The organism is Methylobacterium variabile (assembly GCF_001043975.1).
GTDB classification, from domain to species: domain Bacteria; phylum Pseudomonadota; class Alphaproteobacteria; order Rhizobiales; family Beijerinckiaceae; genus Methylobacterium; species Methylobacterium variabile.
The window spans coordinates 1-55,035 of sequence record NZ_LABY01000132.1; the positions used below are offsets into that span (position 1 = coordinate 1).

General features: G+C 71.8%; 54 protein-coding genes. 20 read left to right on the forward strand and 34 right to left on the reverse strand.

The genetic code is table 11. The features are described 5' to 3' along the window. Positions 1–88: 88 nt before the first annotated feature. The 4 genes from VQ02_RS35810 to ubiG all read right to left on the reverse strand — a co-directional run bounded on the left by VQ02_RS35810 (position 89) and on the right by ubiG (position 2,810). Positions 89–256: a YqaE/Pmp3 family membrane protein gene (locus VQ02_RS35810; protein WP_245239779.1), complete on the reverse strand. Its 168-nt coding sequence runs from the start codon at positions 254–256 to the stop codon at positions 89–91. Between the two features lie 119 nt (positions 257–375). After that, complete coding sequence (locus VQ02_RS18685; RefSeq protein WP_048445717.1) at positions 376–1,350, reverse strand: NADPH:quinone oxidoreductase family protein; 975 nt, start codon at positions 1,348–1,350, stop codon at positions 376–378. A gap of 78 nt (positions 1,351–1,428) precedes the next feature. Next, complete coding sequence (locus VQ02_RS18690) at positions 1,429–2,001, reverse strand: YbhB/YbcL family Raf kinase inhibitor-like protein (protein WP_048445718.1); 573 nt, start codon at positions 1,999–2,001, stop codon at positions 1,429–1,431. A 59-nt stretch (positions 2,002–2,060) separates the two neighbouring features. Next, positions 2,061–2,810: a bifunctional 2-polyprenyl-6-hydroxyphenol methylase/3-demethylubiquinol 3-O-methyltransferase UbiG gene (gene ubiG / locus VQ02_RS18695; protein ID WP_048445719.1), complete on the reverse strand. Its 750-nt coding sequence runs from the start codon at positions 2,808–2,810 to the stop codon at positions 2,061–2,063. 196 nt (positions 2,811–3,006) lie between these two features. On the opposite strand from ubiG, the gene VQ02_RS18700 reads away from it, so the two are divergent. From VQ02_RS18700 to VQ02_RS18750, 11 genes are all read left to right on the forward strand, one after another. Next, the gene (locus VQ02_RS18700) at positions 3,007–4,242 is read left to right on the forward strand and encodes an aspartate kinase (RefSeq protein ID WP_048445720.1); all 1,236 of its coding nucleotides are present in this window, start codon (positions 3,007–3,009) and stop codon (positions 4,240–4,242) included. Positions 4,243–4,403: 161 nt separating this feature from the next. Further along, entirely contained in the window at positions 4,404–6,665 is a 2,262-nt protein-coding gene (ptsP, locus tag VQ02_RS18705; protein ID WP_048445721.1) for a phosphoenolpyruvate--protein phosphotransferase, read from the forward strand. Between the two features lie 532 nt (positions 6,666–7,197). Then, entirely contained in the window at positions 7,198–8,277 is a 1,080-nt protein-coding gene (gene prfA, locus VQ02_RS18710; protein ID WP_048445722.1) for a peptide chain release factor 1, read from the forward strand. Continuing rightward, the gene (gene prmC, locus VQ02_RS18715; RefSeq protein ID WP_053080435.1) at positions 8,274–9,143 is read left to right on the forward strand and encodes a peptide chain release factor N(5)-glutamine methyltransferase; all 870 of its coding nucleotides are present in this window, start codon (positions 8,274–8,276) and stop codon (positions 9,141–9,143) included. Before prfA ends, prmC begins: the two co-directional genes overlap by 4 nt. 416 nt (positions 9,144–9,559) lie before the next feature. Beyond that, the gene (locus tag VQ02_RS18720; RefSeq protein ID WP_048445723.1) at positions 9,560–10,561 is read left to right on the forward strand and encodes a DUF4167 domain-containing protein; all 1,002 of its coding nucleotides are present in this window, start codon (positions 9,560–9,562) and stop codon (positions 10,559–10,561) included. A 190-nt stretch (positions 10,562–10,751) separates the two neighbouring features. Then, on the forward strand, positions 10,752–11,897 hold the full coding sequence (gene solA, locus VQ02_RS18725; protein ID WP_048445724.1) for an N-methyl-L-tryptophan oxidase: 1,146 nt from the start codon (positions 10,752–10,754) through the stop codon (positions 11,895–11,897). Between the two features lie 214 nt (positions 11,898–12,111). Continuing rightward, positions 12,112–13,029, forward strand: a complete 918-nt coding sequence (locus tag VQ02_RS18730) for an SDR family NAD(P)-dependent oxidoreductase (protein WP_083469309.1) — start codon at positions 12,112–12,114, stop codon at positions 13,027–13,029. A 298-nt stretch (positions 13,030–13,327) separates the two neighbouring features. Beyond that, on the forward strand, positions 13,328–14,803 hold the full coding sequence (zwf, locus tag VQ02_RS18735) for a glucose-6-phosphate dehydrogenase (protein WP_048445725.1): 1,476 nt from the start codon (positions 13,328–13,330) through the stop codon (positions 14,801–14,803). A gap of 177 nt (positions 14,804–14,980) precedes the next feature. Next, positions 14,981–15,637 carry an invasion associated locus B family protein gene (locus tag VQ02_RS18740; protein WP_048445726.1) on the forward strand — a complete coding sequence of 219 codons (657 nt, stop codon included), beginning with the start codon at positions 14,981–14,983 and terminating at the stop codon, positions 15,635–15,637. Between the two features lie 43 nt (positions 15,638–15,680). After that, entirely contained in the window at positions 15,681–15,875 is a 195-nt protein-coding gene (locus VQ02_RS18745) for a hypothetical protein (protein WP_048445727.1), read from the forward strand. Between the two features lie 550 nt (positions 15,876–16,425). Further along, positions 16,426–17,685 (forward strand): MFS transporter, encoded by a 1,260-nt coding sequence (locus VQ02_RS18750; protein WP_048445728.1) that lies wholly within the window; start codon positions 16,426–16,428, stop codon positions 17,683–17,685. A gap of 9 nt (positions 17,686–17,694) precedes the next feature. On the opposite strand, the gene VQ02_RS18755 is transcribed toward VQ02_RS18750, so the two are convergent. Continuing rightward, complete coding sequence (locus VQ02_RS18755) at positions 17,695–18,456, reverse strand: ComF family protein (protein ID WP_048445779.1); 762 nt, start codon at positions 18,454–18,456, stop codon at positions 17,695–17,697. A 218-nt stretch (positions 18,457–18,674) separates the two neighbouring features. Here VQ02_RS18755 and VQ02_RS37285 point away from each other — a divergent pair, with 218 nt between their 5' ends. Further along, complete coding sequence (locus VQ02_RS37285; RefSeq protein ID WP_157080698.1) at positions 18,675–18,866, forward strand: hypothetical protein; 192 nt, start codon at positions 18,675–18,677, stop codon at positions 18,864–18,866. A 66-nt stretch (positions 18,867–18,932) separates the two neighbouring features. Here VQ02_RS37285 and VQ02_RS18760 read toward each other — a convergent pair whose 3' ends face one another. Further along, positions 18,933–19,700, reverse strand: a complete 768-nt coding sequence (locus VQ02_RS18760; RefSeq protein WP_048445729.1) for a restriction endonuclease — start codon at positions 19,698–19,700, stop codon at positions 18,933–18,935. Positions 19,701–19,962: 262 nt separating this feature from the next. On the opposite strand from VQ02_RS18760, the gene VQ02_RS18765 reads away from it, so the two are divergent. After that, entirely contained in the window at positions 19,963–20,757 is a 795-nt protein-coding gene (locus tag VQ02_RS18765) for a DUF1194 domain-containing protein (RefSeq protein ID WP_048445730.1), read from the forward strand. A gap of 102 nt (positions 20,758–20,859) precedes the next feature. On the opposite strand, the gene VQ02_RS18770 is transcribed toward VQ02_RS18765, so the two are convergent. After that, a complete protein-coding gene (locus VQ02_RS18770) occupies positions 20,860–21,309 on the reverse strand; it encodes a Ros/MucR family transcriptional regulator (protein ID WP_048445731.1) in 450 nt (149 codons plus the stop codon). Between the two features lie 835 nt (positions 21,310–22,144). After that, a complete protein-coding gene (locus VQ02_RS18775; protein ID WP_209437035.1) occupies positions 22,145–23,221 on the reverse strand; it encodes an adenylate/guanylate cyclase domain-containing protein in 1,077 nt (358 codons plus the stop codon). Between the two features lie 323 nt (positions 23,222–23,544). Here VQ02_RS18775 and VQ02_RS18780 point away from each other — a divergent pair, with 323 nt between their 5' ends. Continuing rightward, positions 23,545–23,778, forward strand: coding sequence for a hypothetical protein (locus VQ02_RS18780; RefSeq protein WP_048445732.1), 234 nt, complete (start codon positions 23,545–23,547; stop codon positions 23,776–23,778). Between the two features lie 48 nt (positions 23,779–23,826). Here VQ02_RS18780 and lanM read toward each other — a convergent pair whose 3' ends face one another. After that, on the reverse strand, positions 23,827–24,237 hold the full coding sequence (gene lanM, locus VQ02_RS18785) for a lanmodulin LanM (protein WP_048445733.1): 411 nt from the start codon (positions 24,235–24,237) through the stop codon (positions 23,827–23,829). Between the two features lie 164 nt (positions 24,238–24,401). Beyond that, on the reverse strand, positions 24,402–25,724 hold the full coding sequence (locus VQ02_RS18790) for a hemolysin family protein (protein ID WP_048445734.1): 1,323 nt from the start codon (positions 25,722–25,724) through the stop codon (positions 24,402–24,404). Between the two features lie 269 nt (positions 25,725–25,993). Between VQ02_RS18790 and purH the strand changes: the two genes are divergently transcribed. After that, on the forward strand, positions 25,994–27,607 hold the full coding sequence (gene purH, locus VQ02_RS18795; RefSeq protein WP_048445735.1) for a bifunctional phosphoribosylaminoimidazolecarboxamide formyltransferase/IMP cyclohydrolase: 1,614 nt from the start codon (positions 25,994–25,996) through the stop codon (positions 27,605–27,607). Here purH and VQ02_RS18800 read toward each other — a convergent pair. Continuing rightward, positions 27,579–28,784, reverse strand: a complete 1,206-nt coding sequence (locus VQ02_RS18800; RefSeq protein WP_048445736.1) for a GGDEF domain-containing protein — start codon at positions 28,782–28,784, stop codon at positions 27,579–27,581. The two genes, purH and VQ02_RS18800, sit on opposite strands and share 29 nt — an antisense overlap. 332 nt (positions 28,785–29,116) lie before the next feature. Between VQ02_RS18800 and VQ02_RS18805 the strand changes: the two genes are divergently transcribed. Further along, entirely contained in the window at positions 29,117–30,400 is a 1,284-nt protein-coding gene (locus VQ02_RS18805; protein WP_048445737.1) for a DUF3422 family protein, read from the forward strand. 21 nt (positions 30,401–30,421) lie between these two features. Here the strand turns inward: VQ02_RS18805 and VQ02_RS39290 are convergent, their stop codons facing one another. The 10 genes from VQ02_RS39290 to VQ02_RS18850 all read right to left on the reverse strand — a co-directional run bounded on the left by VQ02_RS39290 (position 30,422) and on the right by VQ02_RS18850 (position 39,556). Next, complete coding sequence (locus VQ02_RS39290; RefSeq protein WP_048445738.1) at positions 30,422–30,673, reverse strand: hypothetical protein; 252 nt, start codon at positions 30,671–30,673, stop codon at positions 30,422–30,424. Further along, on the reverse strand, positions 30,604–31,014 hold the full coding sequence (locus VQ02_RS35815; protein WP_245239780.1) for a DUF2332 family protein: 411 nt from the start codon (positions 31,012–31,014) through the stop codon (positions 30,604–30,606). The genes VQ02_RS39290 and VQ02_RS35815 overlap by 70 nt, the downstream gene beginning before the upstream one ends. A 174-nt stretch (positions 31,015–31,188) precedes the next feature. Beyond that, a complete protein-coding gene (locus VQ02_RS18815) occupies positions 31,189–32,877 on the reverse strand; it encodes a cation acetate symporter (RefSeq protein WP_048445739.1) in 1,689 nt (562 codons plus the stop codon). Beyond that, positions 32,874–33,182 (reverse strand): DUF485 domain-containing protein, encoded by a 309-nt coding sequence (locus VQ02_RS18820; RefSeq protein WP_048445740.1) that lies wholly within the window; start codon positions 33,180–33,182, stop codon positions 32,874–32,876. The genes VQ02_RS18815 and VQ02_RS18820 overlap by 4 nt, the downstream gene beginning before the upstream one ends. Before the next feature lie 293 nt (positions 33,183–33,475). Next, a complete protein-coding gene (acs, locus tag VQ02_RS18825) occupies positions 33,476–35,425 on the reverse strand; it encodes an acetate--CoA ligase (protein WP_048445741.1) in 1,950 nt (649 codons plus the stop codon). Positions 35,426–35,580: 155 nt separating this feature from the next. Further along, complete coding sequence (locus VQ02_RS18830; protein ID WP_048445742.1) at positions 35,581–35,841, reverse strand: hypothetical protein; 261 nt, start codon at positions 35,839–35,841, stop codon at positions 35,581–35,583. A gap of 121 nt (positions 35,842–35,962) precedes the next feature. Beyond that, positions 35,963–36,442 (reverse strand): nucleoside deaminase, encoded by a 480-nt coding sequence (locus tag VQ02_RS18835; protein ID WP_048445743.1) that lies wholly within the window; start codon positions 36,440–36,442, stop codon positions 35,963–35,965. 82 nt (positions 36,443–36,524) lie between these two features. Further along, complete coding sequence (locus tag VQ02_RS18840; RefSeq protein ID WP_048445744.1) at positions 36,525–37,415, reverse strand: LysR family transcriptional regulator; 891 nt, start codon at positions 37,413–37,415, stop codon at positions 36,525–36,527. Between the two features lie 115 nt (positions 37,416–37,530). Next, complete coding sequence (gene trxB, locus VQ02_RS18845) at positions 37,531–38,523, reverse strand: thioredoxin-disulfide reductase (protein ID WP_048445745.1); 993 nt, start codon at positions 38,521–38,523, stop codon at positions 37,531–37,533. 31 nt (positions 38,524–38,554) lie between these two features. Further along, positions 38,555–39,556 carry a mitochondrial fission ELM1 family protein gene (locus VQ02_RS18850; protein WP_048445746.1) on the reverse strand — a complete coding sequence of 334 codons (1,002 nt, stop codon included), beginning with the start codon at positions 39,554–39,556 and terminating at the stop codon, positions 38,555–38,557. Between the two features lie 105 nt (positions 39,557–39,661). Here VQ02_RS18850 and gltX point away from each other — a divergent pair, with 105 nt between their 5' ends. Further along, positions 39,662–41,008, forward strand: coding sequence for a glutamate--tRNA ligase (gene gltX / locus VQ02_RS18855; RefSeq protein ID WP_048445747.1), 1,347 nt, complete (start codon positions 39,662–39,664; stop codon positions 41,006–41,008). Positions 41,009–41,279: 271 nt separating this feature from the next. Here gltX and VQ02_RS18860 read toward each other — a convergent pair whose 3' ends face one another. From VQ02_RS18860 to VQ02_RS18875, 4 genes are all read right to left on the reverse strand, one after another. After that, the gene (locus VQ02_RS18860) at positions 41,280–42,689 is read right to left on the reverse strand and encodes an amidase (protein ID WP_048445748.1); all 1,410 of its coding nucleotides are present in this window, start codon (positions 42,687–42,689) and stop codon (positions 41,280–41,282) included. Positions 42,690–42,693: 4 nt separating this feature from the next. Beyond that, on the reverse strand, positions 42,694–43,041 hold the full coding sequence (locus VQ02_RS18865) for a hypothetical protein (RefSeq protein ID WP_048445749.1): 348 nt from the start codon (positions 43,039–43,041) through the stop codon (positions 42,694–42,696). A gap of 14 nt (positions 43,042–43,055) precedes the next feature. Then, a complete protein-coding gene (locus VQ02_RS18870; RefSeq protein ID WP_048445750.1) occupies positions 43,056–43,622 on the reverse strand; it encodes a Uma2 family endonuclease in 567 nt (188 codons plus the stop codon). 131 nt (positions 43,623–43,753) lie between these two features. Further along, positions 43,754–45,187: a homospermidine synthase gene (locus tag VQ02_RS18875; RefSeq protein ID WP_048445751.1), complete on the reverse strand. Its 1,434-nt coding sequence runs from the start codon at positions 45,185–45,187 to the stop codon at positions 43,754–43,756. A 326-nt stretch (positions 45,188–45,513) separates the two neighbouring features. Here VQ02_RS18875 and VQ02_RS18880 point away from each other — a divergent pair, with 326 nt between their 5' ends. After that, the gene (locus VQ02_RS18880; protein WP_048445752.1) at positions 45,514–45,726 is read left to right on the forward strand and encodes a hypothetical protein; all 213 of its coding nucleotides are present in this window, start codon (positions 45,514–45,516) and stop codon (positions 45,724–45,726) included. 194 nt (positions 45,727–45,920) lie between these two features. Here the strand turns inward: VQ02_RS18880 and proB are convergent, their stop codons facing one another. The 7 genes from proB to rplU all read right to left on the reverse strand — a co-directional run bounded on the left by proB (position 45,921) and on the right by rplU (position 50,397). Further along, entirely contained in the window at positions 45,921–47,084 is a 1,164-nt protein-coding gene (gene proB, locus VQ02_RS18885; protein WP_048445753.1) for a glutamate 5-kinase, read from the reverse strand. An 11-nt stretch (positions 47,085–47,095) separates the two neighbouring features. After that, complete coding sequence (locus tag VQ02_RS18890) at positions 47,096–47,494, reverse strand: type II toxin-antitoxin system VapC family toxin (protein ID WP_048445754.1); 399 nt, start codon at positions 47,492–47,494, stop codon at positions 47,096–47,098. Continuing rightward, positions 47,491–47,760: a type II toxin-antitoxin system VapB family antitoxin gene (locus VQ02_RS18895; RefSeq protein WP_048445755.1), complete on the reverse strand. Its 270-nt coding sequence runs from the start codon at positions 47,758–47,760 to the stop codon at positions 47,491–47,493. Before VQ02_RS18895 ends, VQ02_RS18890 begins: the two co-directional genes overlap by 4 nt. A gap of 69 nt (positions 47,761–47,829) precedes the next feature. Next, positions 47,830–48,858: a GTPase ObgE gene (gene obgE / locus VQ02_RS18900; RefSeq protein ID WP_048445756.1), complete on the reverse strand. Its 1,029-nt coding sequence runs from the start codon at positions 48,856–48,858 to the stop codon at positions 47,830–47,832. A 66-nt stretch (positions 48,859–48,924) separates the two neighbouring features. Further along, the gene (locus VQ02_RS18905) at positions 48,925–49,560 is read right to left on the reverse strand and encodes a GNAT family N-acetyltransferase (protein ID WP_048445757.1); all 636 of its coding nucleotides are present in this window, start codon (positions 49,558–49,560) and stop codon (positions 48,925–48,927) included. A gap of 194 nt (positions 49,561–49,754) precedes the next feature. After that, positions 49,755–50,036 (reverse strand): 50S ribosomal protein L27, encoded by a 282-nt coding sequence (rpmA, locus tag VQ02_RS18910; protein ID WP_048445758.1) that lies wholly within the window; start codon positions 50,034–50,036, stop codon positions 49,755–49,757. A gap of 43 nt (positions 50,037–50,079) precedes the next feature. Beyond that, a complete protein-coding gene (gene rplU, locus VQ02_RS18915; RefSeq protein ID WP_048445759.1) occupies positions 50,080–50,397 on the reverse strand; it encodes a 50S ribosomal protein L21 in 318 nt (105 codons plus the stop codon). Positions 50,398–50,667: 270 nt separating this feature from the next. Between rplU and VQ02_RS18920 the strand changes: the two genes are divergently transcribed. Further along, entirely contained in the window at positions 50,668–51,063 is a 396-nt protein-coding gene (locus VQ02_RS18920) for a DUF2267 domain-containing protein (protein WP_048445760.1), read from the forward strand. A gap of 49 nt (positions 51,064–51,112) precedes the next feature. Here VQ02_RS18920 and VQ02_RS18925 read toward each other — a convergent pair whose 3' ends face one another. Next, the gene (locus VQ02_RS18925; RefSeq protein ID WP_053080436.1) at positions 51,113–52,936 is read right to left on the reverse strand and encodes a DUF4153 domain-containing protein; all 1,824 of its coding nucleotides are present in this window, start codon (positions 52,934–52,936) and stop codon (positions 51,113–51,115) included. A gap of 379 nt (positions 52,937–53,315) precedes the next feature. Here VQ02_RS18925 and olsB point away from each other — a divergent pair, with 379 nt between their 5' ends. Next, a complete protein-coding gene (gene olsB / locus VQ02_RS18930) occupies positions 53,316–54,302 on the forward strand; it encodes a l-ornithine N(alpha)-acyltransferase (RefSeq protein WP_048445761.1) in 987 nt (328 codons plus the stop codon). A gap of 16 nt (positions 54,303–54,318) precedes the next feature. Here the strand turns inward: olsB and VQ02_RS35820 are convergent, their stop codons facing one another. Then, on the reverse strand, positions 54,319–55,005 hold the full coding sequence (locus VQ02_RS35820; protein ID WP_083469306.1) for a NeuD/PglB/VioB family sugar acetyltransferase: 687 nt from the start codon (positions 55,003–55,005) through the stop codon (positions 54,319–54,321). Positions 55,006–55,035 lie beyond the last annotated feature (30 nt).

Genomic DNA, 55,035 nt, shown 5'->3' on the forward strand with positions numbered 1-55,035 from the left:
AAATCCTGTCCCCGCAACCAACCACACGAAGAAGCCCGCCAGGCCCAGAGCCCGGCGGGCCTCTTTGCATTTGAGGCCGTTCCGCCGCTCAGTAGTTGCGGCGCGTCACCACCCAGACGGCGTGGATCAGGCCCGGCAGGTAGCCGAACAGGGTCAGCACCACGTTGAGGATGAATTGTAGCCCGAACCCGGCCGTGACCAGCACGCCGAGCGGCGGGATCACGACGAGCAGGATGATGCGGATGAGGTCGCCCACGGTGTCTCCGTCCTGACGCTCGGGAATCGAAAAGCTACGCTGTGAACGGCGTGGCATCCGAACAGTTCCCGGACTGGCATTGGCACCGCTCCCGCCACGGCGGCGGGAGGGGAGGGGGGTCAGGGCCGCAGCAGCACCTTCCCCATCGCCTCCCGGCGCGCCAGGATGCCGAGGGCGGCCGCTGCCTCCTCGAGCGGGTAGACCCCGTGCACCTTCGCCGAGAGACGGCCCTCGCGCACCAGCGACAGCAGCCGGGCCTGGTTCGCGGCGTGCCCCTCGGGCTCGCGCTTGAGGAAGGCACCCCAGAACACGCCCTGGATGTCGATGCCCTTCAGCAGCGCCAGGTTCAGCGGGATCTTCGGGATCTCGCCGGCCGCGAAGCCGACCACCAGGAAGCGCCCCTTCCAGTTGAGCGAGCGCAGGGCGGGCTCTGAATAGGCGCCGCCGACGGGATCGTACACGACGTCGATGCCGGCTTCGCCGCCAAGCCGCTTCAGCCCGTCGCGAAGGGATTCCTGGCTGTAATCGAGGGTGAGGTCGGCGCCGTGCGCCTTGGCGAGGTCGAGCTTCTCGGCCGAGGAGGCGCAGGCGATCACCCGCGCGCCCATCGCGTGGCCGAGCTCCACCGCCGCGAGGCCGACGCCGCCGGTGGCGCCAAGCACCGCCAGGGTCTCGCCGGGCTTCAGGTTCGCCCGGTCCTGCAGCGCGTGCAGCGAGGTGCCGTAGGTGACCGAGAGGCCCGCCGCCTGCTCGTCGCTGACGCCCTCTGGCACCCGGGTCAGGCCGGAGACCGGAGCGACCACCCGCTCGCGGCAGGCGCCGTAGCCGAGATGCACGATGACCCGCTCGCCGACCCGGAAGGACTCCACGCCCGGCCCCAGTGCCTCGATCACCCCGCAGGCCTCGGCGCCGGGCGAGAACGGCAGCTCGGGCTTCACCTGGTAGCGGCCGGCGATGATCAGAGTGTCGAAGAAGTTGAGAGCCGCGACCGTCACCCGCACCAGGGCTTCGCCCGGGCCGGGCGCCGGGTCCGGCACCTCCTCGATCACCAGGTCTTCCGGCCCGCCGAGCGCCTTGCACAGGAGTGCCTTCATCGCCAACAATCCTCCCCGCCGCACCCCGGCGGCCTGGCTCGCAGTGGTGGGGCAGGCCGCGCCGGCTGGCAAGCGCGGTCAGGGCCGCTCGTAGGTGCCGATCAGCACGCCCTTGGCCAGGACGTGGCCGTGCATGGCCTGCAGGAGGGCGCCGCGGCCCGGAACGCCCTCGAGCCCGAGGTGCCGGTTGAGGGCGAAAACTTGGAACAGGTACCGGTGCGGGCCGTGGCCGGTCGGCGGATCCGGTGGCAGGTAGCCGGCCTTCAGGAAGGTGTTCTTGCCGACCTCCTCGACCGTGCCGTCGGATCCGGGGCTCGCCAGCGCACCCTCAGGCAGGCCGTCGCTGTCCTCCGGCAGGTCCCACGCGATGGCGTGCACGATCGGCTTCGGCGTCGGGCTGTCGGCATCCTCGACCAGCAGCACCAGGGCGGCGGTGCCGGCCGGGATGCCGCTCCAGGTCAGCGGCGGCGACAGCTTGAGCCCGTCCTGGGTGAAGCGGGCCGGCATGGCGGCCCCGTCGGCGAAGGCCGGGCTGGTCACCCGGATGCCGCCCGGCACGGCCTCGAACTCCGCGTGGGTGGCGGTCTTCTCGATGCCGGCCTTGAGGCCCGACAGGGCTTCGCCCACGGCGTGCGGAATCTTCTCGAGCATGAGACGTCTCCTCGCGTCGTCGCGCCGACAACGGAGGAGACAGCCTCGGGGTTGCTCGATCAGGCCCGCGGCCGCTCGGCCGCGATCATGTAGTTCACCGCCGTGTCGCGGGCGGCGCTCCAGCGGCCGGTGAGCGGGTTGAAGACGACCCCCGTCGCGTCGCTGACCGAGAGGCCGCCCGCTTCGACCGCCTGCCGCAGCTCGTCCGGCGTGACGAACTTCTCCCAGTCATGCGTGCCCCTCGGCAGCCAGCCGAGGACGTACTCCGCCCCCACGATGGCGAGGGCGAAGGAGCGCATCGTCCGGTTGATGGTCGCGGCGAAGAACAGGCCGCCGGGCTTCACCGCCGCGCAGGCGGTGCGCACGAAGGCCGGCATGTCGGTGACGTGCTCCACCACCTCCATGGCGCAGACCACGTCGAAGCGCTCTCCGGCCGCCACCACCGCCTCGATCGTCTCGGCCCGGTAGCGCACCGGCACGCCGGCCTCGTCGGCGTGAGCCTGCGCGACCCTGACGTTGGTGACCGCCGGGTCGAGGCCGGTCACCTCCGCGCCCAGGCGCGCCAGGGGCTCCGACAGCACGCCGCCGCCGCAGCCGACATCGACGAGGCTGAGACCCGCGAGCGGCGCCGGCGCCAGCGGATCGCGGCCGAGATGGCGGCAGACCGTGTCGCGGATGTAGGTCAGGCGCACCGGGTTGAAGCGGTGCAGCACCCGCATCGGACCGGCCTCGTCCCACCAGGTCGCGGCCAGGCGATCGAAGCGGGCGACCTCGTCGCGGTCGATCGAGGGTCCGGTCGGTTCGCTCATCGGCGCCAGGCCTTCCTGCAGGAAAAACGAGGATCGGTCGTCGGGTCGACGTAGCGTAGTCCCTGCCTCCGGCCAACCGCCGCGACGCGGCCGCGCGCCGGGCCTGCGACGTTGACACCGGCACGGGCCGCTTGTACCCGCCGAGCGCCCGCGGCTTCGCGCTGCGGCATGAAGAAGTTTGTTCGATCGGATCCCCATGCCCCGCCTGGTGATGAAATTCGGCGGCACCTCCGTCGCCACGGTCGACCGCATCCGCAACGTCGCCCGCCACGTCGCCCGCGAGGTGCGGGCCGGCTACGAGGTCGCGGTCGTCGTCTCGGCGATGTCCGGCAAGACCAACGAGCTCGTGGCCTGGTGCAAGGACGCCTCGCCGCTCTACGCCCAGTCCGAGTACGACGCGGTCGTCGCCTCCGGCGAGCAGGTCACCTCGGGGCTGCTGGCCATCGTGCTCGCCGAGATGGGCATCAAGGCCCGCTCCTGGCAGGGCTGGCAGATCCCGATCGAGACCTCGGACCAGCACGGCTCGGCCCGGATCCAGCGCATCGACGGCGCCCGCCTCGATGCCGGGTTCAAGCGCGGCGAGGTCGCAGTGATCGCCGGCTTCCAGGGCATCCACGCCGAGACCGGCCGCCTCACCACCCTCGGGCGCGGCGGCTCCGACACCAGCGCGGTGGCGGTCGCGGCGGCGATCGGCGCCGAGCGCTGCGACATCTACACCGACGTCGACGGCGTCTACACCACCGACCCGCGGGTGGTGCCCAAGGCCCGGCGCCTCGAGCGCGTGGCCTTCGAGGAGATGCTCGAGATGGCCTCGCTGGGGGCCAAGGTGCTCCAGGTGCGCTCGGTCGAGCTCGCCATGGTGCACCGGGTGCCGACCACCGTGCGCTCCTCCTTCGACGACCCCGACGACGCCCGCCCCGGCACCCTCATCTGCGACGAGGACGATATCGTGGAACAGCAGATCATCACGGGCATCGCCTTCTCGAAGGACGAGGCCCAGATCACGCTTCGCCGGGTGAAGGACAAGCCCGGCATCGCCGCCGCCATCTTCGGCCCGCTGGCGGACGCCAACATCAACGTCGACATGATCATCCAGGTCGTGTCCGGCGACGGCGCGGCCACCGACATGACCTTCACGGTGCCGGCGGCCGATTACGAGCGCGCCCGCGCGATCCTCGACGCGCAACGCGGCGCGGTCGAGTTCGAGCGCATCGAGGGCGCCACCGACGTGGTCAAGGTCTCGGCGATCGGCGTCGGCATGCGCAGCCACGCCGGTGTCGCCGCCAAGGCCTTCCGGGCCCTGGCCGAGAAGGGCATCAACATCCGGGCGATCACCACCTCGGAGATCAAGTTCTCGGTCCTGATCGACGCCGCCTACACCGAGCTGGCGGTGCGCACGCTTCACGCGCTCTACGGCCTCGACAAGGCCTAACCAGATCGGGGCTCCGCCCCGATCCCCCCGGAAGGATGCTTGCCGGCCGGGCGCTGAACTCGCTATACGGCCATACGGGGCCGATGCGGCAGGCCCGTGCGCGCAAGCGTTACGGTTGCGCTTCGCGGAGCCCGTCTCGCCATAGGGTGGAACACGACACGATGCCCGCAGCGCCTGGAGGCCCGCGCCTGCTACTGCGCCGCCTTCGCGAGGCCATGGCGGAGCCGGTCGGCCCGCAGGCACGCCTCGACCGCATCGTCGTCCTGATCGCGTCCAACATGGTCGCGGAGGTCTGCTCCGTCTACGTCCTGCGCGACGACGGGATGCTGGAGCTGTTCGCCACCGAGGGCCTCAACCGCGAGGCGGTGCACCTCACCACCATGCGGGCCGGCGAGGGCTTGGTCGGCCTGATCGCCGCCACCGCCGAGCCGCTCTCCCTCTCCGACGCCCAGTCGCACCCCGCCTTCTCGTACCGGCCGGAGACCGGCGAGGAGATCTACCACGCCTTCCTGGGCGTGCCGCTCCTGCGGGCCGGCAACACGCTCGGCGTGCTGGTGGTGCAGAACCGCACCTACCGGGTCTATTCCGAGGAGGAGATCGAGGCGCTCCAGACCACCGCGATGGTGCTCGCCGAGATGATCGCCTCGGGCGAGCTGCAGGCGCTGTCGCCGGGCACCGTCAGTGCCTCGCGCCGGGCGCTCAGCCAGTTCGGCGTGGCGCTCGCCGACGGCGTCGGCCTCGGCCACGTCGTGCTGCACGAGCCGCGCATCGTGGTGCGCAACCTGATCGCCGAGAACGTCGAGCGCGAGGCGTCGCGCCTCGACACCGCCATCGCGGAGGTCCGCGCGGCCATCGACGACCTCGTCGAGCGCGGCGACGTCGCGGGGGCCGGCGAGCACCGCGAGGTGCTCGAGACGGTGCGGATGTTCGCCCACGACCAGGGCTGGCTGCGCCGGATGCGCGAGGCGGTGCTGTCCGGGCTGACCGCGGAAGCCGCGGTGGAGCGGGTGCAGTCCGACAACCGCGCCCGCATGCTGCGCCAGAGCGACCCTTACCTGCGCGAGCGCCTTCACGACCTCGACGACCTCGCCAACCGGCTGCTGCGCCAGCTCGTCGGTCGCGAGGGGATCGGGCCGTCCGCGATGCCCGAGAACGCCATCCTGGTGGCGCGCTCGATGGGCCCGGCGGCGCTCCTCGACTACGACCGCGCCCGCCTGCGCGGCGTGGTGCTGGAGGAGGGCGGGCCGACGAGCCACATCGCCATCGTGGCCCGGGCCCTCGGCATCCCGGCGGTGGGCGAGGTGGCCAACGCCACCGCCCTCGTCGAGACCGGCGACGCCATCATCGTCGACGGCGGGGCGGGCGAGATCCAGATCCGGCCGGGCCCAGAGATCGAGGCGGCCTACGCCGAGAAGGCGCGACTGCGGGCGCGGCGCCAGGAGCAGTACCGCTCGCTGCGCGACGTGCCGGCGGTCACCCGCGACGGCGTCGCGGTCGGGCTCCAGCTCAATGCCGGCCTGATCGTCGACCTCTCGCACCTGCAGGAGACCGGGGCCGAGGGCGTCGGCCTCTTCCGCACCGAGCTGCAGTTCATGGTCGCCGAGCGGATGCCGACGGCGGCCGAGCAGCAGCTCCTGTACGAGGCGGTGTTCGACGCCGTCGGCGACCTGCCGGTGACGATCCGGACCCTCGACATCGGCGGCGACAAGGTGCTGCCCTACATGAAGGCGCTCGAGGAGGAGAACCCGGCGCTGGGCTGGCGGGCGATCCGCATCGGGCTCGACCGGCCCGGCCTCCTGCGCATGCAGCTGCGCGCCCTGCTCAAGGCGGCCCGGGGGCGCCCGCTCAAGATCATGTTCCCGATGGTCGCGACCGTGGAGGAGTTCGTCCGCGCCCGGGCGATCGTCGAGCGCGAGAAGGCGCACCTGTCCCGCCACGGCCACCCGCTGCCGGCGGATTGCCGCCTCGGCGTGATGGTCGAGGTGCCCTCGCTGCTGTTCCAGATGGACGAGATCGCCGCGGAGGCGGATTTCCTCTCGGTCGGCTCGAACGACCTGATGCAGTTCCTGTTCGCCGTCGACCGCGAGAACCGCCAGGTCGCCAACCGCTTCGACCCCCTGAGCGCCGCGGCGCTCCGGGCGTTCCGGCTGATCGCCGAGCGGGCCGAGGCCGCCGGCACCCCGGCCACGGTCTGCGGCGAGATCGGCGGCCGGCCGCTCGAGGCGATGGCGCTGATCGGCTTGGGCTTCCGCGCCCTTTCGATGTCCCCGGCCTCGATCGGCCCGGTGAAGGCGATGGTGCTGGGGATCGATGCCGGCGCCGTGGCGGCCTTCCTCGATCGGGAACTGGCGCGGACCCGCGACGGGGCGTCCCTGCGCCCGGCGCTCGCGGCCTTCGCGGAGGAGCACGGCGTTCCGGTCTGACCGGGCGGTCTGATCTGACGGACACGGGCCCGGCACGATCCGAGCGGATGTCCGCCGGCTACGCGAATTGGTAATGTCGGCGTACGATCATAGATGACGTTAGGAAAGACCCTCTCCGGCCGCGAAGGCTCTGGGGCACCAGAGCTTGCGGCAGAGTCGCCGGCCGCCGCCCTTCGAGCTGGCGCAGACCGGAGAGGGGGTGAGAGATGTGAACGGCTGGCCGTTCGTGACGATCACCGTCATGAAAGGCCCGACCGGATGGGTCGTCACCATCACGATCGGGCTGATCTGATAACATCTACCTGACAAGAGGGGTCGCGGGGTGCCTCCCGCGGCTCCTCGCCCTCAAGATAAGGCAGACGGCCCCCATCCGCAAAGGGCCGCGCGTGCTCGCGACGCGACGGGCCGCCTTTTGTCCACGGCCGCCGCGACTCCTCAACCCCCGCAGACCTGCTATACGCGGCACCATCTCCGGCACCGGGCGCGGGCCGCCCCGGATGAGCCGGCCGACGCCAATGGCCATATCTCTTTCATGATCGCGATCCCGTCCGACCGTCTCGACGCCATCCTGGCCCGCCACGACATCGTCACCGCCACCCTGAGCGCCGGCGAGGCCGACGCCGAGAGCTTCGTGCAGCTCTCCCGCGAGCTCTCCGATCTCGACGCGGTGGTGGAGGCGATCCGCGCCTACCGGGCCGCCGACGAGGCGCTGCGCGGCGTCGAGGAGATGATCGCGGAGGGCGACCCGGAGATGCGGGCGCTCGCCGCCGAGGAGAAGCCGGAGGCCGAGGCCGCCCGCGACGCCGCCGCCCGGGCGCTTCAGCTCCTGCTGCTGCCCAAGGATGCCGCCGACGAGAAGAGCGCCATCCTGGAGGTGCGCGCCGGTACCGGCGGCGACGAGGCGGCGCTCTTCGCCGGCGACCTCTTCCGGATGTATTCCCGCTACGCCGACCTGAAGGGCTGGCGGGTCGAGGTCATCTCCGAGAGCCCCGGCACGATGGGCGGCTACCGCGAGGTCGTGGCCGAGGTGAAGGGGCGCGGCGTCTTCGCCCGGCTGAAGTTCGAGAGCGGCGCCCACCGGGTGCAGCGCGTGCCCGACACCGAGACGCAGGGGCGCATCCACACCTCCGCCGCCACCGTGGCGGTCCTGCCGGAGGCCGAGGAGGTCGACGTCCAGATCAACGACGCCGACCTCAAGATCGACACCATGCGGGCTCAAGGTGCGGGCGGCCAGCACGTCAACAAGACCGAGTCGGCGATCCGCATCACCCACGTGCCGAGCGGCATCGTGGTCTTCGTCCAGGAGGAGCGCTCGCAGCACAAGAACCGGGCCCGGGCCCTCGCCCTGCTGCGCGCCCGGCTCTACGAGCAGGAGCGGACCCAGAAGGACGCCGCCCGCGCCGCGGACCGCCGGGCCCAGGTCGGCAGCGGCGACCGCTCGGAGCGCATCCGCACCTACAACTTCCCGCAGGCGCGGGTGACCGACCACCGCATCAACCTGACCCTCTACAAGCTCGAGGAGGTGATGGCCGGCACCGCCCTCGACGAGGTGGTGGACGCCCTCGTCACCGAGCACCAGGCGGCTCTGCTCGCCGCCGAGGGGATGGCGTGACGCCGGTCGCCGCGGATACGAGCCGGATCGCCGCCAGGGCCCGGGCCGCCGACGCGCTCGCCGCCCGCGGCATCGAGACCGCCGCCCTCGATGCCCGGATCCTGGTCGAGGAGGCGCTCGGCCTCACCGCCACCGACCTCGCCCTGCACGGGGGCGAGCCGGTCGGGCAGGCCGGGGCGGAGCGCCTGGCCTCCTACCTCGCCCGGCGCTCGTCCGGCGAGCCGGTGGCCCGGATCATCGGCGCCTGGGAGTTCTGGGGGCTGCCCTTCGGGCTCTCGCCCGAGACGCTGGTGCCGCGCCCCGACACCGAGACTCTGGTCGAGGCGGCCCTCGGCCTCGGCCTGCCGCCGGGCGGTCCGCGCCGCCTCCTCGATCTCGGCACCGGCTCGGGCTGCATCCTGGTGGCGCTGCTGAGCGAGTGGCCCCGGGCCCGGGGCCTCGGCCTCGACCGGTCGCACGGCGCGCTCGTCACCGCCCGGGCCAACGCCGCCCGCAACGGCGTCTCCGACCGTGCCGCCTTCGTGGCCGGCGACTGGGCCGCCGCGCTGGCCGGGCCGTTCGACGTCGTCGTCGCCAACCCGCCCTATATCGCCGGCCCGGTCATCGCCGGCCTCGCCGAGGAGGTGCGCGCCCACGACCCGCGCCTCGCCCTCGACGGCGGTCCCGACGGCCTCGACGCCTACCGCGCCATCCTGGCCCAGGTGCCGCCCCTGCTGGCGCCGGGCGGACACCTCCTGGTCGAGATCGGCTACGACCAGGAGGAGGCGCTCCGCCGCCTCGCCGCCGCGCACGGGCTCTCGGCGCAGGTGCGGCGCGACCTCGCGGGCCATCCGCGGGTGGTCGTGATGGCGGCGGCCGGGGCCTGACGTGGATTATCCAGGTTCATGTGGCCTTTGAGCACGAAATCGGCTCAAAATCACTTGGCTCGGCCGGCCGAACCCGCTAACGTCCCAGGGCAGATCGTGAACGGTCCGGACAACACAGCCAGGCTCAGTTCTCGGGCGCGACATCGAGCGCGGACCTTTGGACGATCTTCCACCACCGGGCAGACCAATCAGCGCGTAGGCGGTCCGGTGACCCGCATCTGTGGATCGACGGTGGCCGGACCGTGAGACGGCCCGCGGTCGCACAGGGCATGGCGGACATCGCTGCGGAGACGGCCATGGCCCGCCAGAGGCCGCCCGACTCCGCGGTCGAAGAACCGCCGCGCGCGTGAAGTCCCGCCCTTCAAGTCGTCGAAGAGGGTCAGCCGAGACCGATGAGACCGAACCAGAACAGGCGTATGCGTGGCCGTAACCGCAGCAACAAGGGGCCGAACCCGCTCACCCGGGCCTACGAGTCGAACGGCCCTGACGTGAAGATCCGCGGCACGGCCCAGCACATCGCCGAGAAGTACGCCCAGCTCGCCCGCGACGCCCAGGCGAGCGGCGATCCGGTGATGGCCGAGAACTATTTCCAGCACGGCGAGCACTACCAGCGCATCATCGCCGCGGCGAACGAGCAGTACCGCCAGCAGTACGGCGGCAATTACGGCCGTCAGAGCTTCGACGACGAGGACGAGGGCGACGACGAGGGCACCCAGCCGAACGGCTACGCGCCACAGGAGCGGGGCGGCGTCAACGGCTACGCTGCATCCGGCTACGGCGCCCCCGACGATTACGGCGATCCCGGCCAGCAGCCCCAGCCCTACGAGAGCCGCGGCGAAGACCGCCCGTCCCGCTTCGACCGTCAGGATCGCCAAGACCGACCGGAGCGCCAGGATCGCCGCGAGCGCTTCCAGAACCGCCAGGATCGCCAGCAGCGGGACCGCCAGGATCGGGTCGAGCGCCAGGGGGCCGACCGTCAGGATCTGTCCCGCGTCGAGCCGCCGCGCGAGGCCGTGCGCCAGGACTCGCCACGCCAAGAAGGCCCGCGCCAAGAGGGCCAGCGTCAAGAGGGCCAGCGCCAGGAGAACCCGCGGCAGGAGGGCTACCGCGAGGGCGGCCGGTCCGAGTTCCGCCGCGAGCGCCGCCGCGAGGAGCCCCGCTCCGAGCCGGTCCTGGCCGCCGACGAGCCGACCGGCCTGCCGGCCTTCCTGACCACCCCGGTCCGTCCCGTGGCTCCCGCGCCCGCTCCGGTGGAGGAGCCGCCGCCGGCGCCGCCCGCGGCCCCCGTCGAGGCGGAGGGCGATGCGCCGGCGCCGCGCCCGCGCCGCCGCCGTCGCACCCGGTTCGAGGGCACCGAGGCCGGGTCCGAGCCGTCGGGCGAGCTCTTCCCCAAGCCGGCCGAGTCGTCGGGCGAGTGAGACCGCCGCGCCGTCGAGCAGATCCGCTCGGCGGTGCGGGTTCAAAGTCCGAGCGGGCGCGGGCGCAAAAGCCCCGCCCGTGACCTTGCGCCGGACGCTCTCGCCGCGACGTGTCGAAGCGAGAGCGCTGATATGAGTCTGTCGCGCCAGGCCGCCGCGGGGGCCGGCGCGATCCGGGAGAGGAGCGCGCGTGTCACACCCCTACGACGTCATCGTGCTCGGCATCGGTGGCATGGGGTCCGCCGCGTGCTGGCACCTCGCCCGCCGCGGCCAGCGGGTGCTGGGGCTCGAGCGCTTCGACATCCCCCACGCCATGGGCTCGTCCCACGGCGTCAACCGCATCATCCGCCTCGCGTATTTCGAGGATCCGTCCTACGTGCCGCTGCTGCGGCGGGCCTACGAGAACTGGCGCGAGGCCGAGACCCGCTTCGGCGAGCAGCTCCTGTACGTCACCGGCTCGATCGATGCCGGGCCGGAAGGCAGCCGGGTGGTGCAGGGGGCGCTCACCGCCTGTCGCCTCCACGACCTGCCGCACGAGATCCTTGATGCGGCGGCGCTGAACGCCCGCTTTCCCGGCTACGCGCTGCCCGCCGGGCACGCCGCATTGCTGCAATCCGAGGGCGGCTTCGTCGCCTCCGAGCGCGGCATCGTGGCCCACGTCGCCCTGGCGCAGGGCGCGGGCGCCGACATCCGCGCCCGCGAGCGCGCCCTGTCCTGGGAGCCGGCCGGCGACGGCGTGCGGGTGCGGACCGAGCGCGGCACCTACGAGGCCGGGCGCCTCGTCCTCGCGGCCGGGGCCTGGATGCAGGACATCGTGCCGGCGCTCGCCGGCCGCGCCCTGCCGGAGCGCCAGGTGCTCGGCTGGTTCCAGCCCCGCGACCCCGCCGCCTTCACGCTCTCGACCTTCCCGGTCTTCAACGCCCTGTTCGAGGAAGGCCATTTCTACGGCTTCCCGGCCTGGGGCCAGCCCGGCTTCAAGCTCGGGCTCTACCACCACCTCAACGAGACCGGCCCGGCCGAGACCATCGACCGCGAGGTGCACGCCTACGACGAGGCGGCCCTGCGCACGGCGCTGGCCCGCTACTTCCCGAAGGCGGACGGGCCCACCATGGCCCTGCGCGCCTGCCTGTTCACCAACACGCCGGACGAGCACTTCGTCCTCGATACCCTGCCCGACCTGCCCCAGGTGGTGGTCGCCTCGCCCTGCTCGGGCCACGGCTACAAGTTCTGCAGCGTGATCGGCGAGATCCTGGCCGACCTGGCGATCGACGGGGAGACGCGGTTCGACATCGGGCTGCACCGGATCGGGCGCCTGCTGGGAACGGCGACCGGGTGACGGTCGTCCGCGTCGCTCATCCCCTGAGCTGACCATGTTCTGCGCGTCGCGGGCGGCGAGGCGCGCGAGCCTCCGCGACGCGACCTGCCGGGCTCCCCGCCGCAGCGACGGAAACGGGCCCGAGGGCGATTTTTTGCGCCGCCGCGTGTGGCGTTTCCCGCACGGCCGCCTACCTGCCGGCCTGGACGAGCCCAACATCCAGGCGGAGCGCACCATGACCCATCACCCCGCACTCGCGAAGGGCCGCGTCGCGGTCGTCACCGGCGCGGCCAGCGGCATCGGCCTCGCGGCCGCCAAGGCCTTCGCCGCGGCCGGGATGCGGGTGGTGCTGGCCGACCTGCCGGGCGAGGCGCTGACGCAGGCCGGCCGCGCGGTCGCGGGTGCGGCGGCCGGCGGCGAGGCGGATGTCCGCGCGGTCCCGACGGACGTCTCGCAGCCGGAAGCGCTCGCAGCCCTGCGCCGGGAGGCCGACGCCCTCGGGCCCGTCTCGCTGCTGATGGCCAATGCCGGCATCGAGGCCGGCGGGCGCTTCTTCTCCGACGCGGCGACCTGGCACCGGATCATCGACACCAACCTGTGGGGCGTCGTCAACGCCATCCAGGCCTTCGTCCCGGCGATGATCGAGAGGTCTGAGCCCGGGGCGGTGATCGTCACCGGCTCCAAGCAGGGCATCACCACGCCGCCCGGCAACACGCCCTACAACGTCAGCAAGGCCGCCGTGAGGGTGACGACCGAGGCGCTGGCGCACGAGCTGCGCGAGAAGAAATCAACCCTGACCGCCCATCTGCTGATCCCGGGCTTCGTCTATACCGGCCTGACCCGCGCCCGCGGGGTCACCGAGAAGCCGCACGGCGCCTGGACGCCGGAGGAGACCGTGGACTTCCTGCTCGAGAAGATGGCGGCGGGCGACTTCTACATCCTCTGTCCGGACAACGAGACCACCCGGGAGATGGACGAGAGGCGGATGCGCTGGGCGGCCGACGACGTCATCCGCAACCGTCCGGCCCTGTCGCGCTGGCATCCCGACCACAAGGCCGCGTTCGCGGCCCACATGGAGGCGCCGCCGGAGGGCGGCGGCCCCGGTGCGGACCAGGGCGTGAAGGCGGCAGCGGCGACGCCGGCCTCGTTCTGAAGCAGACGGGCGTTGGCAGGCCACCGCTTCGCCCGCTCAGGTCTTTGTTTTGTCGCAGGTTTTGTCGCGAAACCGGCCGCCGCTTTTGCGACAAAACCTGCTCAGGGGCCTGCCCGGTCGGCTTGACCGCTGCCGCGGCACCGGAACGGCGCCGAGGGCGGGAGGAGTGCCGCCAGAGGCGACGCGCACCGCGTTCGCGGGTGCGTGACACAGCCGGACGCGCGCCGCGTCCGTCGGACCTGGAGGCTGGCCGCGCCCTTGCAGGGGCGGCCGGCGAGAGCGGGAGACCCGTCACCCGATGCACAAGATCATTCCCGTCGCCGCCTTCGACGCCGTCGTGTTCGGCGCCACCGGCGACCTGACGATGCGCAAGCTGCTGCCGGCGCTCTACTACCGCTTTCGCGACCGGCAGATCCCGGAGGACAGCCGCATCATCGCGGCGGCGCGCAGCCAGCTCGGCACCGGCGAGTACCGGGATCTCGCCGCCGCGGCACTCGAGCGCCACGTGCCGGCCGCCGACCGCGAGCCCGACACGTTGACCCGCTTCCTCGATCATCTGCGCTATGTCGCGGTGGACGGGGCGGGCGAGGCGGGCTGGCAGGATCTGGCGAACCTGCTGGCCGAGCATCCCGACCACGTGCGGCCCTACTACCTCGCCACCTCGCCGAGCCTGTACGGCGCGATCTGCCGCAACCTCAGCGCCCACGGGCTGATCGGCGAGCGCTCCCGGGTCGTGCTGGAGAAGCCGATCGGCCACGACCTCGCCTCGGCCCGCGCGATCAACGACCAGGTCGGCACGGTCTTTCCCGAGAGCCAGATCTTCCGCATCGACCACTACCTCGGCAAGGAGACGGTGCAGAACCTCCTGGCCCTGCGCTTCGCCAACACGATTTTCGAGCGGCTGTGGAACGCCGACGTGATCGACCACGTGCAGATCACCGTGGCGGAGACGGTGGGGGTCGAGGGGCGCGGCGGCTACTACGACACCTCCGGCGCTCTGCGGGACATGCTGCAGAACCACATGCTGCAGCTCCTCTGCCTGCTCGGCATGGAGAGCCCGCTTTCCCTCGACGCCGACGCGGTGCGCGACGAGAAGCTGAAGGTGCTGCGCGCCCTGAAGCCGATTCCCGCCCACGAGGTGCCGATGCGCACCGTGCGCGGCCAGTACGTCGCCGGTGCCGTGAACGGCCAGCCGGTCCCGGGCTACGCCGCCGACCTCGGCGAGCACCGGCAGAGCCTGACCGAGACCTTCGTGGCGTTGAAGCTCGAGCTGATGACGCCGCGCTGGGCCGGGGTGCCGTTCTACCTGCGCACCGGAAAGCGGCTGCCGCAGAAGGTCTCGGAGATCGTGGTGCAGTTCCGCTCCTCGCCGTTCAGCATCTTCCCGGACGAGTTCGCCCGCGAGCCGAACCGCCTGGTGATCCGGCTCCAGCCGCAGGAGGGCATCAAGCTCGAGGTCATGACGAAGGAGCCGGGCCCCGGCGGCATGCGCCTGCGGGCGACGGGCCTCGACATCTCCTTCGAGGAGACCTTCAACCAGCGCTACCCGGACGCCTACGAGCGCCTGCTGATGGACGTGGTGCGCGGCAACGCCACCCTGTTCATGCGCCGCGACGAGGTCGAGGCTGCCTGGGCCTGGGCCGACGGCCTGCTCAACGCCTGGGCCGACCGGCCGGAGCCGCCGCGCCCCTACCCGGCCGGCACCTGGGGGCCCACCGCCGCCATCGCGCTGATCGAGCGTGACGGGCGGACCTGGCACGAGGATCTCGGCTGACGATCCGGGTTCATTGGCCCGGCTCATTGGAATAATCCCAATATATCTCAACGGCATGGCGCCGGGAGAGAGGACCGCCGCGGCTTCCCTTCCGGCGCCCGGCGCTCTAGAGGAGCCCCGAGACAAAGGCCCGCTCCCGCGCCCCGGCGCGGGCGGGCGCCGAGGAATCCTGCCGTCATGCCGCCCTGCCGCCCGTCCCTCGCCAGCCTCCTGGTCCTCGCCGCGCTCGTCGCCGTGCCGTTCGCCCCGCCCGCCCGCGCCCAGGAGGAGCCGGCCGCCGAGGCGCCGGCCCCCAAGCCTGCCCCGAAGCCGGCGCCCCGCAAGCCGGCCCCGAAACCCGCGGCCGCCCCGGCGGCTGCTGCTGCGGTGGCGGCCCCGACCGGCGCCTGGCCCAACGGGGCGAGCGCGGTGAGCGAGGTCTACGGCGACTGGACGATCAGCTGCACCCGCGAGAGCGAGAAGCGCCAGTGCCAGCTCTCGCAGGCGCAAGGCGTGGCCCAGACCGGGCAGCGCCGCTTCAGCATCGAGCTGAGCCCGCCGCAGGACGGGCGCAGCAACGGTCTCATGCTGATGCCGCTCGGCCTGTCGATCGAGCCCGGCGTGACCTTCAAGCTCGACGACGCGACGCTCGGCAAGGGGGCGCCCTACACCGCCTGCGTCCAGGCCGGCTGCCTGGTGCCGATCAGCTTCCCCACCGTCGCCACCGACGCGATGAAGACCGCGGTGAACCTGCGGGTGACCGGCACCAAGCCCAACGGCGAGGCCGAGACCATCACGGTGCCGCTCGCCGGCTTCGCCGCCGCCCTCGCCCGGATGACGCAGCTCTTGAGCTGATTTCTTCACGGCCCGCTCACGGGTTCGGGCGCAGCATGGCGTCATGACCGCCCCCAGCACCGCCTCCCTCGCCGCCGGCGCCCTGACCCTCCAGGGCGCCGCCTTCAGCCAGCAGGTCGCGACCCTCGCCGCCCGCCGCCAGATCGACGCCGAGCGCGACGTGGCCGGCCTGGTGGCGCAGACCGCGAACGCACCCGCCCCGCCGGGGCAGGGGCGCGTGCTCGACGTGAAGGTGTGAGACCGCCGCGCCATCGAGCGGACTCGCTCGGCGGCGCGGGCTCAATCCCGAACGGGGGCCGGCTGCGGAAAGCCCGGCCTGTGACCTCGCGCCGGACGCTCCCGCGCCGATGCGGGAGCACGCTGGCATGGGACCGACTCCGGAAGCCATCGTCCGGGTTCCGTGGCGGAGCCCGCCCGGCCGTCTCCCGCACCGGCGCCGACAGGCGCCCGAGTTCTCGTCTCGCCGCGAGTTCCGGGACGGCGCGAGAGGCCGCAGACCCACGAGGGCGTCTTGCTGCCGATCAACCCGCTGCCCGCGCGTGCGCCAGCACTTGCCTGCCCGTGAGGCAGGCAGGCCGCGGCGAGGGTCCGCGCGTCCTCGATGCCGGTTGGCACGAAAGTTGCTGTTGAGTTCCGCAGGCTGGCCTCACGGCCCGCGGGGCAAAGACGCCCGAGCCTTGGACAGGGATGTCCGACAGATTGAGGGCGTGACCGGGCGCACCGGCTGCCGCCCTCGCCCTGAAGCGCGATCAAGACCCCCCGCGGGGGCTGTGCGTGAGGCTCCAACCATGGCCAGTTTCAAGACCGTCATGAAGTCGGGTCATCCCCCGACCCTGTTCGCCGCGTTCCTGTACTTCGATTTCTGCTTCGCGATCTGGGTGCTGAACGGCGCCATGGGGCCGTTCATCACCGAGACCTACAAGCTCACGCCGGCCCAGACCGGCTTCATGATCTCGCTGCCGATCCTCGCCGGCGCCATCATGCGCTTCCCCCTCGGCGTGCTCGCCCAGTATATCGGGCGCAAGAACGCCGCGATCACCGAGATGGCGCTGATCATCCTGGCGATGGCCTACGGCTTCTTCCTGGTGCACTCGTTCAACGACGTGCTCGCCATGGGCGTGCTGCTCGGCATCGCCGGCGCGTCCTTCGGGGTGGCCCTGTCCCTCGGCTCGGGTTGGTTCCCGGCCCAGCACAAGGGCCTGGCGATGGGTATCGCCGGGGCCGGCAACTCGGGCACCGTGCTCGCCGTGCTGTTCGCGCCGCCGCTCGCCCAGGCCTATGGCTGGCAGGCGGTCTACGGCTTCGCCGGCGTGTTCATGCTGATCCCCCTCGTCGTGATGATCGTCTTCGCCAAGGAGCCGCCGGACCGCGAGCACCAGAGCTTCAAGCAGCACGTCTCCTGCCTGTTCGAGAAGGACGGCTGGGCCTTCAACCTGATCTACGTCATCACCTTCGGTGGCTTCATCGGCCTGTCGAATTTCCTGCCGACCTTCTTCTACGAGCAGTTCGCCGTCACCAAGGTCGAGGCCGGGCGCCTGACCATGCTGGCCGCCCTGATGGGCTCCGGCATCCGCATCCTCGGCGGCTACTTCGCCGACCGGATCGGCGGCATCCTGGTGCTGACCGTGGTGCTGCTCGCCGCCGTCGGCTCGTTCCTGATGCTCACCGCGGCGCCGACGCTCCTCGTCACCACGCTGCTGTTCATGCTCTGCTTCGCGGCGCTCGGCGCCGGCAACGGCGCCCTGTTCCAGCTCGTGCCCCTGCGCTGGCCGACCAACACGGCGGTGGCCGGCTCGATGATCGGCGAGGTCGGGGCGCTCGGCGGCGCCATCCTGCCGAACGCCATGGGCCTGTCGAAGCAGTATACCGGCGGCTTCGCGACGGGCTTCCTGTTCTACGCCGCCTTCACGGCGATCGTGCTCGGCTGCCTCGCCCTGTGGTCGCGCAAGTGGGTCGGCGTCTGGGTCGGCCCGCGCGGCAAGGTGCTGACCGCGGCGGCGGAGCCGGCCCGGCAGGAGGGCATCATCGGCGACGCGCAGCGTGCCTGACGCCGCTCGTCACGTCCCGTCGCTCACCACTCGGGCGAAGACCAGCACGTCGACCGCCGCCGCCCCGCCGCGCAGGAGCGCCCGGGCGGCGGCGTTGGCCGTCGCGCCGGTGGTCAGCACGTCGTCGACGAGGAGCACCCGCTTGGCCTGGAGGCGCGCCCGCGCCGCCTCCGGCACCCGGAACGCGCCCTGCAGGTTCTCGGCCCGGGCCGCCCGGCTCAGGCCGACCTGCGCCCGGGTGCGCCGCACCCGGGCGAGCAGGTCGGGCGCGACCGGCACGCCGCTGCCGCGGGTGGCGGCCCGCGCCAGCAGGGCGGCCTGGTTGAAGCGCCGGTGCCACAGTCGCCAGCGCCAGAGCGGCACCGGCACCACCACGTCGGCCTCGGCCAGCAACTCCCCGCCCGCGCGCGCCATCATCGCCCCCAGGGCGCCCGCCAGGTCGAGCCGGTCCTCGTATTTCAGCCGCTGCACCAGCCGCCGGGCCGTCGCATCGTAGCGCGCCACCGCCCGGGCACGGCCGTAGACCGGCGGATCGGAGAGCGCCGCGGGCGAGAGGAGCCCCGGTGCCCCGAGATCGACGGAGAAGGGGGTGCCGAGCCGCTCGCAATAGGGCCGCTCGATGAACCGCACCCCGCTCCAGCAGCCGGCACAGAGGGCGTGCGGCACGCCGGTGGCGGCCCCGCAGGCGATGCAGCTCGGCGGATAGACCAGACCGACGAACCCGCGCGCGACGAGGCCGGGCAGCCGCGCGAGGCGCCGCAGAGCGGTCATCGCCGCTGCGCCGGCGCTTCGGCGCCCGAGCGATCCGCGGGCCGGGAAACGATCCAGGACGAGGGCCGGGGCCATCCCGTCACCGGGGGCGGCACGGGGACGCGTCTGATTGCGGACACACTCGCCCGTTTCGTGCCCGTGCCATAGGCACGAGGCGTTGCTTTCAGGCACTCGACAGCGCAGGATCGACACAAAAGGTACATGTAGGGAGAGTGAGTATGTCAGAAGCGCCGATGCTGTCCTGGAACATGCCACCGCCGCCCGCGCCGGTCGACGCGAAGGAGCAGGGATTCCTGGAGAGCATCGACGAGGCCGCGGGCGACCTGCTCGCGGAAGAGGTGAGGGCGCAGCGCGAGCGGGCCAACGAGGAGTTCAAGCGCATCTGGAAGGTCTGCGAACTCACGAACTGAGCCTCGGCTCCGGCGGAATCCACGTTGAGCCGGCGGATACCGGACCCCGCTCCGGCATCCGCCGGCTCAGCGCTGCCGCCCGCCGCGCCGCGCCCCGAGTTCGAGAAGCGCGTCGTGGTGCAGCAGCAGCACGTCGGTCGCCGCCGCCAGCTTGCGGGCCGCCGGCGTGAAGCCGGCATTCGAGACCACCGCCGCGCGATCGGCGCTCCAGTAGCTGCGGGCCGCCACCACCTCCTGCACCGCCCCGTTGCCGACGGGCTTCGCGTAGCGCTTGCATTGCAGCACCAGCCGGACCCCGTCCCGCTCCGCCACCACGTCGGCGCCCTGGTCGCCCGCGGCCCGGGTGGTGCGGGCCTCCCAGCCGGCCCGCTCGAGCAGGGCGGCGCAGTAGCGCTCGTAGGCCAGACCGTCCTCCGGCAGCGCCTCGGTCTCGTCCGGCGCCGCGACGCTCAGGGAGGCCGCCTCCACGAGGCTCAGGATCTCGTCCCAGCGCGACTCGATCAGGTCGCCGTAGCCCTCCGCCTCGAGCCGCGGCAGCACCGTGCGTTCGGCGAAGTAGGTCCGCTCGCGCAGCCAGCCGTCGAGGATCTCGTTGCCGTAGGGGTCGACGTAGCTCTCCTGCCGGCGGCGCAGGGCCAGGGTCTCGCGGTGCCGGTGGGCGATCGCCCGCACCCGCCGCCGGAAGCGACCGCCGCGTCCGAGGCGATGCGCGACGAGGCCGAGCACCACCAGGCCGGCGGCGGCGAGCGCCCCGGGGCCGAGCCACAGGCTCGCCACGCCGCCGGCCACGATGGGCCAGAACAGGCGGTCGGCGAGGCTGGAGGCGCGGGGCATCGGGGGATCTCTGTGGGGGTCTCTGTGCCGCGCTGACCGCGGACGGGCGGTCCGGACTCTCGCGGGACCGCATTGCTCGCGGCCTAAGGCGCTCCCGGGCCGGCACGCCATCCACAGCAGAACGCGCGGGGGCCGGCGGGCCCGCGGCCTCACGGGAGCGTGTCGACGCAAGGCCTTCGCGGCGCTTGCGTTCGGATGCCGCCTCGTTCGATCCTGACCGTTCGCCGGAACCTCACGCGGGCCGGCGCAGGGGAGACCCCGGATGAGATCACGCTTCGTCGCGCTGCTCGCCTGCCTTCTGGCCGCGGCGGCGGTCGGGCCGCCCGTCCGGGCCGGGGGCGTCCCGGTCGAGGTCGACGTCGCCCTGGTGCTGGCCGTCGACGTCTCGCTGTCGATGACCGGCGACGAGCAGGCCGTGCAGCGGGAAGGCTACGTCGCGGCCTTCCGCAGCCCGGCGGTGCACCAGGCCATCCGCCAGGGCATGGTCGGCCGCATCGCCGTCACCTACGTCGAGTGGGCCGGGGTGGGCAACCAGCGGGTCGTCGTGCCCTGGACGCTGATCTCCGGGCCCGAGGAGGCGACCGGCTTCGCCGAGCAGCTGGTCCAGAGCCCGCCCCGACGCTCGACCTGGACGTCGATCGCCAGCGCCATCGACTTCTCGGCCGGCCTGCTCGCGGGCAGCGGCTTCGAGGCGACGCGGCGGGTCATCGACGTCTCGGGCGACGGCCCGAACAACCAGGGCCGCGCCGTGACCAAGGCCCGGGACGACGCCGTCGGTCAGGGCATCGTCATCAACGGCCTGCCGCTGATGATCCGCGAGCCCAGCGGTCCGTGGGATATCAAGGACCTCGACCTCTACTACCGCGACTGCGTCATCGGCGGCAGCGGCAGCTTCATGGTGCCGGTCCGGGAGCGCGATCAGTTCGCCGCCGCGATCCGCACCAAGATCATCCGCGAGGTGGCCGGCCGCGAGACCGGGCCTCTCCTGCAGCGGACGCAAGGCGAGCCCCGGGGCAACTGCTTCGTCGGCGAGCGGCCCAACCCCGACTGGGACTGAGCATCGGCCCGCACCGCGGAGGGCGGGCGCCCGGGTTCCCGGAGCGTCCCGTTATGCAACCATAAGATGCATTTATCCGGAGCCGTAGCGGCTCGCCGCCGGTCAGCCCTCGGCCGCGCGGCTGCCGCCGTCGCCGCGCTGCGATTTGCGCCGCTGCTGCCCCAGGCCCATGGTCTTGGCCAGCTCGGAGCGGGCCGCCGCGTAGTTGGGCGCCACCATCGGGTAGTCGGGCGAGAGATTCCAGCGCGCCCGGTAATCCTCGGGCGACAGACCGTAACGGGTGCGCAGGTGCCGCTTCAGAGACTTGAACTTCTTCCCGTCCTCGAGGCAGACGAGATAGTCCGGCATGATCGACTTCTTGATCGGAACGGCCGGGGTGAGAGGCTCGGCCTGCTCGGTCGCCTCACCGTGGCCGAGGCCGCCCAGCGCGGCGTGAACCGAGGCGATCAGGCCCGGCAGGTCGGTGACCGGAACCGAGTTGTTGCTCACGAACGCTGCCACGATGTCTGCGGCGAGCTCGATACGGTGCGTCGATGCCTCACTCTCACTCATCACTCCGGCCTTCTGCTCAGGGTAGATCCATAAGACGCTTAGACATACCCGCCTCAGGACTCCCATGCCGTAGGGCCGGCCTGTCTTTGCTTCTGCGTGCAACTATGATGTCGGCGTCCGCGCCGCAAGGGGAAAAAGAACCAACCCTCAGCCTCGGTCAATCTCCCCGCGAAAATCTTGTCGAAAACGGTTGCCGGCTCGGTTGTGTTGCGTTCACCCTTGGTAGGAAGAACTCCCAACTCCGGCGCTTGCGGGGCGGTCGCTCCATCCTCTTTGGTTCATGGCTTGTAAGGCGGGATAGTACCTGTCGAGAAAGATCAAGAACATATATTGTTCGTGCACGATGGTTGCCAGAAGGATGCGCCGGAGCCGCAGCAACCGTTGGATGGTAGCATGTCCTCCGGTGATTACTGCTGTATAGAATGAGTCGCAATTTCATCACGCACGACTTGATCGCCCCCGGATCACAGCCGGTAGCCGGCGAGATTCACGGTTCGCGATCCCGAAGCGTGTTTCCCGTGCGTGAATGCAGTCGCCGGAACGGCGGAAGCCGGCGGATTTCATTGCAGACGGCGCCGATGACTCCGGCAAAAGGCCGTTCTCGGCCCGACCTGAGCAGGTTTCGCGGTCCGTGGCGGCCGGTTCTCCGGCGAGAACCTGCGACGGAACAGCAAGCCTGCGTGCACGAGGCGCAGGTTTCTTGTCATCGCCGCACCTTCGAACGGACGCGAAGGTGCTGGCTTTAAGTCCGCATGGGCGTCGGCGCGGAGAACCCAGGCCTGTGACCTTGCGCCGAACGCCTTGCCCTCGACGTCGAGGGCAAGGCGCGGTCGAATCAGCTCGGGTGTGCTTCGCTGTAGCTGCTTCGCCCCTCGTGCGCCGCGCGGCCGGCGCGCGGGGCAGGCTCGAGGGCCGCGACCGACAGGGCCTGATCGCGCCCGCGGACGGGGTGCTCGCCGAGGGGACGGGCCCGCACCCCGTCCGGCAGGCGCGGCAGCTTGGCCAGGAGGTCGCCCGAGATCAGCACCGGCGCGTCGAGGGTGCGGCACAGCGCTTCCAGCCGGGCCGTGACGTTCACCGCGTCGCCGAAATACGCGATCTTGTGCCGGTCCACCCCGACCTCGGCGGTGACCACCGGCCCGCCATGCAGGGCGGCGCGGATGCGCGGCACGGCGCCGAAGCGCTCCTGCCAAGCCGCCGCGTCCCGGGACAGGCTCTCCTGGATCGCCAGCACGCAGGCGACGCAGCGGGCGCCCTGGAGGCCGCGGGCCATCGGCCAGGTGATCATCGCCATGTCGCCGATGAAGTCGTCGGTCGAGCCCTGACAGCGGCGCACCGGCTCGGCCAGGGTGGCGAAGACGGCGCCGAGGAAGGCCTGGGTCTTGAGGGCGCCGTGGGTCTCCGCGTAGGCGGTCGAGCCGACGACGTCGACGAACAGGAAGATGCGCTCCTCCTCGACCGGCCGGTGGTAGCGCCCGACCAGCAGGTTGACGAAGACCTCGGCGCCGATGAGGTCGCGCATCCGCACCACGAAGACGAGGAGCGCCGAGACCGCCAGGGCGTAGACCAGCACCCGGAGCGAGGGCAGCACCGCCGCGGCGAAGGGCTCCGGCGTGAGCCCGGTGCTCCAGACCATGACGCCGCCGGTGGCGTGGCCGAGCGTGATCATCCCCACATAGGCGAGTTCGGCGATCGGCACGTAGAGGAAGGTCGGCAGGAGGCGCAGGCGCGCCTGGAGCCGCGGCAGCAGGGTGCCGCGCTCCATCAGCAGGGCGCAGGCGCCGATGAAGAAGCCGTGGATCGCCGCGACCAGCGGGGTGCCGTTGTGGAAGAGCGCGTCGTAGAGCAGCCCGGCCCCGGCGCTGAGGAGGAGGATGCCGATCCAGAACCAGGCATGCTGCGGGATCGGCAGCCGCGCCGCGCGCCAGATCTCGGCGAGGCGCGACGGAAGGCGGGCGGGAGCCAGCTCCCCCGATGAGCTGCGATCGACGGGGCCGGCTGCGGGCACGGTGAGAGTCTCCTGCGGCCGGCGCCGGGCAATCCCGGCTCGCGGCGTGAGGCAGTTCAGCCGAGATTCGCGCCGTTTTGAGGGCACCGGCCGGAGCGGGACGCCCGGATCTCGGGCGCGGCCCGCGAGGCGCCGGCGGGGTCCGGCGGGTCTGGAACCACCGGCTTGACGGTGGCGTTTGCAGCACGCTTCAACGCCCCAGCCGGGGCCCAAGACGGGAGCCTGCCATGTCCCTCCGCCTCGCCACCCTCGCGACCTTCGCCGCGCTCGTCGCCGTCCCGGCCCTCGCCGAGGACGTGACCGTGATCCGGCGCGATTCCGCGCCCGTCGAGCGCAACACCGTGATCGAGAAGCGCTCGGTCGAGTCGACCGGCTCGGTCGGCGGCTGCGAGACCAAGACCGTCAAGAAGACGAACGAGTTCGGCGACAGCAAGACGGTCCACAGCGAGCGCTGCGACTGACCGCCCGGCGGGGCGGTCCCGGACCGGGGCTGCCCCGCGGCGCGCCGATTACTTCAGCAGCTTCGCCAGGGCCTTGCCAGCCGGCGAGCGCATCTCCTTGGCGTCGATGGTGCCGTCGTTGTCCGGATCGGCGGCCTTGAAGCGGGCCTCGACCACGGCGAGGTACTCGTCCTTGGTCAGCGTGCCGTCGTTGTCCGGATCGGCCTTCTTCAGCTCCTGCCGGCTGAGGCGGCCCTTCAGCTCCTTCGCGTCGAGAGTGTTGTCGGCGTCCTTCTCGAGCTTGTCGAACACGGCCGCGGCGGCCGCCTTCGTCTCGGCCAGATCGATGGTGCCGTCCGAGTCGGTGTCGACGGCGGCGATGGTCCGGTCGGCCTTCGGCTGGGCCTCGGCCGCGACGGGCAGGGCGAAGGGGGCGGCCAGCAGGGCGGCCAGCAGGACGTTCTGCGTCGTCGAAGTCATGGCTGTCGAATCTCCGTCGCTGTCATCGGGTCCCGTGCCGGTTGGTGCGGGATCCGGGATATTTCGGCAATCGGATACGTAGCCAGCGGCCGAGCCTTTGCAAGCGTGCTTCCCCGGGGGGGCCCCGGATCGACCTCAGGGGCGGTGGAGCCCCGGCATGGCCGTCACGCCTCGACCCGCTCGGCCAAGATCTTGTCGACCCGGCGCCCGTCCATGTCGACCACCTCGAAGCGCCAGCCGCCCCGCTCGAAGCCGTCGCCGGCGGTGGGGATGCGGCCGAGCTGGAAGATCACGAAGCCCGCCAGCGTCGAGAAGTCGTCGGTGTCCGGCCGCTCGGTGAGGCCGAGGCGCTCGAAGGCGTCCACCGCCGGCATCATCCCGTCGATGAGCAGCGAGCCGTCCTGCCGCTCCACCACCATCGGCTCGTCGTCGTCGGTCTCCGGGATGTCGCCGGCGATCGCCTCGAGGAGGTCGGTCTGGGTGACGATGCCCTCGAGGCTGCCGTACTCGTCGACGACGATCGCCATCCGCACGGGCTTGGCCTTGAAGGTCTCGAGCACCCGCAGGATCGGCATGCCCTCGTGGACGACGATCGGCTCGCGGATGATCGGGTCGAGGTTGATCGGCGCCCCGTCGAGGAGCTGGTTGAGCACGTCCTGCTTGCGCAGTACGCCGACGATCTCGTGGATCTCGCCCCGGCTCGCCACCAGCTGCTCGTGGCGGCAGGCCCGGATCGTCTCGAGCACCGCCTCGCGCGGATCCTCGACGTCGATCCAGTCGACCTCGTGGCGCGGGGTCATGATGTCCCGCACCCGGCGCTCGCCGATGCCGAAGATGCGCTGCACCGCCTCCTGCTGCGCCTCCTGGATCAGGCCGGCCTCCTGGCTCGCCGCGACCAGCAGCGAGAGCTCGGCGGTGGAGTGCAGGGCGCCCTCGCCGGAGCCGGGCTGCAGGCCGCACAGCCGCAGCACGCCGTTGCCGAGCCCGTTGAGGAACGAGATGGCGGGACGGAAGACGAGCAGGAACAGCCGCAGAGGCCGCACGATGGCGAGCGCGGTACGCTCGCTGCGCTGGAGCGCCAGGCTCTTGGGCGCCAGCTCGCCGAGCACGATGTGCAGGGAGGTGATGACCACGAAGGACAGCACCACCGCGATGGCGTGGGCGCCGAAATTGCTGACTCCCTGCGGCAGCCAGAACAGGGCCGGCTCGATCAGGTGGGCGAGCGCCGGCTCGCCGACCCAGCCGAGCGCCAGGGACGAGATGGTGATGCCGAGCTGCGTCGCCGCCAAGTGGGCGTCGAGGTGGTCGACCGCGCGCTGCAGGGCGCCCGCATTGGGCCGCTTCTCGGCCACGAGCTCCTGGACCCGGCTGCGCCGCACCGCCACGAGGGCAAATTCGGCCGCGACGAAGAACCCGTTCGCGAAGACCAGGAACACGATGGCGAACAGGCCGAGGCCCGTTCCCCAGGGACTGTCGGAGAAAATCACCGCCTCCCGTGGCGCGACAGGCCGCTTCCGGGGTGGAGCGCGGCCGGCTCCCTCATAGCAAGTCTCCCCCTCGGAGCCTATCCACCAGACGCGCGACCCGCGCTCTCCTCCACGGAGGATGCCGCGCCGGAAGGCGGGATCCGGCCGCTCTCCTCTCGCACCGCAACATCTGGCCTCGTCCCGCGGTTTCTGCTAGGCGCGAGCGAAGATCCTGCGCCGGCTCGGGTTTTGCCCGGGCCGCGCCTCCCAGACGAGACCCGACGATCATCATGGCGAGCGACCTCTCCCGCGTGTCCCGCGCGCTCCTCTCCGTCTCCGACAAGACCGGGCTGGTGGAGTTCGCCCGTGCGCTCGCCGCCCGCGGCGTGACCCTGGTCTCCACCGGCGGCACCCACCGGGCGCTGAGCGACGCGGGCCTGCCGGTCACCGAGGTCTCCGACCTCACGGGCTTTCCCGAGATGATGGACGGCCGGGTCAAGACCCTGCATCCGGGGGTCCATGGCGGGCTGCTGGCCATCCGCGACAATCCCGAGCACCAGGCCGCCATGCTGGCCCACGGCATCGCGGCGATCGACCTCCTGGTCGTCAACCTCTATCCCTTCGAGGCGACGCTGGCGGCCGGCAAGCCCCCGGCCGAGTGCATCGAGAACATCGACATCGGCGGCCCGGCGATGATCCGCGCCGCGGCCAAGAACCACGAGGACGTCGCGGTGGTGGTCGACGTGGCGGACTACGCCACGGTGCTCGCCGACCTCGACGCCCATGACGGCGCCATCGCCCTCGCGACCCGCCGGCGCCTGGCCCAGAAGGCCTTCGCCCGCACCGCCTCCTACGACGCCGCGATCGCGACCTGGCTCGCCGGCGAGATCGCGGCGCCCGAGGGCCAGGCCTTCCGGGCCCCGACCTTCCAGGCACTCGGAGGCACGCTCGCCCAGGGTCTGCGCTACGGCGAGAACCCGCACATGAGGGCCGCGTTCTACCGCACCGCCGGCAAGCCCCGGCCCGGCGTCGCGACCGCCCGCCAGCTCCAGGGCAAGGAGCTGTCCTACAACAACCTGAACGACACGGACGCGGCCTACGAGGCGGTGAGCGAGTTCGATCCCGCCCGCTCCGCCGCGGTGGTGATCGTCAAGCACGCCAACCCCTGCGGCGTCGCGGAAGGGGCGAGCCTGCGCGAGGCCTACGAGCGGGCGCTTCGCTGCGACCCGGTCTCGGCCTTCGGCGGCATCGTCGCGCTCAACCGCATCCTCGACGCCGAGGCGGCGCGCAAGATCGTCGAGATCTTCACCGAGGTGATCATCGCGCCCGACGCCACCGAGGAGGCGGTCGCGATCGTAGCCAGCAAGAAGAACCTGCGCCTGCTCACCGCCGGCGGGCTCGCCGATCCCCGCGCCCCCGGCGAGGCCTGGCGCACGGTGGCGGGCGGCTTCCTGGTGCAGGACCGCGACAACGCCGTCGTGGACGACATGCCGCTCAAGGTCGTGACCAAGCGCGCACCGACCGAAGCCGAGCTCGCCGACCTGCGCTTCGCCTTCCGGGTCGCCAAGCACGTGAAGTCGAACGCCATCGTCTATGCCAAGGACGGCGCCACGGTCGGCATCGGCGCCGGGCAGATGTCGCGGGTCGACTCGTCCCGCATCGCCGCCTGGAAGGCCGCCGAGGCCGCCAAGGCGGCCGGCCTCCCCGAGAGCCTCGCCCGCGGCGCGGTGGTGGCCTCCGACGCGTTCTTCCCCTTCGCCGACGGCCTGCTCGCCGCGGCCGAGGCGGGCGCGACCGCGGTGATCCAGCCGGGCGGCTCGATGCGCGACGACGAGGTGATCCGCGCCGCCGACGAGGCCGGCCTCGCCATGGTGCTCACCGGCCACCGCCACTTCCGGCACTGACGAGCTGGCCGGCCCCGGCGCTGCGGGAGGCGCGGGGCGCCGGGCCCGGCTCGGGCGCGGCGCACACGACGCGGTTGCGCCCGCCGCGCTTGGCGGCGTAGAGCGCCGCGTCGGCCCGGCGGAGCGCGGCCTCGAAGCCGTCCGCGCTCGTCGCCACCCCGATGCTCACCGTGACGCGCAGGCCGCCCGCGCCGACCCGGAACGGCTCCGCCTCGGTCGCCGCCCGGATCTGCTCGGCCTCGGCTTCGGCCGCCTCTTCCGGCAGCACGGCGAGGAATTCCTCGCCGCCCCACCGCGCCAGCAGGTCGCCGCCGGTGGCGCGCCGCATGCGTGCGGCGAATTCCGCCAGCACGAGATCCCCGGCCTCGTGGCCGTGATCGTCGTTGATCGCCTTGAAGTGATCGATGTCGGCGAGGACGACGGCCATCCGCCGCGGGCTGGTCCGCGTCATCGCCTGGCTCACCGCCCGCGTCACGCCGCGGCGGTTCGCCAGCCCGGTCAGCGGATCGGTGGTCGCGAGCTGCGACAGGCGGGCGTTGGACCGCTCGCCCGCCATCGCGAGGAACCCGACGTAGATCAGCACGCTGCAGGCCTGATCGATGAGCAGGGAGATGCACGCGTTGCGGCCGTCGCTGACGACCTCCCGGTCGGCGACCAGGAGGATGATCGAGGCCACGAACGCCATCAGGTAGACGGTCAGGCCGCCGGCCGCGACGTAGCGGGACCACTCCGCTCCCCCGCTGCCGCTCCGCAGGATCTCCCGCACGGTGGCAACGATCATGACGGCCAGGATGGCGAAGACGGCGGCCAGGCCGAGGTCCGGGCCGAATCCGAACCAGGCGGGTGCCACGTAGGCGAGGCTGGGCAGCAGGGCGGCGAGGATCGTGCCCAGCCCATCGACCTGACGCCCGTGGAAGCGCCGCATCCCGGTCCAGCACAGCACGATGCTGCTGCCGAAGAGCCCATGCGCGAGGGCGCCGGTCAGGGGCGGCAGGGCCGGGCCGCCTCCGTCGCCGTAGTGGATCAGCGTGCCGCCGATCGAGCAGGCGACGCTGGCGCCCCAGTGAAGCAGGCAAGACTCCGCCCGCGGACGCAATCCCGAGACGAGGAAGACGAGAACGTAGCAGCAGCGCGCCGTAACGCCGGCAAACAGCAAGGTCGAAACATCCAGGGCCATGGTCGGTCTCGCGATCTCCCGGCCGTCGCGCCGCCACGACAGCCCTGAGGCCGGGCCGCGCGGTCGCACGAAGCCGGAGGTCGGCGCGCCGGGCCGGACCCCCGCCCGATGCCCGATCCCGGTCGCCGCCGGACATCAGGGTAAGGCAGGAAAGATTACGAAAGAGACGCTGCGGAAGACGACATTTTTCGTCGCCCCGTGCTTTCGGCCGGTTCCCGGATGCTGATGCGGCGAGCCGCCCGCTCGCTCCGCCCGCCGTTGACGGGGGTCGTGATCCTGCGCCAAGCGTAGCGCTTCCCCATCGCGGGGATCGGTACGCGGCGGGAGATCCCATGAGGCTGACTGAACACCCCCTGCGGGCGCGGGTGCTGGCAGAGGTCCACGCCCGGCCCTTCACCCCGGTCAAGACGCCCCGCCGCTTCCTGCACTACGCCTTCCTGACCGACGGCGACGCCGCGGCGGCCGACCGCGACGCGCTCGAGGCCTACTGCACCGGCCTCGGCCATCCGGGCCCGGCGCCGGGGGCCAAGCAGCACCGGGTGGTCTTCTCCGGCGCCGTCCTGCGCTGGGAGAGCCACAGCGAGTTCACCACCTACACCTGGGAGTACGGCGACGCCCTGGCCCAGGCGTTCCAGCCCCAGCCCGATGCCCTCGAGGGCGCGATGGGGGAGGTGGCCCAGCCCGGTCCGCTCCTCGTCGCCGTCGACCTCCACCTCCTGCCGGCAGTGGAGGGCGGGCTGCCGCCGGAGATCGTCTCGACCTTCAACGCCGCCTCCCTGGCGATGGCGGAGGCCGAGGGCGGGGCGGCGGTGATCGCCACCGACTTCCAGTCCGATCCGCACGGCTACGTCCGCGTCGTGGTCGCCGACCGGCGCCTGAGCCGGCTCGGCGCCGGCGCCCTGGTGCAGCGCCTGCTCGAGATCGAGACCTACCGCACCCTGGCGCTCCTCGGCCTGCCCGAGGCACAGAGCCTCGGGCCGACGATCCGGCGGATCGAGACCGAGCTGCCCGCCCTGATGGAGGCGATGCGCACGAGCGAGGGCTTTTCCGAGAACCACGCCCTCCTCGACCGCCTGATCGCGCTCGCTGCCGAGCTCGAGGCCGGGGCGTCCCGCACGATGTTCCGCTTCGGCGCGACCCGGGCCTACGACGAGCTGGTGCGCCTGCGCCTCTCGGCGGCGGGCGAGCACGCGCTGCCCGGCCAGACCAGCTGGTCGATGTTCCTCGCCCGGCGCTACAATCCGGCGATCCGCACCTGCCTGGTGACCGCCGATCGCCAGGACCTGCTCTCCCGCCGCCTCGCCCGCGCCGCGCAGATGCTGCGCACCCGGGTCGACATCGAGCTCGAGCGCCAGAACCAGGCCCAGCTCCAGGCGATGAACGACCGGGTCCGGCTGCAACTGCGCCTGCAGCAGACCGTCGAGGGCCTCTCGGTCGCGGCGATCACCTACTACGTCGCGAGCCTCGTCCACCACGTGCTGGAGGGCGTCCACCATGCCGGCGTGCCGGTCGATGCGACGGTCGGGACGGCGCTGGCGGTGCCCTTGGTGGGAGTGGGGGTGTGGTGGACGGTGCGGCGGATCCGGCGGAGGCACGCGGAGCCGGGAGGGCATTGAGGGGCGTGCCCATCTCCCGCTCTACGGGACGACATCCTCCGCGGCGATCCACGTGATGGAGGCGCCGTGCGGATCGGTCCAGGCGACGGGCTTCCGGTTGACCGACAGGGGGAAGCGGCCGCCGCCCGGCTCAGCCACGCCGCCCGACAGGTCGGGCATCACGCGCGGGGCTTCGTTGCAGATCCAGTACGGGCACAGCGACGTCACCTCGTCCGCGAAGGCCCACGGCGCCGCGTGGTCCGGCACGTAGGCCAGCACGGCGGAGCGGAACACGACCAGCGTCGCGTCCGCGGGCGCCTCCCGGCAGAGCGAGGCCAGCGCGCCGGCTCGTTGGTCTGCGTCGATCGCGACAGCATCAGCGATCGGACAGCCGGGGCGTTCTCGAGTAGCCGGCGTCGGAAGTCTCCGAAATCCCCGGACGTGCCTGCAACGGAGTCGACGGCGGCGAAGAGCAGGTTGGGCTGCTGCTTGTTCGGCGTGAGCGCCGACAGCATGTCGAGGATCTGCGCGTCGCCCGCGACGCCCCGGGCCAAAGACTCGTAGAGCGCCGAGCGGTCCCTCGCTTCATCGTCGGCGAAGCGGATGTAGCGCTCCGCGAGGCCGGTCAGGACCACGATGCTAGGCCGCGCCGACCGAATACGCCGACTTCTGAAATAAGGGTGTCCCTCTCGCGATCCATGGCCCTTGACCCTTCCGACCAGCCGAGGATGGATCCCTACGTCATGTCTCGCAAGACGTGTTTTTCCTAGACCATGGCGGCGGCCTGGGGGCCGCCGCCGCCGTCACCATCAATGCGCGTGCGCGCCCGCCGCCCCGATGCCGGTCTCCGAGCGCACGTACTGCGCCTCGAAGGCCGCCCGCTCGCGCCGCGCCCGGGCGCTGTTGTCGATCGTCGACACCGCCCAGATGCCGAGGAAGGCGAGCGGCATCGAGAACAGGGCCGGGTTGTCGTAGGGGAAGAGCGCGGCCGGGTGGCCGAAGGTGGTGACCCACACGGCCTTCGACAGCACCACCATCACCACCGCGCTGACGAGCCCGACGAGGCCGCCGACCAGGGCGCCCAGCGTCGTGGTGCCCTTCCACAGGATCGACATCGCGAGCACCGGGAAGTTGCAGCTCGCCGCCACCGCGAAGGCGAGGCCGACCATGAAGGCGACGTTCTGGTTCTCGAACACGTAGCCGAGATAGATCGCCACGATGCCGATCACGACGGCCGAGATCTTCGACAGTCGCACCTCGCTGGCTTCGGTGGTGCGCCCGCGGGCGAAGACCTGGGCGTAGAGGTCGTGGCTCACGGCGGAGGCGCCGGCGAGCGTCAGGCCCGCCACCACCGCGAGGATCGTCGCGAAGGCCACCGCCGAGATGAAGCCGAGGAAGAGCGAGCCGCCGGTGGCGTTGGCGAGGTGCACCGCCGCCATGTTGCTGCCGCCGAGGAGCCCGGTGATCCGGTCGTAGGCACCGTTCGCCCCGGCCGTGAAGTAGCTCGGATCGCCCATCAGGAAGGTGATGGCGCCGAAGCCGATGATGAAGGTCAGGATGTAGAAGTAGGCGATCAGGCCGGTGGCGTAGAACACCGACTTGCGGGCGGCCTGCGCGTCCGAGACGGTGAAGAACCGCATCAGGATATGGGGCAGTCCGGCGGTGCCGAACATCAGGCCGATGCCGAGGGAGATCGCCGAGATCGGATCGGCAACGAGGCCGCCCGGCGCCATGATCGCCTCGTGCTTGGGGTGCTCGGCGACGGCGGCGGCGAACAGGGCCTCCGGGTTGAAGCCGTAGCGCCACAGCACGGCGAGCGCCATGAACGAGGCGCCGGCGAGCAGCAGGCAGGCCTTGATGATCTGCACCCAGGTCGTCGCCTTCATGCCGCCGAAGGCGACGTAGACGATCATCAGGAGGCCGACCGCGATGACGGCGTAGAGGTAGTCGAGGCCGAACAGCAGCTGGATCAGCTTGCCGGCGCCGACCATCTGGGCGATCAGGTAGAACGCCACCACGACGAGCGTGCCGGTCGCCGACAGGATGCGGATCCGGGTCTGGTCGAGCCGGAAGCTCGCGACGTCGGCGAAGGTGAACTTGCCGAGGTTGCGGAGGCGCTCGGCGATCAGGAAGAGCACGATCGGCCAGCCGACCAGGAAGCCGATCGAGTAGATCAGCCCGTCGAAGCCCGACGAGAACACGAGCCCTGAGATGCCGAGGAACGAGGCCGCCGACATGTAGTCGCCCGCGATGGCGAGCGCGTTCTGGCCGGCCGAGATGCCGCCGCCGGCGGCGTAGAAGTCCGACGCCGACTTCGAGCCCGCGGCGGCCTTGTAGGTGATGCCCAGCGTGGCGAGCACGAAGAGCAGGAACATGGCGACGGCGGTCCAGTTGGTCGCCTGCTTCTGGACCGCGCCGAGATCCGGCCCGGCGGCCAGCGCCGCGCCGGCCCCGACGACGGTGAGGGCTGCCACGATGGCGATGCGGCGCGCGCTCATCGGCCGAGCTCCCGGTTGAGGTCGCGGGTCAGGTCGTCGAAGCGGCCGTTGGCCCGGGCGACGTAGATCCCGGTGAGCACGAAGGCCGAGACAATGACGACGAGGCCGAGCACGATGCCGAGCGAGGTCACGCCGCCACCGATCTTCGTCGCCATCAGGCCGTGCGCAAAGGCGACGAGCAGGATGAAGACGAGATAGATCGCCAGCATCGCGCCGGACAGGATCCAGCCGAAGCGGGTGCGTTCACTCACCAGCTCGCGGAACTTCGGGCTCGCCAGAACCCGTGCGGTGTTTGCCTCTGCCATCGGCGGGCCTCCCTATGTTTCGCTTCTGTGACCGGCCACGGCTCCGCCGCGCGCCGTCGAGGGCACGAGGCAGTGAGGCCGATGCTTTGATCGCTGTGTCGCGCCTGTTCTCGCCAGGCTGAGCTTGCGCCGACTGCGTTTGCTGCGGCGCAAAAATGCAGATGACCTGAAATTCGGGCAAATGCCAGCGCAAAGAGACTGAGAATGCTCTTAATGCGACGAAGGTCTGAGAAGCGCGGCGGTCGGAGCCGGGATGAAGAGCCGGGGCCCGTTCGTGGGCCCCGGCATGACGGTCACTTGGTGCGGTTCTGCCGGTTCTCGATCAGGTCCTCGACCACCGCCGGCTCGGCCAGCGTCGAGGTGTCGCCGAGCGAGGAGAACTCGTCCTCGGCGATCTTGCGCAGGATGCGGCGCATGATTTTCCCCGAGCGGGTCTTGGGCAGGCCGGGGGCGAACTGGATCAGGTCGGGCGAGGCGATCGGCCCGATATCCTTGCGCACCCAGGCGACGAGCTCCTTGCGCAGGACGTCGGAGGGCTCCTCGCCCTGCATCAGGGTGACGTAGGCGTAGATGCCCTGCCCCTTGATGTCGTGGGGGTAGCCCACCACCGCGGCCTCCGAGACCTTCGGGTGCGCGACCAGCGAGGATTCGACCTCCGCCGTGCCCATCCGGTGGCCCGAGACGTTGATGACGTCGTCGACCCGGCCGGTGATCCAGTAGTAGCCATCCGAATCGCGCCGGCAGCCGTCGCCCGAGAAGTAGCGGCCCGGGAAGGTCGAGAAGTAGGTCTGGACGAAGCGCTCGTGGTCGCCCCACACCGTGCGCATCTGGCCCGGCCAGGAATCGTCGATGCAGAGGTTGCCCTCGCAGGCGCCCTCCTGGACCACGTTGTCGCCGTCGACCACCACCGGCTTGACGCCGAAGAACGGCCGCGTCGCCGAGCCGGGCTTGAGCTTCGTGGCGCCGGGGAGGGGCGTGATCAGGATGCCGCCGGTCTCGGTCTGCCACCAGGTGTCGACGATCGGGCAGCGCTCGTCGCCGACGACCCGGTAGTACCATTCCCAGGCCTCCGGGTTGATCGGCTCGCCGACCGAGCCGAGCACCCGCAGCGACGCCCGCGAGGTCGTCTTCACCGGCACCTCGCCGGCGCCCATCAGCGAGCGGATGGCGGTCGGTGCGGTGTAGAAGATGTTGACCTTGTGCTTGTCGACCACCTCCCAGAACCGGGAGATCGACGGGTAGGTCGGGATGCCCTCGAACATCAGGGTCGTGGCGCCGTTCGCCAGCGGCCCGTACAGGATATAGGAGTGGCCGGTGACCCAGCCGACATCGGCGGTGCACCAGTAGATGTCGCCGTCGTGGTAGTCGAAGACGTACTGGTGCGTCATCGCCGCGTAGACGAGGTAGCCGCCGGTGGTGTGGACCACGCCCTTCGGCTGGCCGGTCGAGCCCGAGGTGTAGAGCAGGAACAGCGGGTGCTCGGCGTCGACATGGGCGACCGGGCACTCGTCGGTGACCTCGCGGGCGGCGGCGTCGTAGTAGACGTCGCGCACGGGGTCCATCTCGACGGCGCCGCCGGTGCGGCGCACCACGATGACGTGGTCGACGCTGTCGGCGGGAAGTCGCTGGATCGCCGCGTCGACATTGGCCTTCAGCGGCACCTTGCGGCCGCCGCGCAGGCCCTCGTCCGCGGTGATGATCAGCTTCGAGTCGCAGCCCTGGATGCGGCCGGCGAGCGAGTCCGGCGAGAAGCCGCCGAACACCACCGAGTGGATCGCCCCGAGCCGGGCGCAGGCCAGCATCGCGTAGGCGGCCTCGGGGATCATCGGCAGGTAGATCGTCACCCGGTCGCCCTTGGAGACGCCGCGGTTGCGCAGGACGTTGGCCATCCGGCACACCTGCGCGTGCAACTCGCGGTAGGTGATGTGGCGCGACTCCGACGGGTCGTCGCCCTCCCAGATGATGGCCACCTGGTCGCCGCGGGTGGCGAGGTGCCGGTCGATGCAGTTGTAGGCGGCGTTGGTGACGCCGTCGGAGAACCACTTGATCGAGACGTCGCCCGGGCCGAACGTCGTCTCCTTCACCTTCGTGTAGGGCGTGAACCAGTCGATGCGCTTGCCGTGCTCGCGCCAGAACGCCTCGGGATCGCGGATCGAGGCCTCGTACCAGGCCTGATACTTGGCCTCGTCGATGTGGGCACGGGCGCGCGCATCCTGGCTGACCTCGATGACCCGCTGGCTCATGGCGCTCTCCCTGTTGTGACCGGCCCCGGCGCAGGCGCGGTGGCCGGGTTGATTGCCGCCGGTTTAGGCATCCGCCCGCCGCGCCTGCAACCGATCATTCCGTCTAATGCAGGGCGGATTAACTCGCTTGGCCCAGCGTGGCGGACCGTCGCCGGCTACTCAGTACAGCCGATGCAGATCCCGGTGTCGATCTTGCGCTGGATCTGCCGGTCGCGCTCCTGCAGTTCCGGCGTCAGGCCGGCATCCGGGCCGAGAGCGGCGCCCGGCGGCTTGGTCTGGCCGACATCGGTGGTCTCGCGGGTGGCCGGGCCGAGGGACCCGGTGCTGGCCGGATCCTGCGCGGGTGCCTGGGCGAGGAGCGGGCCGGGAGCGAGGGCCGCCGCCACGAGGGCGGCGAGAAGACGCGTGCGACGCATGTTGGGCCTCCTTCGTTGGTCCGAAAACGCACTCGGAAAGACAAGTCTCAAGTCTCGCCAAGGACAACTCCCGGCCCAAGCCTGGGTTTCACAGCGTCGGTCCCGCAGGGGCACCCGCCCGTCAGTACGGCACCCGGTCGGCCTTTGCCTCGTAGCGTTTCCAGACCTCGATCGCCTCGGCCCGCATCATCTGCCGGATCGGGATCTTGCGCTCGGCCGCGGGCTTGCGGATCTCCTCGTAGATCATGCTGTCGTCGAAGTTGCCGTGACGCAGGGCGTCCTCGTTGGTCGAGGCGTAGAAGATCCGCGAGATGCCGGCCCAGTAGGCTGCGGCCATGCACATCGGGCACGGCTCGGCCGAAGTGTAGAGGGTGGCGCCCGGTAGCTTGAAGCTGCCCGCCGTCTTGCAGGCCTCGCGGATCGCCGCCATCTCGGCGTGCCAGGTCGGGTCGTTCTCGGCGACGACCCGGTTGGCGCCCTCGCCGATGATCTCGCCCTCGCGCACGATCACAGCGCCGAAGGCGCCGCCGGCGCTCTCGACCAGGGCGGTCCGCTCCGACAGCGCGATGGCGCGCGCCATGAAGGTCTCGTCGTCGGTCATCGGTGCCCCTCGTCGCCTGCCCTCGCGGTGCCCGGGGAGCATGGTGCCACCCGGCCGAAAGGCAAGCGCCGGAGCGCCCCGCTCAGTAGGTCCAGCGCTGCGCCTTGGCGACGAGGAAGTCCCGGAACGCCTGGACGCGGGCGACCGTCCGCATCTCCTCGGCGTAGACGAGGTAGCTCTCGAGGTTCGGCATCTCGTAGTCGCGCAGGACCTGCACCAGCTGCTCGTTCCCGTCCGCGACGTAGTCCGGCAGGATGCCGATGCCGGCGCCGGTCTCGACCGCGAGCTGGAGCGCCGAGATGTTGTTGACCGTGAAGTGGATGGTGCGGTGCTCGCGGCCCTCGCGGCCGACGGTGGCGAGCCAGTGCGTCGCCATCAGGTAGGAGGGCTGGTCGCCGCCGAAGGAGACCAGGCGGTGCTTGTCGAGATCCTCGATCGTCTTCGGCTCGCCGAAGCGCTTCACGTATTCGAGCGACGCGAAGACGTGGTAGTGCACGGTGAACAGCCGGCGCTGGATCAGGTCCGGCTGGGCCGGGCGGCGGAGCCGAATCGCCACGTCGGCCTCGCGCATGGCGAGGTCGAGTTCCTCGTTGGTCAGGATCAGCTCGACGCGGACATCCGGGTGCAGGTCCAGGAACTCGGCCACCCGCTGCGACAGCCAGGCGGTGCCGAGGCCGACGGTCGTCGTCACCTTGAGGTCGCCGGAGGGGCGCTCGCTGGTCTCGACGAGGCGCGCCCGGGTGGTCTCGAGCCGCATCTTCATGTCCCGGGCGGCCCGGAACAGGAGGTCGCCCTGCTCGGTCAGGATCAGCCCGCGGGCGTGGCGGTGGAACAGCGGCGCCTTCAGCTCCCGCTCCAGGGCGCTGATCTGGCGGCTGACGGCCGACTGGCTCAGGCCGATGTCGTCGCCCGCCTTGGTGAAGCTGCCGGCTTCGGCGACGTTGAGGAAAATCCGGATCTTGTCCCAGTCCACGGCCGTAAACCCCTCGCCAGAGCCCCGGCCGGCCTGAGAACGGGCCGGTGAGTTCAGAGCGAACGCCACACAAGGCCGGGGCCGGGGCTCATCCCCGGCCCCGGAACAACTTCGCCTACTCGGCCGCGGCCTGGCGCGGCGCCTCGCCGATCGCCAGGTTGGCCAGGTACTTCTCCGCCTCGAGGGCGGCCATGCAGCCCATGCCGGCAGCGGTGATCGCCTGCCGGTAGACGTCGTCGGTCACGTCGCCCGCCGCGAACACGCCCGGAATCGCCGTCATGGCGGTGCCCGGCGTCACCTCGAGGTAGCCGCCGGCCCGGAACGGGAGCTGGCCCTCGAACACGGAGGTCGCGGGCTGGTGGCCGATGGCGATGAACACGCCGTCGGCCTTGCGCTCGGTGATCGCCCCGGTGCGGGTGTCGCGCAGGCGGACATGGGTGACCGAAGGGGCCGGCTTCTCGCGGCCGCAGATCTCCTCGACCGCGTGGTTCCACACCACCTCGACGTTCGGGTGCTTGAACAGGCGCTCCTGCAGGATGCGCTCGGCCCGGAAACTGTCGCGGCGGTGCACCACCGTCACCTTGGAGGCGAGGTTGGCGAGGTAGAGCGCCTCCTCGACCGCGGTGTTGCCGCCGCCGACCACCACGACCTCCTTGCCGCGGAAGAAGAACCCGTCGCAGGTGGCGCAGGCCGAGACGCCGAAGCCCTGGAACTTCGCCTCGGAGGGCAGGCCGAGCCACTTCGCCTGGGCGCCAGTGGCGATGATGAGCGCGTCGCAGGTGAAGACCGCGCCCGAATCGGCCTCGAGCCGGAACGGCCGCTGCGAGAGGTCGACCTTGGCGATGTATTCCGAGACGATCCGCGTGCCGACATGCTCGGCCTGGAGGCGCATCTGCTCCATCAGCCACGGACCCTGGATCGCGTCGGCGAAGCCCGGATAGTTCTCGACGTCGGTGGTGATCATCAGCTGGCCGCCGGGCTGGAAGCCCGAGATCAGCAGCGGCTCGACCATGGCGCGGGCGGCGTAGATCGCGGCGGTGTATCCGGCGGGGCCGGAGCCGATGATCACGAGCTTCTCGTGCTGGGGAGCCTGCGGGGTGGTGGGCATGAGGGTCTCCGGGGCTGCCGCCGGTCAGGCTCTAACGAGCTTTGCGGCGGGCGAGCGCGTCGCGATGCCCCATATAGGCATTCGCCACAGCCTGCGCGATCGCGAGTGTCGAGTCTAAGGGCTTGGGCCGCAACGCTTCAACCCGTCCGTCGAAAGCATGCACAGTTCCTTGGCGTTTCAGCGCCGCGAAGAGCGGGCGGTGGCGGGCATAGAGGTTCGCCGGCTCGAACAAGAGCACCGGCGCCCCGGTGGCGCAGGCCTCCGTCACCATGTTGGCCGAATCGGCCGTCGCCACGACCGTGTCGGCGAGGGCCAGCAGGGCGAGGTAGGGATTCTCGCCGGCACCGTCCCAGAAGAAGCCCCCGCGGCGCCGGGCCAGCTCCGCGAGCCCTGCCCGCAAGGCCGGCGGGGTGCGGCGGGAGGCGGTGATCATCAGGCTCGCCCGCTCCGCCAGCTGCTCGAGCCCGGCGAGCAGGCGGTCGGCGTCGTTCCCCGAGAAGCGCCCGTGCCGGCTGTCGCCGCCGACCAGCACCGCCGCGCGCGGGGAGGGCAGGCCGGCGAGGCGCGGATCCGGCCTCGCCCGCGCCGCCGCCAAGCGCCCGGGCGAGACCGGGTGCGGCCCGGTCACCGTCACGATCACGTTGGCGCCGCGCAAGCGGTCGTGGGCCGGCACCCAGATCAGGTCCGCGGCCCGCGGGCCGATGCGGGGATCGCGCAGGAACACCGTGAAGGTCCTGCCCCCCGAGCGGCGCTTGACCGCGCGCAGGGCCGGCACCGCCCGGCGGCCGGTCGCGACGGCGATGTCGGGCCAGGGGGGGGCGAGCGCCCGCTCGCGCGGATCGGCCGGGCCCCGGGGCGCGAGCCAGGAGAAGGGCGGCCGCGGTGCGATCGTGCGCTCCTCGGCCGCGATCCCGAGGGCCTCGGCGAGGCCGCGGCAGGGCGCGAGGTCGCCGGCCTTGCCGTCGGTGATCAGCCAGGCCGTGGTGCCGGCCGGCAGGAGACTGGCCGGTGAGGGGAGGGAGGAGGAGGCCACGTCTCCGCGATGCGGCGGCGGGGCTCGGGCTGTCAAGCGTTGGGGCAGGGCACCGGACCACCGCCCGATTGCGCCGCGCTCCGCCGATGCTCTACGAGGACCGCCATGGCACCCGTCGTTCGCTTCGCTCCCTCGCCCACCGGCTTCCTCCACATCGGCAATGCCCGGCCGGCCCTGTTCAACGCGCTGTTCGCGCGGCGGACGGGCGGGCAGTTCTGGCTGCGCCTCGACGACACCGATACGGCGCGCTCGACGCCCGAGTTCGCCGCGGCGATCGAGGAGGATCTGCGCTGGCTCGGCATCGTGCCGGACGGGACCTTTCGCCAGTCGGAGCGGCTCGCGGTCTACGACGCGGCCGCCGAGCGGTTGAAGGCGGCGGGCCGGCTCTACCCGGCCTACGAGACGCCGGACGAGCTGGAGCGCCGCCGCCGTCGCCAGCTCGGCCGCGGCCTGCCGCCGGTCTACGACCGCGCCGCCCTGAAGCTCACGCCTGAGGAGAAGGCCGCCCTCGAGGCCGAGGGGCGCCGGCCGCACTGGCGCTTCCGCCTCGATCCCGGCACAGTGACCTGGGACGACCTCGTGCGCGGACCGTGCCACGTCGAGGCCGACAGCCTCTCCGACCCGGTGCTGATCCGCGAGGACGGCAGCTACCTCTACACCCTGCCGTCGGTGGTCGACGACGCCGAGACCGGCGTGACCCACGTGATCCGGGGCGAGGACCACGTCACCAACACGGCAGTCCAGATCCAGATCTTCTCCGCCCTTGGCGCACCAGTCCCGGTCTTTGCCCACCACAACCTGCTCACCACGGCGAGCGGCGAGGGGCTGTCGAAGCGCCTCGGCCACCTCTCCCTGCGGGGCCTGCGCGCGGCCGGCTACGAGCCGATGGCCGTCGCGGCCTTGGCGGTGCTCACCGGCTCGGCCGAGGCGGTGCGGCCGGTCTCCGACCTCGACGAGCTCGCCGCCCTCGTCGACCTCGCCCATGTCTCGCGGGCCCCGGCGAAGTTCGATGAGCACGAACTCGACGGCCTCAACGCCCGCCTGGTCCACGGCCTGCCCTGCGCGGCGGTGGCGGACCGCCTCGCCGCCCTCGGCGTCCCGCCCGACCGGGCCGAGGCGTTCTGGGAGGTGGTGCGGGCGAACCTGACCCGTGTCTCCGACGCCGCCGAGTGGTGGCGGGTGGTGCAGGGCCCGTTGACGCCGGTGACCGGCGAGACGCCGGACCTCCTCGCGGTCGCCCGCCAAGCGCTGCCGCCGGAGCCGTGGGATTCCGGCACCTGGAAGCAGGTGACGGACGGCGTGCGCACCGCCACCGGCCTCAAGGGCAAGGCGCTGTTCCTGCCCTTACGCCTCGCGCTGACGGGCCTGGATCACGGTCCCGACCTCGCCGGCCTGCTGCCGCTGATCGGGCGCGAGCGAGCATTGGCAAGGTTGAGCGGGGAGACGGCTTGAGGGCGGGCGTTCTGCCAAGCGAGGGCTCGTTTCGCCGACACCTCTCCGTCATCCCGGGGCTCGCCGAAGGCGAGAACCCGGGATCCATAGCCGCTGACGTTGAAGAACGAGGCGGAGTGCGACTCGCTTCATCCTGAAGCGTCAGCGGTTATGGATCCCGGATTCCGCTGCGCGGCCCCGGGATGACGAGGGAGGGTGTCGGGTCCGTCGCGCGACATCGTCCCTCGCCCTGGGGATTGCGCGACGAACCTCAGTCGCAGCTGCCCTCTGACTACTCCACCATCGGCCAAGGCCGCAGCGCCGGCCGGATCCGCTCGAACGCCCGGGCCAGCCGCAGCACGCCGACATCGTCGAAGCGCCTTCCGGCGATCTGCAGGCCGACCGGCAGCCCCTCCGGCGTGAAGCCCGCCGGCACAGAGATCGCCGGCTGCTCCGACATGTTGAACGGCACCGTGTAGGCGATGTGCGCCATCGCCCGGGCCGGGTCGTTGGTGGGCGAGGCGTGCTCGGCCGGGAAGGGAGGGTTCGGCGAGACTGGGCCGATCAGGAAATCGTACGGCCGGATCGCCGCCAGCGCGGCGTCGCGCATCGCCGCCATCTGGCTCATGCCGTGGAAGACGGCCGCCCCGCTCAAGTCCCGGCCGCCCGCCGCCCAGTCGCGGATGAAGGGCAGCACGCGCGCGCGCCGCGCCTCGTCCAGGGCCTCGATGTCGAGGGAGGCGCGCTGGCGCCAGAACAGGTCGAGCCCGTCGAGCATCGCCTGCGTCAGGAACGGCCGGACCGGCTCGACCACGGCGCCGGCCGCGGCGAGGAGGCGCGCCGCCGCCTCCACCACGTCGCGGTTGGCGGGATCGAGCGGGAGGCCGGCGCCGGCCTCCATCACCAGGCCTAGGCGCAGGCCCTTCAGGTTCAGGCCGTCGAGGTCGCCCCAGGGCAGGTCGGCGGGCGGCAGGGCGGTGGCGTCGCGCGCGTCGGGGCGGCTCAAGGTCCGCATCATCAGCGCCGTGTCGGCGACGGTGCGGGTGAGGGGCCCGGCGCAGCGGCCGTAATAGGGCGGGTCGATCGGCACGCGGCCGTGGCTGGGCTTGAGCCCGACGACGCCGCACCAGGCCGCCGGCAGCCGCACCGAGCCGCCGATGTCGGTGCCGAGATGGAGCGGGCCGTAGCCCGCGGCGGCGGCCGCGCCCGAGCCGGCCGAGGAGCCGCCCGGGCCCCTGGCGGGGTCCCAGGGGTTGCGGGTGAGCGGATGGAAGCTCGACAGCCCCGAGGACAGCATGCCGTAATCCGGCATGGTGGTCTTGGCGAAGATCACCGCGCCGTCCTCGCGCAGGCGGGCGGCGGGCGGGGCGTCGATCGGGCTCGGCGCCGCGTCGTGCCGGGCGCCGGTGCCGAGCGGCATCGGCACGCCCTCCGTCGCGACGTTCTCCTTGACCGTGACCGGCACCCCGTCGAGGGGCAGGGCCTCGCCGCGCATCCAGCGTGCCTCGGAGGAGCGGGCCGCCGCCAGCGCCTGCTCCGGCGCGAAGGCGTAGAGCGCCCGCAAGGTCGGCTCGGCGGTCTCGGCCCGGGCGATCACCGCCTCGATCACCGCGACGGGGGAGAGGGCGCGGCGGGCGTAGAGGGCGAGGAGATCGGTGGCGGGAAGGTCGCCGAGGTGGGCGGCTGGGGGCTGGTGGTCCATCGGCTCAGCGGGTCTCGGGTGTCTTGTCGGGCCGGCCCGCCAGGGCGACGTAGAAGCCGAGGCCGTCCTGGGCCGGCAGGGTCTGGAGCCGGTCGACCCAGCCGCGGCGCTTGGCGTCGAGGAGCAGGCGGCCGATCGGCTGAAAAAGGGTCTCGCCACCGCCGGGCGTCGGTCCGTCGAGGCGCACCGCCACGGTCTTGCCCTTGGCGAAGCGGCTGCGCTCCAGCATGTCGGTCAGCGAGGCCTCGGCCTGGGGCCGGGGCGCGCCGCGCAGGTCGAGCACCGACTCCGCGTCGGTCACCCCGAGGGTGCCGCGCAGCTTGTTGGCATAGAATTCGTCGAAATGGGGCAAGGGCGGCTCGGGCGTCAGAGGGGAACGTCTTCGTAGAGGGCGGCGACCGGAATTGCCCCGTCGAGGTCCGGCAGCGGGATCACGTCGTCCCGACCGAGGACGCGCACGGCCGCATCCGGTCCGTTTCCCCGCGACCACAGCTCGACCCGGGCCTCGTCGGAATAGACGATCAGGTAGGCGCGCAGGGTCTGGAGGCCCTGATAAAACGCCGCCTTGCGGCCCCGGTCGTTGTGCATGGTGGACGGTGACAGCGCCTCGGCGACGACGAGCGGGTCGCGGGCGGAGCCGTCCGGCAGAAGCGGGCCGCACCGGACGACGACATTGGGGATCGGCGCGTAATCGTCGACGAAGTCGTTGCGCAGTCCGAGCCCGGGCAGGACCCGGCAGCCGAACTTCGCGGCGAGCGGGCGCGAGGCGCCGACGAGGTTGCTGACGATCACCTGATGACGCTCGCCCGGCGGCGCCATCAGCACGGCCTCGCCGTCGAGCAGCTCCCAGCGCTCCTCGTCCGGGCGGTCGCGGATCATCTCAAGGAATTCGGCGACCCGCATCCGCGGGGCGCGCCGCAGCGCGAGCGACATCACGGCTCCCTGTCACCGCCACGATGGTAGCACCGGGCGGGGACGCGCGACAGCCTGCGGCGGCGCAGCGCGGCACCGCGACCGGGGGTCGGGCGCGATGCCGCAAGTCCGATACCGCAAGTCTGGAGAGCTTACGCCCCGTGCACCAGCACGTTGCGGAACTGCCAGGGATCGCTCTCGTCGATGTCCTCAGGGAAGAGGCCGGGGCGGCCGGAGAGCGGGGTCCAGTCGGTGTAGACCCCGACCACGGGACCGAGATACGGCAGCTGCACCTCGAGGCAGCGGCGGAAATCGACCTCGTCGGCCTCGACGATGCCGGCCTCGGGGTTCTCGAGCGCCCAGACCATGCCGGCGAGCACCGCCGAGGTCACCTGCAGGCCGGTGGCGTTCTGGTAGGGGGCGATCCGCCGGGTCTCCTCGATGGAGAGCTGCGAGCCGTACCAGTAGGCGTTCTTGCCGTGGCCGTAGAGCAGCACGCCGAGCTCGTCGATGCCGTCGACGATCTCGTTCTCGTCGAGGATGTGGTGCTTCTCCTGCACCTTGCCGGCCTGGCCCCACATCTCGTGCAGCGACAGCACCGCCTCGTTGCAGGGATGGTAGGCGTAGTGGCAGGTCGGCCGGTAGGCCGCCTTACCGTCCTGGCGCACCGTGTAGTAGTCGGCGATGGAGATCGCCTCGTTGTGGGTGACGAGGAAGCCGAACTGCGCCTGCGCGGTCGGGGTCCAGGAGCGCACGCGGGTGTCGGCGCCGGGCTGGAGCAGGTAGATCGCCGGCGCGTCGTTCGGGAGGGTGCGGCCGTTCTCCGGCATCCAGGTCTCGTGGGTGCCCCAGCCGAGCTCCGCCGGCTGGTTGCCCTCGGAGACGAAGCCCTCGACCGACCAGGTGTTGACGAAGACGCCCTGCGGCTTCTCGGACTTGGCGCGCTGGGTGTCGCGCTCGGCGATGTGGATGCCCTTGACGCCGGTCTCGCGCATCAGCGCGGCCCACTCCTCGCGGGTCTTCGGCTCGGGCGTCTGCAGGCCGAGATCGGCCGCGACGTTGAGGAGCGCCTGCTTGACGAACCAAGACACCATGCCGGGATTGGCGCCGCAGCACGACACCGCGGTCGGACCGCCCGGCTTGCGGCGGCGCGCGTCGAGGATCTGCTCGCGCAGCGCGTAGTTGGTGCGGTCGGCGGGGCCGGCGTTCTTGTCGAAGTAGAAGCCCGGCCACGGCTCGGCGACGGTGTCGATGTAGAGCGCGCCGATCTCGCGGCACAGCTCCATGATGTCCCGCGACGAGGTGTCGACCGAGAGGTTGACGCAGAAGCCCTGGCCGCCGCCCTCGGTGAGGAGCGGGGTGAGCACCTGGCGGTAGTTGTCCTTGGTCAGCGCCACCTGCTCGAAGCGCAGGCCGTGCTTGTCGGCGAGCGCCTTGTGGGCGTCCGACGGCTCCACCACCGTGAACCGGGCCTTGTCGTAGGTGAAGTGGCGCTCGATCAGGGGCAGGGTGCCCCGGCCGATCGAGCCGAAGCCGATCATCACGATGGGGCCGCTGATGCGGCCGTGGACGGGCCAGTCGGTCATGGCGCTCAAGGTCTCCGGATGGTGTTGCGGTGTGTCCCGCCTGTGGGGAGAGTCTCCCCGAGCCGGTCGGCTCGCCTAGCAGGCCAGCATGACGCGCGGGCGACGGGCTGATTGACGCCTCGGGTCCCCCGGGTCAACCCCGGCTCAAGCCCTTGGCGCACAACACTGAAGCGTAACCGCGAGGTTAACCGGGCCCTCCGATTCGCCATGCCGGATTCGCATGGCGCCGCTGCAGCCGCGTCGCTTGTGTGCAGCGCGGCGGCGACCATATTGCAATGCAACAAGAACACCGGAAACGCCCGCGCGCAATCTCACAGGAGATCCCGATGCTCGCGGTCATCACCCACTCGCTTATCACCCCCGCCGAGGAGCGCTCCGACATGGAGCCCGGCTTCCTCACCCTCATCAGCCGCATCGTCCACGCGGTCCACGACGCCAACCTGCGCCGCCAGGAGCGCCAGATCGGCGAGTTCGTGGAGACCCGCGGCGGCCGCATCACCGACGATCTCGAGCGCCAGATCGGCCAGTACTTCTGCTGATCTCTCGCGCCCCGGTTCGCCGGGGTGACGCTCGATCGTTCAAGCAAGGCGCCAGGGGCGAGACATCGCCCCTCGGGCGCCTTCTTCGTGTCCGGGGTCGTTCGTCGACGAGGCGAGCATCGCATGACCCACGGACTCGATCACGGTGAAGTCCGGTCAGGAGCGGTGCTCCCGGAACGGTGATCCGCCTCAGGTCAATCCCCGACCAGGGCAAGATCATCCCGGTGCACCATCGCGGCGCGTCCCGGATAGCCCAGCACCGCCTCGATCTCCCGGCTGGAGCGCCCGAGGATGCGGGCCGCGTCGTCGCTGTCGTAGGCGACGAGGCCGCGGGCGAGCACCGCGCCGTCCTCGGCCCGGATCGTCACCGCATCGCCGCGGCTGAAGCTGCCCTCGACCCGCCTGACGCCGACCGGAAGCAGGCTCGCCCCGCCCTGGAGCGCGCGCGCCGCGCCGGCGTCGATCGTCAGGGTGCCGCGCGGCTCCAGCGAGCCGGCGATCCAGGTCTTGCGGGCGGCTCCCGGCGTCGAGCCGGCGAGGAACCACGAGCAGCGCGCGCCGCCCGCCACCGCCTTGAGCGGGTTCTTGCCCCGCCCGTCGGCGATCATCATGTGGGTGCCGCCCGAGACCGCGATCTTGGCCGCCTCGACCTTGGTGCGCATGCCGCCGCGGGACAGTTCCGAGGCCGGGCCCCCTGCCATCGCGTCGATCTCCGGGGTGATCCGGGCGATCACCGGCAGGTGCTCGGCGCTCGGATCGCTCGCCGGCGGGGCGGTGTAGAGCCCGTCGATGTCGGAGAACAGCACCAGCAGGTCGGCGCCGATCATCGTGGCGACCCGGGCGGCGAGGCGGTCGTTGTCGCCGTAGCGGATCTCGGAGGTCGCCACGGTGTCGTTCTCGTTGATCACCGGGACGGCGCGCTCCTCCAGGAGCTTCAGGGTGGTGGCCCGCGCGTTGAGGTAGCGCCGACGCTCCTCAGTGTCCTGCGGCGTCACCAGGATCTGGCCGGCGACGATGCCGTGGTGAGCCAGCGCCTCCGACCAGTGCCGGGCCAGCGCGATCTGCCCCACCGCCGCCGCGGCCTGGCTCTCCTCGAGGCGCAGGGCTCCGGGCCCGAAGCCCAGCACCGTGCGCCCCAGCGCGATCGAGCCGGAGGAGACCACCAGTACGTCGACGCCGCGCCCGTGCAGGTCGGCGATGTCCTCGGCGAGCGCCGCGAGCCAGGCGTGCCGCAGCCGCCCCCGAGCCCGGTCGACGAGAAGCGCCGAGCCGACCTTCAGGACGACGCGGCGGAACTGATCGAGGGTGGGGGTGAGGGAAGAGGTGTCCTGGGCGCTGGTCGCGGGAGACGTGAGCATGGAACCGGAGGTCATGGTGCGGCAGGGATGAGGTCCGTGTGGACGAAGTCGTTCCCCTTGAAGAGGAGCGGCAGATTCTGGGTCCTCGCCACGGCGTAAGCCATGCAGTCGCCCATGTTCAACCGCGCCGGATGCCCGCGACCGCGGCCGAAGCGGAGAAAAGCGTCGGTGGCGGCGCGAAACATCCGGCGGTCGAAGTCGATCGGGCGGATGGAGGGGACCGACAGCAGGCCGTCGAGGAATCTCGTGGCTCCGCCAAGCAGGCGGGCTTCGAGAACCATGTGGGTCTCGACCAGCGTCGGCATCCCGACGACCGCGGCACCGCTCGCGGCGATGATCCGCGAGAATGCCTCGCTCTCCGCCTCGTCCAGCGCGACTGCGACGAGCGCCGACGTGTCGAGGGCGATCATGCCGGCAGGCCGTTCGTGTCGTAGAAGTCGGAATGGTCCGAGGTCGCGCCGGGCCGCTTGTCCCGGGCGGCCTCTTTCACCAGGGCGCGCAGAGTGTCGTAGTCGTCCCTCTGGGCAGGGGTGAGCGGGGTCTCGGCGACCGCGCGCGCCTCGGATTCGTGCAGGAGGCGCCTCACGACCTCGTCCGGCGTGGTGCCGAGACGCCGCGCCATCCGCTCGGCGATCCCGACCGCCTCGTCGCCCTCGATGATGAGCCGTTTCGCCATCGGTCGCTCCTTCGCGATCCGAGATTTACGCCTCTGCCATCCCCGAAGCCAGAATGCGCGGAGCCATCCTCAAGGCTGCCAGGCCACCCGCTCCACCGGCGCCTCGGCGGCGGCCGCGTCCATGCGGGCCATCAGGGCGCGCAGGGCCTCCGTCACGCCCTGCCGGGTGGCCGAGGACAGGACGAGGGGCCTCTCACCGGTCTCCGCCTCCAGGCGTTCGAGCTGGAGCGCCAGGGTCTCGGGGTCGAGGGCGTCGGCCTTGGACAGCGCCACCACCTCGGGCTTCTCCTCCAGGCCGTGGCCGTAGGCCTCGAGCTCGGTGCGCACCAGCCGGTAGGCGGCGCCGGCATCCTCGCTCGTGCCCTCGACGAGGTGGAGCAGCACCCGGCAGCGCTCGACATGGGCCAGGAACTTGTCGCCGAGGCCGACGCCCTCGTGCGCGCCCTCGATCAGGCCCGGGATGTCGGCGAGCACGAACTCGCGGGTATCGACCCGCACCACACCGAGGCCCGGATGCAGGGTGGTGAAGGGGTAGTCGGCGATCTTCGGCTTCGCCGCGGTGACGGCGGCGAGGAAGGTCGACTTGCCGGCATTCGGCAGCCCGACGAGGCCGGCATCCGCGATGAGCTTCAGCCGCAGCCACAGCCAGTGCTCCTCGCCCTCGAGGCCCGGATTGGCATGGCGCGGGGCGCGGTTGGTCGAGGTGGTGAAGTAGGCGTTGCCGAAGCCGCCATTGCCGCCTTTGGCCAGCCGCACCCGTTGCCCGACCGTCGTCATGTCGGCGATCAGGGTCTCGCGGTCCTCGGACAGGATCTCGGTGCCCGCCGGCACCTTCAGCACCACGTCCTCGCCCTTGCCCCCGGCGCGGTTGCGGCCGGAGCCGTGCTCGCCCTTGCGCGCCTTGAAGTGCTGCTGGTAGCGGTAGTCGATCAGCGTGTTGAGGCCCTCGACGCACTCGACCCAGACGTCGCCGCCCCGGCCGCCGTCGCCGCCGTCCGGCCCGCCGAACTCGATGAACTTCTCCCGCCGGAACGAGACGCAGCCGGCGCCGCCGTCTCCCGAGCGGACGTAGACCTTGGCCTCGTCGAGGAACTTCACGGGAAAAACTCCTGGTTCATGCAAGGGCGGCCGGGCAGGAGGCCCGGCCGCCGGAGGTCGATCGGATCAGGCGCCGGCCCGGCATTCCGGCCGGTCGTGGCGCTCGAACACCAGGCCGGCGGCGTGCCAGGTCTTCAGGCTGTCCCAGGCCCGCCGGTCGAGCCGGAAGCGGTCGACCGGGAAGACGCCGCCCCGGGCCGGGAAGGCCTGCAGGCCGGAGCCGACCGAGGCGAAGCCGCACTTCTCCAACACCCGCCGCGAGGCCGGGTTCACCACCCGGGCGGAGGAGGAGAGCTCGCTTCCCTCGGTGTAGGCGAAGAAGGCGTCGATCATCGCCCGCGCCGCCTCGGTGGCGAGCCCCTGGCCCCAGTACGGCGTGCCGAGCCAGTAGCCGAGATGCGGTGCGCCGCCCTCCGGGTCGGGCTCGATGCTCACCACGCCGATCGCCTGGGTCGGCTGGCGCCGCGGCGTGATCGCCATGATGAGCGCCCGTCCATCCGCATTGGCCTGCCGCGACGCGAGGATGAAATGGTCCACGGTCGGCGGATCGAGCGGATGCGGAATGCGCGCGGTCATCCCGGCTACGGCTTTCTCACCGGCGAAGCGGACGAGGGCTTGCGCGTCGGCCTGTCGGGCCCAGCGCAGCCAGAGCCTCCGGGTCTCGAGCCGGAAGACATCGTCGCGGGTGAGGTCGGGAAACATCGCCTGACTCCGATCCGAACCCAGAGCCTCCCGCTCGGGTGCGGTTGCGAGAACGACGAAGGGGAAGGTGGTGCCCCACCTTCCCCTCGTGATCTCGCTCGGAGCTCGGCCGTTTTAAGGGCCTGCGGTGAGCAGGAGTCGCCGGGTCGGTGTGGGGACACCGGCGGAGCTCCCTCGTCACTGGCTCCGTCGGGTTACTCTGCGGCCTCCAGGGCCGGGGCGGCGTCGTTGGCGACGACCGTTACGAAGGCGCGGCCTCGTTTGGTAATGAATTGCACGCGGCCGTCGGTGAGCGCGAACAGGGTGTGGTCGGTGCCCATGCCGACGTTGACGCCGGGATGCCACTTGGTGCCGCGCTGACGCACGATGATGTTGCCGGCGACGACGGCCTCGCTGCCGAACTTCTTCACGCCGAGACGACGACCGGCCGAATCGCGACCGTTGCGGGACGAACCGCCTGCCTTCTTGTGAGCCATGGGGCTAACTCCTGAATTCTGGAAAAAGGGCTCGCGGCCAGCTTTACGCGGCGCTGATGCCCGTGACGCGGACCACGGTGAGGTCCTGGCGGTGACCGCGCTTGCGGCGCGAGTTCTGGCGGCGGCGCTTCTTGAAGGCGATGACCTTCGGGCCGCGGGCCTGCTTCACGATCTCGCCGGCGACGCTGACGCCGGACACCAGCGGGGCGCCGACCTGGGTCGCGCCGGAGCCGTCGGTGAACAGCAGCACATCGCCGAAGGTGACCGCGGTGCCGGCCTCGCCCTCGAGCTTCTCGATCGTGATGACGTCGTTGGCGGCGACGCGGTACTGCTTGCCGCCGGTCTTGATCACTGCGAACATCGTTCTCGTCCGTGTTCCATCCGGCCTCCGGCGCCTGGCCGGGGTCGTCTTTTTGACAGTTGACGTTCGGGGGTTCTGAAGGACCGCCGCGAACGCGACGGCGCGCGGACCGGCTGGTCCGCGCGCCAGACATCACCGTTACGGGCGCGGGCGCTGTCTGTCAACGCCGGGCGCACCGGTTTCGCCGCCACGCCTTGATTTCGCGCCGGCCTTCGCCGAAGACCCCCCGGCGGCGTACCGGCAGGTCGCGCCGGCGAGCGGGAGACCACGATGGAAGAGCTTGTTGCCCGGGTGACGCAGGCCACGGGACTCGACGCGACCACGGCCCAGAAGGCGATCGGGCTCATCCTGGCCTTCCTGCAGAAGGAGGGCCCGCCCCAGGAGGTCGGCCAGCTCATCGCTGCCATGCCGGGCGCCGAGACGGCGATCGCCCAGGCCGGCGACGGCGGCCCCGGTGAGGGCGGCGGCGGCCTGATGGGCATGCTCGGCGGGATGATGGGCGGCGGCGTGATGGCGCTCGGCCAGAAGCTGATGTCGGCCGGCGTGCCGATGGGCCAGATGCAGCCCCTCGGCCGCGAGCTGTTCGCCTACGGCCGCGAGAAGGCCGGCGAGGACGTGATGGGCCCGATCGTCGGCTCGATTCCGGGCCTCGGGCAGTTCGTCTGACGAGACGGATCGCGGCGCCCGGCTGCCGGGCGCCGCGGACGAGGCAGCCCTAACGCCCCGATCCGTTCGCGCTCGGCGCGAAGCGCAGGCGCTGCCCGTCGACATCGAGATCGGGCATGATCGGCGGGATCGGAACCGCCCGGCCGGCTCGGATCCCTGCCAGCACCGAGTCGGCGATCGCGCGGCCGAACGGCCACGACAGAGTCCCGGCCTTGCGCCAGACCCCGTGCGCGTCGCGCCGGTACACGCCGGCCTCCGTCGCGGAGACGCCGCCGCTCCCCGGCGGATCCGGCAATTCCCGGACGGCCAGCACTTCCGGCGTACCGTCGCCGTCGAGGTCGATCACCAGCAGGCTGCAGCGCACCGCGGAGACGAAGCAGGCGGACGGATCCCGGTACGACCCGTCAGGCCGCCAGACTTGCTCGCGAAAGCCTGCGGGCAGCGAGGCTCCCGGCGGCGCGATCGTGGCACCCGCGAAGGCCGGCCCGCGGGGGGCGAGGTCGTTCCCGCGCGGCGATCCCCGGCGCTGGGCCTCCCGGGCGAGGTCCGCGACGACCGGATCCTGCGACGCTGCGAGCTGCGCCAGCGCCTCCCGGCCGTAGCGGGCGAAGCGGAAGCGGAGCGCCATGAAGTCGACGCTCTCCGGTCCCACCCGGCCGCTCTCCAGTCGCGCGATCTGGTCCGCGGTCGAGAGCCGGGCCGGGTCGGCCATCGGCGAGAGCAGGAGCACCAGCGCCAGCACGGTCGCGACGGCGCCGACCAGGTTGGTGGTGCCGAGGGCGCCCATCCAGGGACGGGCCCGGAGCGCGGCCCACGGATAGCCGAGGGCGTAGACCGCCGCGACCGCGCAGGCGGCGACGCCCCAGACCCGGATTGGTGTCAGGCCATGCTGCTCGATGCGCAAAAACAGTGCCGTGAGCGCGAGGCCGACGAGGGGCGCCAGCAGCAGGCCGGCCAGCCGCACCGTGGCCCGCAGCAGGGGCGATCGGGCCTCCGGCGTCCGGCCGTCGCCGTAGGCGGCGTTGACGATCACGATCAGCAGCGCGGTGCTGGCCAGGAGCAGGGCGGCGGCGTGGCCCGTCGCCCAGAGCGGCGCCAGCCCGGTGAGCGGCAGCGCGCTCAGGAAGGCCGCGATCAGGCCGGTCGCCAGGACGGCGAGCACGGTGACGAGCACCATCGCGACCGGCGTCTGGGCCGCGAGCGATCCGGACCGGAGATCCGTCGCGTGCACGGCCCCCGCGAAGGCGACGCCGAGAGCCGGCATCACGACTCCCGGGGCGCTCAGCACCTGCGCCACCGCGGCGAGCTTGAGGGCTCCGAACAGGGCCGCGCTGAGGGCGAGCACCCCCCAGACCGCCGCCGCGAACGCGATGCCCAAGCTGATCTGGAACGCGTGCCGCCAGGCGCCGCCGACATAGGCCGCGTAGGGCGGGCGCCACCGCCGCGCCGCATCGGCCGGCTCGATCAAGTGATGCAGGATGTAGGTGAGCGCGAAGGCCGCCGGGAGCATGAGCAGGCCGAGCTCGCCCTCGGGCGTCACGCCGCCGGCCGGCGGTCCCGCCCGCCACAGGTCGTAGGCGACGAGGAGGACCAGCAGGGTGCAGGCCGCCCCCAGCCAGGCGAGCAGGGTGCCGGCACGCAGGCGACCGATGCCGAGGATCGGGATCAGCGGCGCGATCAGGAGGAGCGGCAGCGCGTAGGCCATCACGATCCGGTGGGGCCCCACGCCCCAGATCGCCTCCGCCTTCGTGAAGAAGAACCAGAGGCCGAGCCCCTGCGCGCATCCGATCGCGAGCCGGACCGCGCCGACCCGTCGCTCCGCCTGGCTCGCCTGCGGGTGCTCCGCACCGGCCGCCGGATTCACGACGCTCAAATGATCTCTCCGGGTGGCGATCCGGCCGGGATCCGACGACGCCTGGGCCTCGCCCGCATCGGCCGCGAGCCGCCGGTCCTGCGGGCCCGGTCAGCCTGCGGGCGAATGCCCTGGTAGCGGCGGCGTAGCGCCCATCCGCGTGTGCCGCAAGGTGAGCGGTGCCGCCCGGGCCGAGGGACGGGCCTCGCGAGCCGGCGGGGCCGCGGGTCCCGGCGCGCCGGGGCGCGGTCGCGGCTGCGGCCGGGCCAACACATTGTTGCGCCTCCTGAACCCTTGTCATATTCCCGTGCCGGCTTCGTGGTGTCTTGTCGGCACGCGGGGCGGTCGCGGCGGCCGCCCAGGGCGCCGGATCGGCCGGCGCCGCACGGGATGCCTCGACATGGTTCCGTTCCTCACCCGCGGTCCGGCCGGCGACGGCCGCGATGCTCCGCCCGGCATACCGCTCGCGCGGCTCCTCGGCCGTGCCGCCGAGGGAGGCATCCACCTCAAGGGGTTCGGCCAGCCGTCGCGGCTCTTCCCGCGGCTGAGGCACTTTCCGACCCCCGGCCTCGACCCGGTGCTCGGCCGCATCGGCTCCCTCGAGGTGCGCCTCGCGACGACGCCGAAGGAGGTCAAGCGGGCCCAGCGCCTGCGCTACCGCGTCTTCTACGAGGAGATGGCGGCGATCCCGACCGGCATGGCCCTCCTGAAGCGCCGCGACGCCGACGAGTACGACGCGGTCTGCGACCACCTCCTGGTGATCGACCACGCGGCGCAGGAGGCGAAGCCGTTCCGCAAGCCCAAGCCCCGGGTCGTCGGCACCTACCGGCTGCTGCGCCAGGAGCAGGCCGACCGGAACTTCGGCTTCTACACCGCCGGCGAGTACGACCTCGGCCCGGTGCTCGAGGCCAATGCCGGCAAGCGGGTGCTGGAGCTCGGCCGCTCCTGCGTGCTCAAGCCCTACCGCACCAAGCGGACCGTCGAGCTGCTCTGGCACGGCATCTGGACCTACGTCCTGCACCACCGCATCGACGCGATGCTCGGCTGCGCCAGCCTCGAGGGCACCGATCCCGACCGCCTCGCCCTGCCGCTGAGCTTCCTGCACCATTTCGCCCGCGCCCCCGAGGGCTGGCGCGCCCGGGCGCTGCCGGGCCGACACGTCGCCATGGACCGCCTCAGCCGCGAGGCGATCGACCCCAAGGCCGCCCTCCAGGCCCTGCCGCCGCTGATCAAGGGATATCTCCGGGTCGGCGCCACCTTCGGCGACGGCGCGGTGGTCGATTACCAGTTCGGCACGACGGACGTGTTCGTGGTGCTCCCCGTCGAGGCGATCGCCAAGCGCTACATCGGGCATTTCGGGGCGGAGGCGGGGCGGCACGCGGCGTGAAGGACCAAGGCGGCGCTCAGTTCGCATTGGCCGCAGGTCTCGACCGTCGCTTCATGGGTCGGGCTGGACAGCCGACGATGGTCGAACCGGCAGCTACGTCCCGCGTGACGACGGCGCCAGCACCGACCACCGCCCCCCGGCCAATCCGCAGCCCCTGCAGGATGCCGGCATTGAGGCCGATGTAAACGTCGGCCTCGCATCGAACGGCGCCGGCGAGGCGTGCGCCTGGACCGACGCATACCCCCGGGTCGAGTCGGCAATCGTGGTCGATGCTCGCCCCCGTGTTGACGAGGCAGGATTCCGCCAGGACGGCGCTCACGCCGATGATGGCACCGGCGGCGACAAACGTCCCGGCACCGATCTCGGCGCTCGGGGACAGGATGGCGGCAGGGTGGATGATAGTGCCCAGCCGTCCGCCCTGCGCCTCGATCGTGTCCGCCGTTGATCGTCGGACGGCCTGATCGCCGGTTCCGAGATGAAAACGGCACGCTTGCAGGAGGTTTCGGTCCTGGAGGCGGTTGAGTCTGCCGAGGACGCGATGCGTGCCGAAGAACGTTTCGCCGGCAGGCAGCGCGTCCGAGAGGACGCCGCGGACCGGGAGTCCGGCGAGATCCGCGGCCTCCAGCACGACGCGGGCGTGCCGGCCTGAGCCGCCGACCACGATGACCAGTGGATCAGGTGCGTTAGCCACCGTGTTCGGCATCGTCGAATCGTCCGACCCGATGCAAATTTA

What these genes read in the sequence shown, in the direction of transcription:
- gltX (WP_048445747.1), top strand. Translation starts at nt 39,662, where the DNA reads ATGGCACCCGTCGTTCGCTTCGCTCCCTCGCCCACCGGCTTCCTCCAC.
- VQ02_RS18805 (WP_048445737.1), top strand. Translation starts at nt 29,117, where the DNA reads ATGAGGCTGACTGAACACCCCCTGCGGGCGCGGGTGCTGGCAGAGGTC.
- VQ02_RS18870 (WP_048445750.1), bottom strand. Translation starts at nt 43,622, where the DNA reads ATGTCGCTCGCGCTGCGGCGCGCCCCGCGGATGCGGGTCGCCGAATTC.
- VQ02_RS18770 (WP_048445731.1), bottom strand. Translation starts at nt 21,309, where the DNA reads ATGAGTGAGAGTGAGGCATCGACGCACCGTATCGAGCTCGCCGCAGAC.
- VQ02_RS18820 (WP_048445740.1), bottom strand. Translation starts at nt 33,182, where the DNA reads ATGGCAGAGGCAAACACCGCACGGGTTCTGGCGAGCCCGAAGTTCCGC.
- VQ02_RS18895 (WP_048445755.1), bottom strand. Translation starts at nt 47,760, where the DNA reads ATGGCGAAACGGCTCATCATCGAGGGCGACGAGGCGGTCGGGATCGCC.
- VQ02_RS18690 (WP_048445718.1), bottom strand. Translation starts at nt 2,001, where the DNA reads ATGCTCGAGAAGATTCCGCACGCCGTGGGCGAAGCCCTGTCGGGCCTC.
- VQ02_RS18920 (WP_048445760.1), top strand. Translation starts at nt 50,668, where the DNA reads ATGGAAGAGCTTGTTGCCCGGGTGACGCAGGCCACGGGACTCGACGCG.
- rpmA (WP_048445758.1), bottom strand. Translation starts at nt 50,036, where the DNA reads ATGGCTCACAAGAAGGCAGGCGGTTCGTCCCGCAACGGTCGCGATTCG.
- ubiG (WP_048445719.1), bottom strand. Translation starts at nt 2,810, where the DNA reads ATGAGCGAACCGACCGGACCCTCGATCGACCGCGACGAGGTCGCCCGC.
- VQ02_RS18730 (WP_083469309.1), top strand. Translation starts at nt 12,112, where the DNA reads ATGACCCATCACCCCGCACTCGCGAAGGGCCGCGTCGCGGTCGTCACC.
- VQ02_RS18700 (WP_048445720.1), top strand. Translation starts at nt 3,007, where the DNA reads ATGCCCCGCCTGGTGATGAAATTCGGCGGCACCTCCGTCGCCACGGTC.
- trxB (WP_048445745.1), bottom strand. Translation starts at nt 38,523, where the DNA reads ATGCCCACCACCCCGCAGGCTCCCCAGCACGAGAAGCTCGTGATCATC.
- VQ02_RS18685 (WP_048445717.1), bottom strand. Translation starts at nt 1,350, where the DNA reads ATGAAGGCACTCCTGTGCAAGGCGCTCGGCGGGCCGGAAGACCTGGTG.
- VQ02_RS35820 (WP_083469306.1), bottom strand. Translation starts at nt 55,005, where the DNA reads ATGCCGAACACGGTGGCTAACGCACCTGATCCACTGGTCATCGTGGTC.
- VQ02_RS18835 (WP_048445743.1), bottom strand. Translation starts at nt 36,442, where the DNA reads ATGACCGACGACGAGACCTTCATGGCGCGCGCCATCGCGCTGTCGGAG.
- VQ02_RS18750 (WP_048445728.1), top strand. Translation starts at nt 16,426, where the DNA reads ATGGCCAGTTTCAAGACCGTCATGAAGTCGGGTCATCCCCCGACCCTG.
- proB (WP_048445753.1), bottom strand. Translation starts at nt 47,084, where the DNA reads ATGCTCACGTCTCCCGCGACCAGCGCCCAGGACACCTCTTCCCTCACC.
- acs (WP_048445741.1), bottom strand. Translation starts at nt 35,425, where the DNA reads ATGAGCCAGCGGGTCATCGAGGTCAGCCAGGATGCGCGCGCCCGTGCC.
- VQ02_RS18760 (WP_048445729.1), bottom strand. Translation starts at nt 19,700, where the DNA reads ATGCCCCGCGCCTCCAGCCTCGCCGACCGCCTGTTCTGGCCCATCGTG.
- VQ02_RS18875 (WP_048445751.1), bottom strand. Translation starts at nt 45,187, where the DNA reads ATGACCGACTGGCCCGTCCACGGCCGCATCAGCGGCCCCATCGTGATG.
- rplU (WP_048445759.1), bottom strand. Translation starts at nt 50,397, where the DNA reads ATGTTCGCAGTGATCAAGACCGGCGGCAAGCAGTACCGCGTCGCCGCC.
- VQ02_RS18745 (WP_048445727.1), top strand. Translation starts at nt 15,681, where the DNA reads ATGACCGCCCCCAGCACCGCCTCCCTCGCCGCCGGCGCCCTGACCCTC.
- VQ02_RS18905 (WP_048445757.1), bottom strand. Translation starts at nt 49,560, where the DNA reads ATGTTTCCCGACCTCACCCGCGACGATGTCTTCCGGCTCGAGACCCGG.
- purH (WP_048445735.1), top strand. Translation starts at nt 25,994, where the DNA reads ATGGCGAGCGACCTCTCCCGCGTGTCCCGCGCGCTCCTCTCCGTCTCC.
- VQ02_RS18880 (WP_048445752.1), top strand. Translation starts at nt 45,514, where the DNA reads ATGCTCGCGGTCATCACCCACTCGCTTATCACCCCCGCCGAGGAGCGC.
- VQ02_RS18860 (WP_048445748.1), bottom strand. Translation starts at nt 42,689, where the DNA reads ATGGACCACCAGCCCCCAGCCGCCCACCTCGGCGACCTTCCCGCCACC.
- VQ02_RS18815 (WP_048445739.1), bottom strand. Translation starts at nt 32,877, where the DNA reads ATGAGCGCGCGCCGCATCGCCATCGTGGCAGCCCTCACCGTCGTCGGG.
- VQ02_RS18830 (WP_048445742.1), bottom strand. Translation starts at nt 35,841, where the DNA reads ATGCGTCGCACGCGTCTTCTCGCCGCCCTCGTGGCGGCGGCCCTCGCT.
- lanM (WP_048445733.1), bottom strand. Translation starts at nt 24,237, where the DNA reads ATGACTTCGACGACGCAGAACGTCCTGCTGGCCGCCCTGCTGGCCGCC.
- VQ02_RS18765 (WP_048445730.1), top strand. Translation starts at nt 19,963, where the DNA reads ATGAGATCACGCTTCGTCGCGCTGCTCGCCTGCCTTCTGGCCGCGGCG.
- olsB (WP_048445761.1), top strand. Translation starts at nt 53,316, where the DNA reads ATGGTTCCGTTCCTCACCCGCGGTCCGGCCGGCGACGGCCGCGATGCT.
- VQ02_RS18800 (WP_048445736.1), bottom strand. Translation starts at nt 28,784, where the DNA reads ATGGCCCTGGATGTTTCGACCTTGCTGTTTGCCGGCGTTACGGCGCGC.
- VQ02_RS18890 (WP_048445754.1), bottom strand. Translation starts at nt 47,494, where the DNA reads ATGATCGCCCTCGACACGTCGGCGCTCGTCGCAGTCGCGCTGGACGAG.
- prfA (WP_048445722.1), top strand. Translation starts at nt 7,198, where the DNA reads ATGATCGCGATCCCGTCCGACCGTCTCGACGCCATCCTGGCCCGCCAC.
- VQ02_RS37285 (WP_157080698.1), top strand. Translation starts at nt 18,675, where the DNA reads ATGTCAGAAGCGCCGATGCTGTCCTGGAACATGCCACCGCCGCCCGCG.
- ptsP (WP_048445721.1), top strand. Translation starts at nt 4,404, where the DNA reads ATGCCCGCAGCGCCTGGAGGCCCGCGCCTGCTACTGCGCCGCCTTCGC.
- VQ02_RS18720 (WP_048445723.1), top strand. Translation starts at nt 9,560, where the DNA reads ATGCGTGGCCGTAACCGCAGCAACAAGGGGCCGAACCCGCTCACCCGG.
- VQ02_RS18780 (WP_048445732.1), top strand. Translation starts at nt 23,545, where the DNA reads ATGTCCCTCCGCCTCGCCACCCTCGCGACCTTCGCCGCGCTCGTCGCC.
- VQ02_RS18740 (WP_048445726.1), top strand. Translation starts at nt 14,981, where the DNA reads ATGCCGCCCTGCCGCCCGTCCCTCGCCAGCCTCCTGGTCCTCGCCGCG.
- zwf (WP_048445725.1), top strand. Translation starts at nt 13,328, where the DNA reads ATGCACAAGATCATTCCCGTCGCCGCCTTCGACGCCGTCGTGTTCGGC.
- VQ02_RS18755 (WP_048445779.1), bottom strand. Translation starts at nt 18,456, where the DNA reads ATGACCGCTCTGCGGCGCCTCGCGCGGCTGCCCGGCCTCGTCGCGCGC.